At 61.4% G+C, this 57,671-nt stretch carries 35 protein-coding genes and 2 rRNA genes (1 of these 37 running past the window's edge); 29 read left to right on the forward strand and 8 right to left on the reverse strand.

Annotated elements, in window-relative coordinates; translation table 11 throughout:
• The 3 genes from rrf (TU75_RS24665) to TU75_RS24675 form a co-directional block, all read left to right on the forward strand.
• Positions 1-96: ribosomal RNA gene (gene rrf, locus TU75_RS24665) — 5S ribosomal RNA — on the forward strand; the annotation flags it as partial.
• Between the two features lie 109 nt (positions 97-205).
• Positions 206-321 (forward strand): 5S ribosomal RNA (gene rrf / locus TU75_RS24670).
• A 291-nt stretch (positions 322-612) separates the two neighbouring features.
• Positions 613-2,493: a methyl-accepting chemotaxis protein gene (locus TU75_RS24675; RefSeq protein WP_003231043.1), complete on the forward strand. Its 1,881-nt coding sequence runs from the start codon at positions 613-615 to the stop codon at positions 2,491-2,493.
• A gap of 43 nt (positions 2,494-2,536) precedes the next feature.
• Here the strand turns inward: TU75_RS24675 and TU75_RS24680 are convergent, their stop codons facing one another.
• The 5 genes from TU75_RS24680 to TU75_RS24700 form a co-directional block, all read right to left on the reverse strand.
• The gene (locus TU75_RS24680; protein WP_060550430.1) at positions 2,537-2,995 is read right to left on the reverse strand and encodes an SRPBCC family protein; all 459 of its coding nucleotides are present in this window, start codon (positions 2,993-2,995) and stop codon (positions 2,537-2,539) included.
• 20 nt (positions 2,996-3,015) lie between these two features.
• Positions 3,016-6,387, reverse strand: coding sequence for an amino acid adenylation domain-containing protein (locus TU75_RS24685; protein WP_060550431.1), 3,372 nt, complete (start codon positions 6,385-6,387; stop codon positions 3,016-3,018).
• Positions 6,384-7,331, reverse strand: a complete 948-nt coding sequence (locus tag TU75_RS24690; protein WP_015373432.1) for a diiron oxygenase — start codon at positions 7,329-7,331, stop codon at positions 6,384-6,386. The genes TU75_RS24685 and TU75_RS24690 overlap by 4 nt, the downstream gene beginning before the upstream one ends.
• Positions 7,328-8,086, reverse strand: coding sequence for a DUF3050 domain-containing protein (locus tag TU75_RS24695; protein ID WP_082630563.1), 759 nt, complete (start codon positions 8,084-8,086; stop codon positions 7,328-7,330). The genes TU75_RS24690 and TU75_RS24695 overlap by 4 nt, the downstream gene beginning before the upstream one ends.
• Positions 8,087-8,432: 346 nt before the next feature.
• Positions 8,433-9,131, reverse strand: coding sequence for a GntR family transcriptional regulator (locus TU75_RS24700; RefSeq protein ID WP_003231031.1), 699 nt, complete (start codon positions 9,129-9,131; stop codon positions 8,433-8,435).
• 314 nt (positions 9,132-9,445) lie between these two features.
• Here TU75_RS24700 and TU75_RS24705 point away from each other — a divergent pair, with 314 nt between their 5' ends.
• From TU75_RS24705 to TU75_RS24735, 7 genes are all read left to right on the forward strand, one after another.
• The gene (locus TU75_RS24705; protein WP_060550433.1) at positions 9,446-10,339 is read left to right on the forward strand and encodes a TauD/TfdA dioxygenase family protein; all 894 of its coding nucleotides are present in this window, start codon (positions 9,446-9,448) and stop codon (positions 10,337-10,339) included.
• 22 nt (positions 10,340-10,361) lie between these two features.
• Positions 10,362-11,213 (forward strand): ABC transporter ATP-binding protein, encoded by an 852-nt coding sequence (locus TU75_RS24710; RefSeq protein WP_003231027.1) that lies wholly within the window; start codon positions 10,362-10,364, stop codon positions 11,211-11,213.
• A gap of 11 nt (positions 11,214-11,224) precedes the next feature.
• Positions 11,225-12,073, forward strand: coding sequence for an ABC transporter permease (locus TU75_RS24715; protein ID WP_003231025.1), 849 nt, complete (start codon positions 11,225-11,227; stop codon positions 12,071-12,073).
• Positions 12,074-12,133: 60 nt separating this feature from the next.
• Positions 12,134-13,054 carry a LysR family transcriptional regulator gene (locus TU75_RS24720; protein ID WP_060550434.1) on the forward strand — a complete coding sequence of 307 codons (921 nt, stop codon included), beginning with the start codon at positions 12,134-12,136 and terminating at the stop codon, positions 13,052-13,054.
• A 112-nt stretch (positions 13,055-13,166) separates the two neighbouring features.
• On the forward strand, positions 13,167-14,702 hold the full coding sequence (locus TU75_RS24725) for an MFS transporter (protein ID WP_060550435.1): 1,536 nt from the start codon (positions 13,167-13,169) through the stop codon (positions 14,700-14,702).
• A gap of 15 nt (positions 14,703-14,717) precedes the next feature.
• Positions 14,718-15,776: an HlyD family secretion protein gene (locus TU75_RS24730; protein ID WP_060550436.1), complete on the forward strand. Its 1,059-nt coding sequence runs from the start codon at positions 14,718-14,720 to the stop codon at positions 15,774-15,776.
• Complete coding sequence (locus TU75_RS24735; RefSeq protein WP_060550437.1) at positions 15,773-17,218, forward strand: efflux transporter outer membrane subunit; 1,446 nt, start codon at positions 15,773-15,775, stop codon at positions 17,216-17,218. Before TU75_RS24730 ends, TU75_RS24735 begins: the two co-directional genes overlap by 4 nt.
• Before the next feature lie 289 nt (positions 17,219-17,507).
• Here the strand turns inward: TU75_RS24735 and TU75_RS24740 are convergent, their stop codons facing one another.
• A complete protein-coding gene (locus TU75_RS24740) occupies positions 17,508-18,206 on the reverse strand; it encodes a DUF3142 domain-containing protein (protein ID WP_060550438.1) in 699 nt (232 codons plus the stop codon).
• Positions 18,203-20,368 carry a PA5441 family protein gene (locus TU75_RS24745; protein WP_060550439.1) on the reverse strand — a complete coding sequence of 722 codons (2,166 nt, stop codon included), beginning with the start codon at positions 20,366-20,368 and terminating at the stop codon, positions 18,203-18,205. The genes TU75_RS24740 and TU75_RS24745 overlap by 4 nt, the downstream gene beginning before the upstream one ends.
• A gap of 180 nt (positions 20,369-20,548) precedes the next feature.
• Between TU75_RS24745 and TU75_RS24750 the strand changes: the two genes are divergently transcribed.
• From TU75_RS24750 to TU75_RS27155, 17 genes are all read left to right on the forward strand, one after another.
• Positions 20,549-22,132, forward strand: a complete 1,584-nt coding sequence (locus TU75_RS24750; RefSeq protein WP_060550452.1) for a glycosyltransferase family 39 protein — start codon at positions 20,549-20,551, stop codon at positions 22,130-22,132.
• A 173-nt stretch (positions 22,133-22,305) separates the two neighbouring features.
• Positions 22,306-22,725, forward strand: a complete 420-nt coding sequence (locus TU75_RS24755) for a MarR family winged helix-turn-helix transcriptional regulator (RefSeq protein WP_015373440.1) — start codon at positions 22,306-22,308, stop codon at positions 22,723-22,725.
• A complete protein-coding gene (locus TU75_RS24760; protein WP_060550440.1) occupies positions 22,722-24,800 on the forward strand; it encodes an FUSC family protein in 2,079 nt (692 codons plus the stop codon). The genes TU75_RS24755 and TU75_RS24760 overlap by 4 nt, the downstream gene beginning before the upstream one ends.
• Positions 24,797-25,006, forward strand: coding sequence for a DUF1656 domain-containing protein (locus tag TU75_RS24765; RefSeq protein WP_003231009.1), 210 nt, complete (start codon positions 24,797-24,799; stop codon positions 25,004-25,006). The genes TU75_RS24760 and TU75_RS24765 overlap by 4 nt, the downstream gene beginning before the upstream one ends.
• Complete coding sequence (locus tag TU75_RS24770; RefSeq protein WP_003231007.1) at positions 25,003-25,893, forward strand: efflux RND transporter periplasmic adaptor subunit; 891 nt, start codon at positions 25,003-25,005, stop codon at positions 25,891-25,893. Before TU75_RS24765 ends, TU75_RS24770 begins: the two co-directional genes overlap by 4 nt.
• Positions 25,890-27,335: an efflux transporter outer membrane subunit gene (locus TU75_RS24775; protein WP_060550441.1), complete on the forward strand. Its 1,446-nt coding sequence runs from the start codon at positions 25,890-25,892 to the stop codon at positions 27,333-27,335. The genes TU75_RS24770 and TU75_RS24775 overlap by 4 nt, the downstream gene beginning before the upstream one ends.
• A gap of 241 nt (positions 27,336-27,576) precedes the next feature.
• Positions 27,577-29,073, forward strand: a complete 1,497-nt coding sequence (locus tag TU75_RS24780) for a YdgA family protein (protein ID WP_060550442.1) — start codon at positions 27,577-27,579, stop codon at positions 29,071-29,073.
• Between the two features lie 599 nt (positions 29,074-29,672).
• Positions 29,673-32,153: a poly-beta-1,6 N-acetyl-D-glucosamine export porin PgaA gene (gene pgaA / locus TU75_RS24785; protein WP_003231003.1), complete on the forward strand. Its 2,481-nt coding sequence runs from the start codon at positions 29,673-29,675 to the stop codon at positions 32,151-32,153.
• A 12-nt stretch (positions 32,154-32,165) separates the two neighbouring features.
• Positions 32,166-34,163 (forward strand): poly-beta-1,6-N-acetyl-D-glucosamine N-deacetylase PgaB, encoded by a 1,998-nt coding sequence (pgaB, locus tag TU75_RS24790; protein WP_060550443.1) that lies wholly within the window; start codon positions 32,166-32,168, stop codon positions 34,161-34,163.
• Positions 34,164-34,165: 2 nt separating this feature from the next.
• Complete coding sequence (gene pgaC, locus TU75_RS24795; RefSeq protein ID WP_003230998.1) at positions 34,166-35,506, forward strand: poly-beta-1,6-N-acetyl-D-glucosamine synthase; 1,341 nt, start codon at positions 34,166-34,168, stop codon at positions 35,504-35,506.
• 1 nt (position 35,507) lies between these two features.
• The gene (gene pgaD / locus TU75_RS24800) at positions 35,508-35,984 is read left to right on the forward strand and encodes a poly-beta-1,6-N-acetyl-D-glucosamine biosynthesis protein PgaD (RefSeq protein WP_060550444.1); all 477 of its coding nucleotides are present in this window, start codon (positions 35,508-35,510) and stop codon (positions 35,982-35,984) included.
• Between the two features lie 597 nt (positions 35,985-36,581).
• On the forward strand, positions 36,582-38,300 hold the full coding sequence (locus TU75_RS24805) for a ShlB/FhaC/HecB family hemolysin secretion/activation protein (RefSeq protein WP_041931552.1): 1,719 nt from the start codon (positions 36,582-36,584) through the stop codon (positions 38,298-38,300).
• A 32-nt stretch (positions 38,301-38,332) separates the two neighbouring features.
• A complete protein-coding gene (locus tag TU75_RS24810) occupies positions 38,333-49,393 on the forward strand; it encodes a hemagglutinin repeat-containing protein (protein ID WP_060550445.1) in 11,061 nt (3,686 codons plus the stop codon).
• Between the two features lie 16 nt (positions 49,394-49,409).
• Complete coding sequence (locus TU75_RS24815; RefSeq protein WP_060550446.1) at positions 49,410-49,895, forward strand: hypothetical protein; 486 nt, start codon at positions 49,410-49,412, stop codon at positions 49,893-49,895.
• 451 nt (positions 49,896-50,346) lie between these two features.
• Positions 50,347-50,556, forward strand: coding sequence for a hypothetical protein (locus TU75_RS24820; protein WP_197676831.1), 210 nt, complete (start codon positions 50,347-50,349; stop codon positions 50,554-50,556).
• Between the two features lie 24 nt (positions 50,557-50,580).
• Positions 50,581-50,940: a GIY-YIG nuclease family protein gene (locus TU75_RS27530; protein ID WP_141719179.1), complete on the forward strand. Its 360-nt coding sequence runs from the start codon at positions 50,581-50,583 to the stop codon at positions 50,938-50,940.
• 2 nt (positions 50,941-50,942) lie between these two features.
• Positions 50,943-51,392 carry a hypothetical protein gene (locus tag TU75_RS27155; RefSeq protein ID WP_082630567.1) on the forward strand — a complete coding sequence of 150 codons (450 nt, stop codon included), beginning with the start codon at positions 50,943-50,945 and terminating at the stop codon, positions 51,390-51,392.
• Between the two features lie 155 nt (positions 51,393-51,547).
• Here TU75_RS27155 and TU75_RS24825 read toward each other — a convergent pair whose 3' ends face one another.
• Entirely contained in the window at positions 51,548-51,805 is a 258-nt protein-coding gene (locus tag TU75_RS24825) for a hypothetical protein (RefSeq protein WP_048352710.1), read from the reverse strand.
• Between the two features lie 1,183 nt (positions 51,806-52,988).
• On the opposite strand from TU75_RS24825, the gene TU75_RS24840 reads away from it, so the two are divergent.
• Positions 52,989-53,588 (forward strand): hypothetical protein, encoded by a 600-nt coding sequence (locus tag TU75_RS24840; RefSeq protein ID WP_060550450.1) that lies wholly within the window; start codon positions 52,989-52,991, stop codon positions 53,586-53,588.
• 588 nt (positions 53,589-54,176) lie between these two features.
• On the forward strand, positions 54,177-57,671 hold part of the coding region annotated (locus tag TU75_RS24845; RefSeq protein ID WP_060550451.1) for a two-partner secretion domain-containing protein (this coding region is incomplete at its 3' end). Its footprint extends 1,473 nt past the window's final position; 3,495 of 4,968 annotated nt are visible.

Here is a 57,671-nt window from a genome sequence, read left to right on the forward strand (position 1 = left end):
GGAACCACCTGATCCCATCCCGAACTCAGCAGTGAAACGATGCATCGCCGATGGTAGTGTGGGGTTTCCCCATGTGAGAGTAGGTCATCGTCAAGATTAAATTCCGAAACCCCATCTGCGAAAGCAGATGGGGTTTTGTTTTTGTAGAAGTCCATGAATTTTCACCGGCGTGTTGGTTTGTACAACGCTCTGGTACACAGAATTTCTTGACGACCATAGAGCATTGGAACCACCTGATCCCATCCCGAACTCAGCAGTGAAACGATGCATCGCCGATGGTAGTGTGGGGTTTCCCCATGTGAGAGTAGGTCATCGTCAAGATTGAATTCCAGAACCCCTGTCTGCTAGCGCAGACAGGGGTTTTGTCGTTTAAAGACCTGGATCAGGACTTTGGCTCACCCATATCACTTGAGCATGACAGTACTTATACGATAACCATTGGTCGGCTGTCGTGTAGGAAATGAGAATACATCTCAAGCTTTCCCCAGTCCCTGCCGAAAGCCTGACGAGCCACGCGTGCCCCGAGATAGAGCGGCCGAAGAGCATGCCTATAGCGCTACATGGAACGTTCCACGCGGCACGCTCACCCCTTTGGCAAAAGAAGTCTAAAAAATGAATCTCAAGTTCAGTCATAAAATCCTGCTGGCCGCGTCAGGTGTTGTTGTTCTGGCCTTCGCGTTATTCACGCTTTACAACGACTACCTACAGCGCAGTACCATCAAACAAAATCTGGAGTCGTCCATCCAGCAGTCTGGTGAACTCACCGCCAGCAGTGTGCAGAACTGGCTCAGCGGCCGCGTACTAGTCCTCGAGAACCTGGCGCAAAACATCGCACACCAAGGCGCAACTGCCGACCTTCCTGGTTTGGTTGATCAGCCTGCACTCACCTCAAATTTTCAATTCACCTACGTAGGCCAAACCAACGGCGTGTTCACGCAGCGGCCTGACGCCAAGATGCCAGATGGCTACGACCCGCGTCAGCGTCCTTGGTACAAACAAGCTGTAACCGTCGATAAGCCCATGCTCACACCGCCCTATATGGCCGCGGTGGGTGGGCAGATCGTCACCATCGCCATGCCGGTCAAGAAGAATGGTGAGCTCTTGGGCGTTGTCGGTGGAGATCTGAGCCTGCAGACCCTGGTGAAGATCATCAATGCCGTGGACTTCGGTGGCATTGGTCATGCGTTCCTGGTCAGCGCCGACGGCCAAGTCATCGTCAGCCCGGACGAGGACCAGGTGATGAAGAACCTCAAGGATATCTACCCAGGCACCAGCCTGCGCATCGACAAGGTCAACCAGGACGTCGTCCTCAACGGTCAGGACCGCATCCTGTCGTTCACGCCTATCAGCGGCTTGCCAGGCGCGGATTGGTATATCGGTCTGTCGATCGACAAAGAAAAGGCTTACGCACCCCTGGGCAGATTCCGCACTTCAGCTCTGATTGCCATGGTGATCGCTGTGGTAGCGATTGCCGTGCTCCTGAGCCTGCTTATTCAAGTGCTACTGCGGCCCCTGACCACCATGGGCGCGGCAATGAAGGACATCGCCCAGGGTGAAGGTGACCTCACTCGCCGCTTGAATGTGACCAGCAAAGACGAGTTTGGCGAGGTGGGCAGTGCCTTCAACCAGTTCGTTGAGCGAATCCACGCCTCCATTTCCGAGGTGTCCTCGGCGACGCGTCAGGTACACGACCTGTCCCAACGCGTGATGGCCTCGTCCAACGCCTCCATCATCGGATCCGACGAGCAGAGCGCCCGCACCAACAGCGTAGCCGCCGCGATCAACGAGCTGGGCGCCGCCACGCAGGAAATCGCGCGTAACGCCGCAGACGCCTCGCAGCATGCCAGCGGTGCCAGCGAGCAAGCGGATGGCGGACGCAAAGTGGTTGAGCAAACCATCCTGGCAATGTCGCAGTTGTCGCAAAAAATCAGCCTGTCCTGCACTCAGATCGAAACGCTGAATGCCAGCACCGACAACATCGGCCACATTCTCGATGTGATCAAAGGTATCTCCCAGCAAACCAACCTGCTCGCGCTCAATGCGGCGATCGAAGCGGCGCGGGCCGGCGAGGCAGGTCGCGGCTTTGCCGTAGTCGCTGATGAGGTGCGCAACCTCGCTCACCGCACTCAGGAGTCGGCTGAAGAGATCCATAAAATGATCACCTCGCTGCAAGTGGGCTCGCGTGAAGCGGTAACCACCATGAACGCCAGCCAGGCTTCCAGCGAAGAGAGCGTCGAAGTGGCCAACCAGGCCGGCGAGCGGCTGGTCAGCGTGACGCAGCGAATTGTCGAGATCGACGGCATGAACCAATCAGTGGCCGCCGCCACCGAGGAGCAGACCGCCGTGGTAGAAAGCCTCAACGTTGATATCAACCAGATCAACCTGCTGAACCAGCAGGGCGTGGTCAACCTCAATGAAACATTGCGGGACTGCGATGCGCTCTCCCAGCAGGCCAGCCGATTGAAGCAGTTGGTTGACAGCTTCAAGCTCTGACTTTCGAGTGCAAAGCAGGAGCGAGTGCGCTCGCTCCTGCTGTTCAGCCGACTATCCGGCGCACATTCTCCAGCGCACTGTCGGCAAACGCTTGTGCAAACGCATCAAATTGCGCCTGGGTGGCTTCAACCGGTTCACCGATGATCGTCCAGGTTGCTCTGGAGCGACCGTCGTCCAGCGCCTCGACGCTCATCGCCGCCCACAGGCGCGCTATACCCATGGTGTTGTAGATCGTAGTCCAGGTCATGTGCATGGCGGCTTCATCCCGGCTGTTGAGTTGTTCAACCACGCAGTGACCGTCGTGAAAAAATTTGGTGCGCAAGGCACCGATGCCCGAGCCGGTCATTTCTATATGTGACAGGGCCGGAATAAAAGTATCAAAACCTGCAAAGTGACCGACCAAGGCCCACAGGCGAGCCGCTTCGCACTCGACGATAACGCAGGCCTGTACCGGTGCCGCACACGGATTTCGGATTAACGTATCCGGTTGTAGTGGTTTCATGAAAAGGTCCTTAAAGCAGTTCACAGAAAGCCGACAGCCTTGAGGTAGTCGCAGCCCTGGCGAAGCAGCGCCGAAGTCTTTTCGGGGTAGTGCGCGCCCATCTTTTCCACACCATGACGTGCGTTGTCATGACGGATCATTGAGGTGTCGCCGATGTCTTCGCCCGGCCCATCCAGATAAAACCCCAGCACCCCGAACAACGCGTTGTCCCGATCAACTGTTCGCAACGCCTGTTGCCAGTGCGCAACACTGACACGGTCGAAGGTATGCCCTGCCTGGCAGAACGCATCAAGGTAGTTGTCCCAACTCAGCGGCTGTGGGTTGTGCAAGTTGAAGACGTTGCGCTCGCTGTCGAACTGGCCGCAGTGAAAAGCGAGAAAACGCGCAAAAAAGTCCACCGGCATCAGGTCGAAGTTCACCTCCAGTCGAGGCACCAGACCCAGTTGCAGCGAGCCCTTGAGCATCAGCATCAGGCGATTTTTCCGGGGTTGGCAAACACCGTTGCGGCTGTTGAAACCGATGTTGCCCGGACGCAATATGTTGACCCACGCGCCTTGCGCCACCGCACGCCCCAATAGCCGCTCAGCCACCCACTTGGAGAGGTTGTAGCCATTCTTGACGTAGATCGGCAGTGTCGCCGCCGCCGGTGACTCCAGAACGTGGCCGCCCGTATCGATGCTGCTGCAGGCCGACAGCGTTGAGATGAAGTTCATGACTTTCTTGCAGTGAGTCTCGCACAGGCGCAAACATTCCCGAACGGGGTGGACGTTGTCCGGTGCCAACAACGCATAGTCCATCACGTGGTTGACCTGTGCCGCGTTGTGCACCAGCACGCCAAACTCCCTTGCGAGCGCGTCATACACGTCGCAGGCCAGACCCAGGCGTGGCTGGCTGACATTGGCGGCGTACACCCGCACCCTGCTCATGTCCAGATGCTCCAGGCGATACTCCTTCAATGCCTGGTTCAATCTCGTTGCGGCCGGTTGGCCCGGCAACTCACGCACCAGGCATGCGATCTCTGTTGCGCCCCCTGCCAGCAATGCTTCGACGACATGTATGCCAATAAAACTGTTGGCGCCCGTCACAATCACTTTGCGCCGATCGCCAGCCCGTGTCCCGGGCAGCACCGCCAGCACCTGTTCAGTTTGCGCATCGCGCACAGCCTGGCTGGATGCGGCATCGGGCAGCGCACTGTTCTCCATCAGCAAGGCGAGGGTGTTGATCGTCGGCCTTTCGAAGAAGCGATTGAGCGGCACACTGCGGCCGAATTGTTCACGAATTCTCAGCAACAGAGTCGACAGCAAAATGGAGTGGCCACCGAGGGTGAAGAAGCTGTCATCCAGCCCCAGATCATCCACAGGCACCCGCAGCAATTCACCCCATAGCCGCGCCAGTTGCCGTTGAAGTGGCGTATGCGCAGTGCGGCCATCGCCAGCCAATGAGGTTTGAACCGGCAACGCCAGCAAGGCCTGACGGTCGATCTTTCCGCTGCCGGAGCAGGGCAGGGCAGGCAGTTCGGCCCACACCTGGGGTTGCAGATAATCAGGCAACCACTGCCGCGCGTGTTGCTTGAGGTCGACCAGCGTAGCGTTGCCCTCCGGATGAGCGACTACCCCACGAATCCTGCCGTCGCGCTCGATCACCACCGCAACCTGACGAAACAGCTGACTGTCGCGCAGGCATTGCTCGATCTCCTGCGGCTCGACCCGCACCCCACGGATCTTTACCCGATCATCACGGCGTCCGCCGAGTTGTATGCCGTCGTCCGTCCATTTCGCGAGGTCACCACTGCGGTACGCCCTGACAACCTGAGCGTCCGGCAGTGTCAGCTCGACAAAGGGACTGTCGAGTACTGGCGTGGCGCTCAAGTACCCCAGGCTCACCCCGGGTCCGACGATATACAACTCGCCCATGACCTGCTCATCCACGGGCTTCATGTCCTCATCGAGAATCAGCACCTGACTATTGGCGATCGGACGCCCAACATTCGTATTGCTATCTGTGCGCTGCAGCACGCGATGCGTCACCAGTACCGTGGCTTCGGTGGGGCCGTAGAGGTTGTGCAGGTGGTACTGCCCGGCCAGGCGTTCGATGACATGAGGTTCGCATGCTTCGCCACCCGTCAGCAGGTGGGTCAGGCCCAGCGGCTCATCCAGCGGCAGGATACCGAGCAGCGCCGGTGGCAGGAATGCGTGGGTGATGTGCTGCTGGCGAATCAATTCCACCAGTTGCTGTGGGTCACGCCGCTGCGCCTCGCCGGGAATGATCAACTGCGCGCCGGCCATCAGACTCGGGAAAATATCCATTAGCGATGCATCAAAGTGCAACGCGGCAAACTGCAGCACACGGCTCTGTTCACTCAACCCCATGCAACCACAGAACCAGGCGGTGAAGTGCGCCAGGTTGTCCTGGCTGAGCCGCACGCCTTTTGGTCGGCCACTGGTGCCGGACGTGAAGAGCATGATGCACGGAGCGCTTGGGTCTGGCCGAGGGGCCGGCAGCGGTGGCGCAGCATCTTGCAGGTCGCAACCACGCACATCCAGCGCCGTGAAGTATTCACGCAGCGGGTGGTGGCCCTCATCGAGCAACACACGGGCGCCTGCGCTTTCCAGCATGGCCTGCTGGCGCCGGAGAGGATGCTCCGCAGCCACTGGCAGGTACACCGCGCCGCAGCCAAGAATCGCAAGGATGCTCGCGTACAGTGCAACTGACTTTTCCAGACAGACCCCGACGATCGCTGACCCTTCAACACCCTCCAGCAGTACTGCCAGTCTTTGCTGGATCGCCCAGGCCTGCGTCTGCAGTTGCCGGTAAGTAACGACCTCGCCCGCTATATACAGCGCGGGGCGCTCGGCGAAGGTAATGAGGCTGGCCTGCAGTCGCTCGATCATCGGCACTTGCGCCGCCCGCAGTAGCGCCGGGTCTGCCGTGCGATTGAACCGATGCAGGTAGGCCAGTGCATCCAGACTCTGCAAGTCCTGGTCAGGCCAGTCGTTGGCAACGGCTGGCGAAACACACAGCTGCGGATCGCGTGCAAGGCGACTCACCTGCAGCGCCACCCACTCCACCAGCGCGCGTGTCGCTCGGCGACACAATTGATGGCCATTCCCGCTGGGCTCTTCGGCCACGTCCAGCACGCTCACCAGGCAATGGTCATGGTTGTAGCTGCGCAACTGCACTACAGGTAATCCAGACTCGGTCGGTGAGCCAATGCCCAGTCGCAGGCTCAGGCGCGGCGTTCCCGCCAATCGCATCGGCAACGGCTGGCCGCCGTCGTCGATCACCAGATCAACGCCCTCGTCTGCGCTGCGATGACCATAGTCTTCCAGCTCTGCCCGCACAGCATTCAGCGCCTTGCTGGCGCCGACCCATCCCACTGTCAGGCACCTCATGCCGCTCTCCCGGCCGGCGACAGATAGTCATCCACGGCCGCTGCCACGCTGGGCGTCTGGAGCAGACCGCTGTGCTGCAAAAACGTCATGATGTTGCCAACCAAGGGGTGCTGGCGGGTGATGGGAAACGCCAGTGCCTCCACCTCGTCTTTCAAGGCCTCACGGATGCGCGCGCTGACACCCAGATGTTCGATCAACTGCAGGTCGAAGGTTTTTTGCAGATCGTTGGTCAAGTAATGCATTAGAAACGTCGGCAGCACATGAGCGATGCTGTCGCGATCAGCCGGGCTGGCCGCCTGCCAATACAGATGCACCAGATTTGTCCAGAAACGGGCATGGCGGCCTTCGTCGAACAGGTGATCGGCCATCATGCCGCGGATGGACGACTTGACACTTTCGTCCCTGGAAAAAGCCGCCACCTCATGGGTCACGGTGTTTTCGGCAATCGCCACACCAATCAACTCCACGGCATCGCGCAGATGAGCAGGCGCCTGTGCCTGCGCTGCCGGCAGCGCGCGGCTGAGTTCGATCTGCCTGGGCAGTTCGAGGGGCTGGATGCCGGTCATGCTCAGGGTCTGATGCAGGAAATCCAATGCCACCAGTGCGTGGTAATCCTCGTCCACCACGACGGACATTGCGTCGTAGCGACAGGCCAGGGGGAAGGGTGGCGTGAAGCGATCCTTGGCAATGCTGCGGGCGGTCCTGTCGACAATTTCAGTCTCGAAAATCACTACATCATTGATGTATTTGTAAAAGCTTTGTACCAGCACAAAGTCTCGCCATTGCGCGCAGTGTTCGACGAACGTCGCACTCAATACCAGCGGCTGGCGGCACAGCGGGAAGATCAATTTGTCATCGTTTTCCAGCAGACGGCGCGGGCGCGTGCGCACGGTTGCGCGGTGCTCCCAATCGTCAGCGAAGGCGCAGTGATCGGTGATACTCATGGATGCGCCTCCTGCAGCGAGGTTCGAAGGTCGTCCCAGAAATGGATCCGTTGCTCAATCGCGCTCAAGGCGAACGCTTCAGCCTGTTGCCGGCGATGCACGTCCCCACTGATCAGGCGCTCAAGCATCGCCTGCGCGCCGGGTTCATGGTCCTCGGCGTCCAATTGAATGTGACGATTGAGATAATGGCGCAGCATCGGCGCCTGGCTGATCAAGGCCGCGCTGCCTTGCAACAGGCGTGCAAACATGGCCGGTATCACGCTCTCACGGCCGTGCAGGAAGGCTGCCGCAACGCAGTGGGTAGGTGCGTCGAGCACGGTGTGCAGCGTGCTGCCGACAAACCGCGCCATGCCGGGCAAAATCTCTAAAGATTGCAACGCAACGTGAGCGTCTACCCCCTGGCGTTGAAGCGTGATGAAACGATCGATGGCGACAGTGCTGGCACCTGTTTCAAGCATGCCCTCACGGTACAACTCGAAATGGCTGCAATAGCCTGCGCCAGGATGTTCATCCGACTCCTCACCCAGCACGATCTCATTGATCAGCCGAGCGGCCTGAGGGTCGGTGGGAGGGAGCCAGGGCAACTGCGTGCCAGCCAGGTCCCGTTGCAGGCGTTTGGTGAGGCTCATGAAGTCCCATACAGCAAATACATGGCTCTGCATAAAAAGTTGTAACTTTCTGAGTGAAGTTATTTCATTAAATAAAGGATGACTGCATAGCTGCAGTTTTTTCTGCTCAATTAAAGTTCGATACATGGTTGATGCCTATAAATTTGTTGCGACTGCGCTGAACGCAGAACGGCTTTATTGGTTTTGAACTAGACAGTCAGGATTTTTACCGGGCCGAGCGCGTAGCGGCGCATTTTCGAAGGCATGGACTTGCGCGGCCGGTTTAAGTGTCTGGTTTAGTGGCGCAGGATAATAAGCGGATTAAACGTTTGGATGAGCTTGCAAATCATATTAAAAGTTTTTCGAGAAAATACGTGTTGTGAGGGAGTTATTTACTTAAGTGTGGGAAGTTTCTTTAACCTGCGCAGGCTCAAGCAAGTTGTGTCGGCAGGGCCTGCCCTTGATGGCAAGGGCGCCCCGAACGGCATGAGCTTTACTTAGCGGCTGTTTCAAGGCCATTGAGATAGGCGGATATAACTTCCATCCCTCGCGTCAGGTGATTGCGCAGGGTGAGGATGCTCTCATCGGTCTTCTTCTGCGCCACCAGGCTCAGCAGTTCGCGGTGGTCTTCCTGAGACGTCTCACCCAGCCCCATCGCCTCCAGATTGAAGCGCAGGAAGCGTTCTTCTTCATTCAGGCCATGTTCGACCAGCTTGAGCAGCCGCTGATTGGGCGCCTTGCCATACAGCGCCATGTGGAACAGACGGTTCAGGCGTCCGATCTCGGTATAGTCTTTTTCCCGTTCCAGGGCGTTGATCAATGTCTCGGCCTCGGCAATGTCGGCCTCGGTGAGCAACGGAATCGACAGGCGCAGGGCTTCTGACTCCAGCAGGATGCGCAAGGCGTAGGTTTCAGCCGAGTTGTCTTCGATCAAGGGCGCCACCACAGCGCCTTTATGCGTCACCACGTGCAGCAATGACTGCGCCTCCAGCTGGCGCAAGGCTTCACGCACCGGCATACGGCTGACGCCGAACAGGCTGGCCAGTTCCTGCTGGCGCATAGCGGTGCCGCACGGTAAACGGCCATCGAGAATCGCGTTGCGCAAGGTTTCTTCAATTACGGAACGAGCAAGATGAGCGGGAATGGGTCCACTGACCTTAATGCTGTTCAACAGGTTCGGTTTCTGCGTCACGGCTACGCTCTCCTCCCTTTTTAAAATGAGTATGGCTAATTGGATCCAAAGCACACTAGAGACCGCCCCAAAACTTGTCAAACGAGCAAGGTTTTCGGCTTGTAATGGCTTAAACAAGGGGTTCTTGGCCCCCACGCCCAGGTTTGCGACGTCTTACATGACTTCGTCAAATTAATGATTTGCCGCTTTTGCGCAGCTTACCCGCCCCAGCCTGTTCATCGACACATTAGCGTCTATAGATATTCACTAATGGTATTTAAAATAGCGTTCTTATGTCTATAAAGTTGCTCTCCTGTCCGACCGGGAGTCAGTTCATGTCCGCCACCTCTACTGTGCCAACAGCGACCCTCACCCCTCAAGCGTTCGAGATTCGTCCACTGTCCGGCAGCGTCGGTGCCGAGGTCATTGGTCTGGACCTTTCTCACCCGGTCAGCGACGAGGATTTCGCGCGCATTCACCGCGCGCATCTGGACCATCACGTCGTGGTATTTCGCGACCAGCGCATTACGCCCGCTCAACAGATCGCCTTCAGCCGCCGTTTCGGTGTATTGCAAATTCACGTACTCAAACAGTTCCTGCTGGCCAATCACCCGGAAATCCTGATCGTTTCCAACATCATGGAAAACGGCCAATCCATCGGCTTGGGCGATGCCGGTAAATTCTGGCATTCGGACCTCTCCTACAAGGAACTGCCGAGCCTGGGTTCGATGCTGCACGCCCAGGAGCTGCCTTCCGAAGGCGGCGACACCCTGTTTGCCGACATGCACAAAGCCTGGGACCTGTTGCCCGAGCACCTGCGCAACGCCGTGCAAGGCCGCAGCGCCGCGCATTCCTACACGGCGCGCTACAGCGAAACCAAATTCGAAGGTAACTGGCGCCCGACGCTCACCCCGGAGCAGTTGGCCCAGGTGGCGGAAGTGGTGCACCCCATCGTGCGCACCCACCCGGAAAACGGCCGCAAGGCGCTGTTCGTCAGTGAGGGGTTCACCACCCGCATCGTCGGCCTGCCCGAAGACGAAAGCCGCGACCTGCTGGCCCAGCTCTATGCCCACAGCGTGCTGCCGGAAAACATCTACCGCCATCGATGGCAACCCCACGACATGGTGTTCTGGGACAACCGCTCGCTGATCCACCTGGCCGCCGGTTGCCCGAGCCACCTGCGGCGCAAATTGTTCCGCACCACCATCCAGGGCGATGCGCCTTTCTGAACCTTATTGCACGAGAGTTGAAATGAACGCGCCTTTGCCAGGCCACGCGGCCAGCAACCTGAGCACCGCCCAACCGCTGTTGGCGGTGGACAACGTCAGCCTCGAATACCGCACCCCGGAGCGGGTGGTGCGCGCCACGCACCAGGTCAGTTTCGAGATCGACCCGGCCGATCGCTACGTGTTGCTCGGCCCCTCGGGCTGCGGCAAATCCACGCTGCTCAAGTCCATCGCCGGTTTTATCAAACCCAGTGAAGGCGAGATTCGCTTGCTGGGGCACAAAGTCGAGCAACCGGGTCCGGATCGCATCGTGGTGTTCCAGGAATTCGACCAACTGCCGCCCTGGAAAACCGTCAAACAGAACGTGATGTTCCCGTTGCTGGCGTCCAGGACCCTCAAGCGCCGTGAGGCCGAAGAACGCGCGCTGCACTACCTCGACAAAGTCGGCCTCAGTGCCTTCGCCGATGCCTACCCGCACACCTTGTCCGGCGGCATGAAAGCCCGCGTGGCCATCGCCCGTGCCCTGGCCATGCAGCCGAAAATCCTGCTGATGGACGAACCCTTCGCCGCCCTCGACGCCCTTACCCGACGCAAGATGCAGGAAGAACTGCTGCTGCTCTGGGAAGAGGTGCGCTTCACCCTGCTGTTCGTCACCCACTCCATCGAAGAAGCGCTGGTGGTCGGCAACCGCATCCTCCTGCTGTCGCCCCACCCGGGGCGCGTGCGCGCGGAAATCCACAGCCATCAATACGACCTGCACAGCCTCGGCGGTGTGGACTTTCAGGCCTCGGCGCGGCGCATTCATCGTCTGCTGTTCGATGAAGCGCCCGAGGCCGAACGCGAGTTGGGTTTCGCCGATATTCGCATCGCTTACTAGAGGGTTGCCCCATGCGCCAGGAATACGAAATAACCCTCGAACCGCTGCTCAGTGTGCCGGTGGAACGCGCATTGCCGCTGCGCCAGCGCCTGTGGCAACAAGGTTGGCTGCGCAAGGGCTTGATCCTGATCGTGCTCGCGATCATTTGGGAGTCTGTGGCGCGCTATCAGAACAACGACCTGCTGCTGCCGAGCTTCTTGCAGACCTTCCAAGCGTTGTACGACGGTCTGCTCAGCGGTGAACTGCTCAGCAAGGTCAGCATTTCCCTGGCGGTGCTGATCAAGGGCTACCTGATCGGCATCGTGCTGGCCTTGGCCCTGACCACGCTTGCCGTCTCGACGCAACTGGGCCGCGACTTGTTGAGCACGCTGACCTCGATGTTCAACCCGCTGCCGGCGATTGCCCTGCTGCCGCTGGCGCTGTTGTGGTTCGGCCTGGGCCAGAACAGCCTGATCTTCGTGTTGGTGCATTCGGTGCTGTGGGCGCTGGCGCTCAATACCTATTCGGGGTTTCTCGGCGTGTCCGACACCCTGCGCATGGCCGGTCGCAACTACGGCCTCAAGGGCATGCGCTTCGTGCTGTTCATTCTGATCCCGGCCGCGCTGCCATCGATCCTGGCCGGCCTCAAAATCGGCTGGGCCTTTGCCTGGCGCACCTTGATCGCCGCCGAGCTGGTGTTTGGCGCCACCAGCGGCAAGGGCGGGCTGGGCTGGTACATCTTCCAGAACCGCAACGAGCTGTACACCGACAAGGTATTCGCCGGCCTGGCCGTGGTGATTCTGATCGGCCTGCTGGTGGAAAACCTGGTGTTCGACACGTTCGAGCGGCTCACCGTGAAACGCTGGGGCATGCAGCGATAGGCCGGCCATCCCTGTTAGGATTGCGGTCCATTCACCCTTTCAAGACCGCGAGTGCCTGGCATGCAATTACCGGACATGAACCTGCTGGTCGCCCTCGACACACTGCTCGATGAAGGCAGCGTGGTCGGCGCCGCACGGCGGATGAACCTCAGCCCGGCGGCCATGAGCCGCACCCTCACACGTATCCGCGAGGCGGTGGGCGACCCGATCCTGGTGCGCGCCGGACGCGGCCTGGTGCCCACGCCCAAGGCGCTGCAACTGCAAGGCCAGGTGCGCAACGTGGTGGAACAGGCCGCGCTGTTGTTTCGCTCGGCCGACCAGGTGGATTTGAGCACCTTACGGCGTCGCTTCAGCGTGCGAGCCAACGACTTCTTCATCGGCGTGTATGGCGGTCGTCTGTTCGACACCATGGAGCGCATGGCGCCACTGTGCGAGCTGTACTTCGTGCCCGAAGGCGACACCGACGACGAGGCTCTGCGCGAAGGGCGCCTGGACCTGCGGGTGAGCAACACGCTGCCCGTCACCCCTGAAGTGAAGGTGCAGAACCTCTTTTCCACCACCTTCGTCGGGCTGGCGCGAGAAGGCCACCCCTTGTTCGACGGGGACATCACCGCCGCACGGTTTGCCGGTTATTCCCATATCAGCATCTCGCGCCGGGGCATCGCGCGCGGGCCGATCGACACCGCCTTGAACGCACAAGGCCTGGAGCGTCGGGTGGCGATGATTGCCCCCGGGTTTCACGGCGCGATGTTCATGCTGCCCGACTCCGACCTGCTGCTGCCGGTGCCCAAGGAAGCGCTCCTGAGCGTCAAGCGGCTGAACCTGCCGCTGCGTGCTTTTGCCTTGCCAATCTCGCTGCCGACTTTGGTGCTGACCCAATCCTGGCACCCGCGTTTCGACAAGGACCCGGCGCATAAATGGCTGCGCGAAACCTTTCGCGAAAGCTGCCAGGCCACCTGGCTCGAAGCCCAGCCCACCTGACCCTCCCACATGGATTGCGTTGTACGCAGTTATACCCTGCCAATAAGTAACTTTTTGTCATGTGTACACCCCCCTAAACTGCTCGGGTGCTTAACAACCCGAGTTACCGTACATGACTTCCCTCGCTGCCCCCGCCCTGCAGGCCGCAGCCAAACCTGTCGCGCTTGACCCGCCGGTGTTCGGCCCGCGCATCATCATCGGCCTGGTCGGTGTGTTACTGGCGGTGCTGGTGTCCGGCCTCAACGACATGGTCACCAAGATCGCCCTCGCCGACATCCGTGGCGCGCTGTTCATCGGCTATGACGAAGGCACCTGGCTGGTCGCGGCCTACACCGCTACCTCCGTGGCGGCCATGGCCTTTGCGCCCTGGTGCGCGGTGACCTTCTCCCTGCGTCGCTTCACCCTGTGCGCCATCGGCCTGTTCACTCTGCTCGGTATCCTCTGCCCGTTCGCGCCGAACTACGAAAGCCTGTTGCTGCTGCGCACCGTGCAAGGCCTGGCCGGCGGCGCATTGCCGCCGATGCTGATGTCGGTGGCGCTGCGCTTTCTGCCGGCCAACATCAAGCTGTATGGCCTGGCCGGCTACGCACTCACCGCCACCTTCGGCCCGAGCCTGGGCACGCCGCTGGCGGCGCTGTGGACCGAGTACGTGGGCTGGCAGTGGGCGTTCTGGCAGATTGTCGCGCCCTGCCTGCTGGCGATGGCGGCGGTGGCCTACGGGTTGCCGCAGGACCCGCTGCGCCTGGAGCGCTTCAGGCAGTTCAACTGGCGTGGCCTGCTGCTGGGCTTTCCGGCGCTCTGCATGCTGGTGATCGGCCTGCTGCAAGGCAACCGCCTGGACTGGTTCGAGTCCGGCCTGATCACCTTTTTGCTCGGCGGCGGCACCCTGTTGCTGGTGCTGTTCCTGCTCAATGAGTGGTCGCAGCCGCTGCCGTTTTTCAATGTGCAGATGCTCGGCCTGCGCAACCTGGCGTTTGCCCTGATCGTGCTGGCTGGGGTGCTGATGGTGCTCACCTCGGTGATCATCATCCCGTCGAGTTTCCTTGCTCAGGTGCAGGGCTACAGGCCGCTGCAGACCGCGCCGGTGATGTTGCTGATGGCCTTGCCGCAATTGATCGCGCTGCCGCTGGTGGCGGCGCTGTGCAACCTGCGTCGGGTCGATTGCCGCTGGGTGCTGGGCGTGGGTTTGAGCCTGCTGGTGCTCAGTTGTCTGGGCAGTTCGCACCTGACCTCGGCGTGGATTCGCGACGACTTCTATGGCTGGTACCTGCTGCAAATCATCGGGCAACCCATGGCGGTTCTGCCGCTGCTGATGCTCTCCACCGGCAGCATCCAGCCTGTTGAGGGGCCGTTCGCCTCGGCCTGGTTCAACACCGTCAAGGGCCTGTCTGCGGTGGTTGCCGCCGCAGTGCTCGAAACCCTGACCACCCGGCGCGAACACTTCCACTCCACCACCCTGGTGGACCGCCTGGGCAACTCGCCCCTGGCCGACGGCGATGCGCCGGGCCTGGCTCAGCGCCTGCACGAGCAGGCCACGGTGCTCACCTCTTCGGATCTGTATGTCTTCATGGCCGGTGTCGCGGTGGCGTTGATCCTGCTGATTTTCTGGATGCCCACGCGGATTTATCCGCCTCGCGCACCGACGTAGCCTCAAGGACTCCCCATGAAACGCAAAGACAAAATTGCCGTCTCCGTTATCGCTGTATTCGCCGTAGGCGTGCTGGTGTATCTGGTCACGCCGGGCCTGCTGGGCAGCCGGCGCCAGTCCACCAACGATGCCTTCGTCGCCGCCGACTTCACCCTGATCGCCCCGCGTGTGGCCGGCTTTATCAAAGAGGTGCTGGTGCAAGACAACCAGCAGGTCAAGGCAGGCCAACTGCTGGCGCTGATCGATGACCGCGATTTTCGCGCCGCCGCCCAGGCCGCCGATGCCGATGCGTTGGTCGCCCAAGCCCAGCTCGAAAACGCCGGCGCCACCCTGGAGCGCCAAGGCTCGGTGATCGCCCAGGCCCAGGCCACCGTGGCGGCAGACCGCGCCGAAGTGGCGTTCGCCGAGCACGAACTGAACCGCTACAACCATCTCGCCGGCGTGGGCGCGGGCACCGTGCAGAACGCCCAGCAAGCCAAAACCCGCATCGACCAGGCCACCGCGCGCCTGGCCAAATCCACGGCGGTGCTGGCGGCCGAACGCAAGCAGGTCGAGATTCTCAGCGCCCAGCGCGATGCAGCCGAAGGAGGGCTCAAGCGCGCCCAGGCGGCATTGGAAATGGCCAGCTATCAGTTGTCCTACACGCGCATCGTCGCGCCGGTGGACGGCATGGTCGGCGAGCGCGCGGTGCGGGTCGGCTCCTATGTCACGCCGGGCAGCAAGTTGCTCGCCGTGGTGCCGCTGAGCGAGGCCTATGTGGTGGCCAATTTCCAGGAAACCCAGCTGTCGCACATGCACGCCGGCCAACCCGTGCAGGTGCGGGTCGACAGCCTCGACGGTGAGGTGCTCAACGGTCATCTGGAAAGCCTGGCGCCGGCTACCGGTGTGACGTTCGCCTCGATCAAACCGGACAACGCGACCGGCAACTTCACCAAAGTGGTGCAGCGCATCCCGGTGAAGATCATCCTCGAACCCGACCAGCCCCTCACCGAGCGTCTGCGGGTGGGCATGTCGGTGGAGGCCAGCGTCGACACCCAGCCGGTCGCGCAACCGCGTGAGGTGGCCCAGCAATGACACGTCTTGCCTGGCTCGCCTTGAGCGTCATCAGCCTGAGCGCCTGCACCGTCGGCCCGGATTTTCACACGCCCCAGGGGCCGCATGTCGAGCGTTGGCGCGAACCCCAGGGCCGTCAGGCGGACAGCCGCGCGGTAGCCGATCCGCTGCAGGAACGCTGGTGGGACGTGTTCGGTGATGCGCAACTGTCAGCCCTCACACGTCGCGCCCTCACCGATAACCTCGATCTGAAACTGGCCGGCAGCCGTCTGCAGCAAAGCCGCGCCGTGCGCCAGGTGACCACCGCCGGACGTTACCCCAACCTCGCGGCAAGCGGTGGCTACCAGCGCAAACGCAACAGTGGCGAAGGCCTGAACGACCCCTCCGGAGAAAACGGCCGCTCGGCGTTCAACCAATGGGACACGGGCTTCTCGGCCGCCTGGGAGCTGGACTTCTGGGGCCGCGTCAAGCGTGAAACCGAAGCCGCCGACGCCACCTTGCAAGTCGCCGAAGACGACCGCCGCGCCGTGCTGCTCTCGGTGCTGGCCGAGACCGCCCAGGACTACATCCAACTGCGCGGCGTGCAGAACACCCGCGCCGTCACCGAGCAGAACCTCGACGTCGCCCGGCACAGCCTGAAGCTCTCGCAACTGCGACTGGCCGACGGCGTCGCCACCGATCTGGACGTGGCCGAAGCCGCCGCCCAGGTCGCCACCATCGAAGCGCGCCTGCCGGAGCTGCAACAACGTCAGGACCAGTTGATCAACGCCCTCAGCCTGCTGATGGGCGAGCCGCCGCAAGCGTTGCACGCGCAACTGTCCCAAGACGCCGCCGTACCGCAAACCCCGCGTCAGGTCGCCATTGGCCTGCCGTCGCAGTTGGCCGAGCGCCGCCCGGATATCCGCCAGGCCGAGGCGCGCCTGCACGCCGCCACCGCCAACATCGGCGTAGCCAGGGGCGATTTTTACCCGCGCATCACCCTGTCCGGCAGCCTCGGCACCCAGGCCCTGCAACTGGCGGATTTCGGCACCTGGGGCTCGCGCGCGTTTGCCTTCGGCCCGCAGTTCAGCCTGCCGCTATTCAATGGCGGCCGCTTGCAGGGCATGTTGATGCTGCGCGAAGCCCAGCAGCAGGAAGCGGCGCTGGCCTATCAGCACACCGTGCTGCGCGCCTGGCACGAGATCGACGACCAATTGACCCGCTACAACGCCAGCCAGTTGCGCCGCGACAGCCTCGCCGAAGCCGTGCGCCAGAACCGGATCGCCCTGACCACCGCGCAGCACCAATACGTCGAAGGCGTGGCGGATTTCGTCAACGTCCTCACCGTGCAGAGCGCGTTGCTGGCGACTCAGGAGCAATGGGTGCAAAGCTCCACCGACGTGTCGCTGGCCATGGTCGGTTTGTACAAGGCCCTGGGCGGTGGGTGGGAGTCGGTGTACCCGGTGCAAACGGCCGGGCGCTAAGCCTTGGCACGCCCTGTGACTATTGCGGTGAGCAGGCGTTTTTGTGGTGACCAGACTTAGTGTGGTGACCAGGCTTGTTGTGGCGAGCGGGCTTGCCCCGCGTTGGGGTGCGAAGCGCCCCCAATCCAGCAAAACGCGGTGTACCTGATACGGCTCAGCGCCTGGGTTTGGGGCTGCTGCGCAGCCCAACGCAGGACAAGCCTGCTCGCCACAGGGAATCTGCGCGTAACTGAACGGCATTGGGGCTTGCCACAGGAATGGGGTTGCCTGAAATAGCCCATTCGCAGCGCTAAGGATTGCGCAAAAACACCACATACCCGCCGAACCACTTGCTCTCGCACAAATACGCCGGTGCCTGCCACTCGCCGCCCTGAATCAAGCCCACCTTGAACGGCACGCCCATCCGGCTCACCCTCGGCAAATACGCCGCGTAATCCGGGATGCTGTGCCGCCCCTGGTACGTCTGCACCACCACCTCATCCACCACGCCCTTAAGCTGAGCGATGGCGGTCGGGTCGGCGTTGCTGCCCCAGTCCAGCAGGCCGGTGATGCTCAGGCGCAGGTCGGCAGGCAGGCGTTGGCGCAGGTCGCGCAGAAAGTCTGCGTATTCGTGCAGGTATTGGGTGCGCGCATCGAAGTCGATCTGGATGCCTATCACCGGATTGCCCGCGTCACGCCAGCGTTGCACCTGGCCGAGCAGTTGCGTGTAGACGCGCTCCGGCCAGTGCAGGGTGTGGGCGCGGTAGACGATCCAGATCTCGCCCTGGGTGATACGCGGCACGCTCATGCCCTGCGCGATCAAACGTACGGTGGGCGTGCGGCGGGTGGAGTTGATCTGACCCTGAAGGATGTACAGCGTCTTCGCCTGCTTGAGCACCGGCTGCGGGGTGACGCCACTCCACAGCCAGAAAGCGTCATAGTCGCCGGCATCGACAGCGCCGAAGGCCGGGCTTGCCAGCAACAGCAGGCCCAGCCAGAGGTGTTTCACCAGTAGTACTGCAAGGCGTTGCCCCACTGGGTGTCGCTAAAGCCAGTCTTGAGCTGGCGGAACCAGGCCTTGCGCACGGCCGGCGCGACGTCTTCGCCGCCGCAACTGTTATAGCCGGCGGGCGCGTAGCAGTTGATGGCGCGAAACAGCGCATAGGCCTTGTCGGTTTTCGGCGCCTTGGGGTTGGCGATCACCTGTTTGTAGCCATCCAGGCGCGAGAAGGTTTCACCGGGGAAGTCCGACGCGCTGCTGCCCAGGCTGCCGGCGGCGCGGGCTTGTTCCAAGGGCATGCCGTCCAGGCTGTTGCGCAGGATGAATTCACCGAAGCAATTGAGCGCCTGCGGGTTTTTTGCGTCGCTCTGCAAAATCGCGGCGGTTTGCGCGATGCTCGGGCAGGTGTAGCCGGATTCGGCCTTGTCGCCATTCCACTGGAACAGCTTCAAGGTTTGCCCGCCGCCGTAGGTGTAGCCCAGGCTGGTGCCGAGTTTGTCTTCAGGCGGCGTGGCCGGCAGTTGCTTGAGGTCGTCGGCGAAGGTGGCGAACTGGCTGCGCAGCAAGTCCTTGTAGAGCAGCACGAACTGCGCCGTGTGGCGCTCCACCGGATCGCGGGCATTGGCGATCTGCTGGCGCAGCAGGTCGGGACCGGCAACGGTGCGCAGCAGCAGGTAGCGCACGTTGTTGGCGTCGATCGGCGAATCGGCCGCGAACACCTTGGCCAACTCGACGCTGCGTTCGTAGTTCATCGCCAGGGCCAGCTCCAACTGGTCGCGTTGCAGGGGCTGTTTGGCCAGCGGCAGCAGTTGCAGCCAAAGGGCTTGGGCCGCTTTCCAGTCCTGCCTGGCTTCCAGGGCCAGGCCGCGCAAGGTCTGCTGGCTGAAAGCGAAGTAATCCAGGTTCGACGGCATGTCCTGTGGCAGCAGCTTCAGGGCGGCTTCGGGCTGATGCTCCACGTACAGCGCAAACGCCGCTTGCAGGTAAGCGTACAGCGCCGGTTCGCCGGCAAACGTGGCCTTCTGTTTGTCGAGGTCGGCGCGGGTCAGTTTGGGCGGCGTTTCGGCGCGTATCAGCATCAGGTCGTTGACCGCCTGCAGCATCGGGTTCTTCAGGCTGCCAGTGCTGTCCATCAACAGCTTGAGGTCGGCCTCTTGCACCAGGTCATCAAGTGACACATTGCGCTGCTCAGCGGTGGCTTCGGTCATTTGCCAGGCGAAGTCCTCCGCGAGCTTGCCGTCGTCATTGGCCAGCCAGTGCACACGCCGTAACAGGCCTCGGGCGGAGGTCGCGTACTGGCCCTGTGGATAAGTGCTCAGGTAGCCGCGCAAACCCTTTTCGGCGTTGTCCAGCGCAGACTTATCCACATGCTCACGCTGCGGCATGCCGTATTCGTCGAAGGCTTCGGCCTGAGCCTGGTTCAACGCCGTGCGCGCGGTCATGTACAGCGCGGTTTCCTGCAGCCATGGCAGGGTTGAGCCGCTGGCAGCGGCAAAACCGCGTTCGGCTTCACTGAAGCGCCCGCTGTAGAAGTCGGCGGCGGCTTGCAGGTAGGTGCGCAACAGGCGGCCGTTCGAGGACTCGATTTCGCCGGTGACCACCGCGCCATCCCAACTGCAGGCCGTGAGTAATTGCAGGCGCGCCCTGGCCAGCAGCACGCGTTCGGTATCCGGCATATCGGCCTTGATTACCTGGCTGACAAACGCCGTGGCGCTGTCATCGTCGTTGCTACGGCAGCGGCTGCCTTCACCGCTCAAAAACGCTTCGCCGGCGGTTTTGTAGTCCTCGCGCTGGATGCCCAGGGTTTTGAGCAGCGTGTCCAGTTCGGCGGTGCGGGAGTCGTCGGGCTTGTCGTCCGGTTCGTCGTTGCTGGCAGGCGCAGGGCTGAGGCGATACACCGCAAACGGTACCTGGCCGAATCCCTCGGACAGGTCGGTTTCGTCCAGGGCATTGGGGGCCAGCGGTGCCACCTTTTTATCGGACAGCAGCAGGCGCAGGTTCACCCGGCTGTCGTTGCCGGGGCTCAGAAAGGGCAGGTTGTTGCACGGGTCCAGGCTGTCACGCGACACCCGCCAGTCCGGGTAGCACGAGTCGTCCGAGCTGGCCGCAGCCTGCTGGGAAATACCGGCGAGCAGTGCCAGTGCCAGGGGTGACAGAAAACCGATGCGCATGGAGTGTCCTTGAGCCTGAGTCCTTGGAGGAGGGCAATCATAGCGTGATCCGACCAGCGCTTCGGTGAAGTCCTGCGCAATTGGCCGATTTGTCCGATTGCACAAGCGAATCAGGGGCATTTGTCCTAAAGTGGCGTGGGTTTGCGTGTCGGCAATCAGAGCAGTGGCAGGGGAATCAAGGTGCGTCGGTCTGTGGTAGAGCAAAACGAAAAAATCACGGCATTGCCCGCGCTCAACCGACTTGGCTGGGAGCGGGCCGGCTGGGTCAGCCAACTCTGGTGGGTACCGATCCTGGCGCTGGCAATGGCCCTGCGGTTCTACAACCTGACGACGTCGGCCATCTGGGGCGATGAAGGCTCAAGCCTCCTGCTCAGTGAATATGCCGTGGACGATCTGTGGTTCCACGCGGCCCACGACGTGCATCCGCCGCTCTACTTCTTTTTGCTGCGCGGCTGGATTGAACTGTTCGGCGACAGCATCGGGTCGATCAGGGCCATGAGTGCCATTCCTGGCGTGATCGTCGTGGGTCTGGGCACCTGGCTTGCGCGGCAGCTGTCCACACGGCGCGCGGCGCTACTGGCCGGTGTCCTGCTGGCGCTGCTGCCGACGGCGGTGCGATACAGCCAGGAAGTGCGCATGTATTCGCTGCTGGGCGTATGGCTGCTGGGCGCAACGCTGGCGCTGGTGTATTGGGTGCGCCAACCCGAACGCACACGCTATCTGGTGGCCTATGGGGTGCTGATGGCCGCAGGTTTCTACACTCATTACTTCACCGCACTGTGCGTGCTGGTGCATTGGGCGTACCTGGGCGTGCTGGGCACCTGCGGTCAGCGTCTGATCACGCGCCGGGCATGGTGGGCGACCAACATCGCAATTGTGCTGGTGTACCTGCCCTGGTTGCCAGGCCTGCTGGATCTGGTACAGCACGTCGACCAGCTCAAGGTCGGCGGCGACATCGGCTGGGAAGATCCGGTCAATGCGCTGTCCGTGCCATCGATGATCTGGCAGTTCATGTTGCAGGATGAAGGCCTGGATCTGTGGCGACCGCTGTTCTGGGGGTTTGCGCTGCTATTGATCGCGCTGGTTGGCGTCAGCGTCTGGCGTGATCGCGAACCTTATCGACCAGCCATCCTGCTGGCGCTGTTTTTCCTGCTGCCGCTTTTGCTGGTCTACGCCGTGTCGTTTATCTCGCCGGTGTTCATTGAACGCTACCTCACGGTGTATGCCCTGGGCTTGCCGATCCTGCTGGCGTTGCTCATCGACCGTGGGTCATGGTGGGGCGCGGCGTTGTTCGTGTTGGTGGTGGGGGTGGAGCTGGTTGGGCTGAAGAACAACTTCACGGTGGACGAGCAGGACCAATTCAACGTGCCGGTGGAGTTCGTCAACCGCAACTACCAGGAAGATGATCGCATCGTGCTCAGCGACATGATGTGGTACCTCAGCTACGTCTATTACGACCAGACCGACGCCCAACTGCAGCTCTACACCCCGCCCAAACCCGACGGCACCCCAACGCGACCGAATGCCTACGGCTTCGGCACGCTGGTGGATCAAGACGGCGGGCGCATCTACCTCGACCACCTCTCGTCACTGCCTGCCGGCACCCGACGCGTATGGCTGATCAGCAGCAACGAAACGCCGGACGAATTTGCGCCACTGCCCCCGGGCTGGCACGAACTCAGTCGCCAGGACGGCGGTGGCGCCAGGGCACGCTTGTTTGTGTTGTGCACTGTGCCGTCGATGTTGCCCGAGGGCTGTCCCTAGACTGGGCTTGGGCTTCGACGCGACAGCCCGGCGCCAAGACTGATCCAAATGCCACCACCCATCCGCCAAATTGTTTCAAAACTTGACGCTCAAGCCTGCTTCCACCATATTGATAGTTAGCAAACTAACTGTATGCGAACGATCCCGTGTCCCAATCCCTCGAACAACTCCAGATGAACCTTAGCAGCAGCATGGTGGTGGGCGCCCGCAACTGGCGCAAAATCTGCCAGGCCACGCTGGTGAGCTATGGCATCTCCGAAGCCTGCGCCGTGCCGCTGTTGATGATCGGCCGTCTGGGCGACGGTGTGCATCAGGTCAAGGTGGCCCAGGCCTCCGGCATCGAAAGCCCGTCACTGGTGCGTCTGCTCGACCAGCTGTGCAGCGGCGGCTATGTGTGCCGTACCGAAGACGCCCACGACCGCCGCGCCAAGGCCCTGAGCCTCACCGAGCGCGGCCGTGAGCTGGTGCAGGCGGTGGAAGCGCAACTGGTGCGCCTGCGCCGCGAAGTGCTGGCCGACATTCCCCACAGCGACCTCGAAGTCGCGTTGCGTGTGCTGCGTGCCTTCGAGGCCGCGGGGGCGGTGGCGTCTTGAACGGATTCTTGACCGGCATGCCGCCGGCCCGCGACTGGTTTTACGGCGTGCGCACCTTCGCGGCGTCGATGATCGCGCTGTACATCGCCATGCTCATGCAAATGCCGCGTCCGTATTGGGCGATGGCCACCGTGTACATCGTCTCCAGCCCATTCGTAGGCCCTACCAGCTCCAAGGCGCTGTACCGCGCCATCGGCACCCTGATGGGCGCGGCGGCGGCGGTATTGTTCGTGCCGATGTTCGTGCAGTCGCCCTACATCCTGGTGGTGGTGATTGCGCTGTGGACCGGCACCTTGCTGTTCCTCTCCATGCACCTGCGCACCGCCAACAACTATGCCCTGATGCTCGCCGGCTACACCCTGCCGCTGATCGCGCTGCCCGTGGTGGATAACCCCCTGGCGGTGTGGGACGTGGCCGAAGCGCGTACCGAAGAAATCTTCCTCGGCATCGTCGTGGCCGCCGTGGTCGGCGCGATGTTCTGGCCGCGTCGACTGATGCCGGTGTTCGACGGTTCGGTGGCCAAGTGGTTTGCCGATGCGCAGGTCTACAGCCAGCGCTTTCTCACGCGCAACGTCGATACCGAGGAAGTCAGCAACCTGCGCGGCGGCATGGTCGCCACGTTCAACACCCTTGAATTGATGATCGGCCAATTGCCCCACGAAGGCGCGCGGCCGCAGACGGTGCGCAACACCAAGGAACTGCGCGGGCGCATGATTCACCTGTTGCCGGTGATCGACGCCCTGGACGACGCGGTGTACGCCCTCGAACACCGCGCCCCCGAGTTTCTTGAACGCTTCACACCGTTGCTGCACGCCGCCAACACCTGGCTTGATAGCACAACCGACACCGCGCCCCTTGAACGCTGGCGTCAGCTGCGCGACCAGATCGACGCCGCCCAACCCCAGGGCGACGCACTCAACGACCGCCACACGCTGCTGTTCTCCAACGCGCTCTACCGCCTGGCCGAGTGGGTCGACCTGTGGCAGGACTGCCGCAGCTTGCAGGCCGCCATCCAGTGCGAAAGCCAGGACAGCTGGCGCGCCGTCTACCGTCATTGGCGCCTGGGCCGACTCACGCCGTTCCTCGACCGTGGCCTGATGTTCTACTCGGCGTTTTCCACCGTCAGCGCGATCATCGTCGCCTCGGTGCTGTGGATCCTGCTGGGCTGGACCGACGGCGGCAGCGCGGTGATTCTGGCCGCCGTCGCGTGCAGCTTCTTCGCCACGATGGACGACCCGGCGCCGCAGATTTACCGGTTCTTTTTCTGGACCGCCCTGTCGGTGCTGTTCGCCAGCCTGTACCTGTTTCTGGTGCTGCCCAACCTGCACGATTTCCCGATGCTGGTACTGGCCTTCGCCGTGCCGTTCATCTGCATCGGCACCCTCACGGTCCAGCCGCGTTTCTACCTGGGCATGCTGCTGACGCTGGTCAACACCTCGTCATTCATCAGCATCCAGGGCGCCTACGATGCGGATTTTCTCAATTTCGCCAACGTCAACCTGGCTGGGCCCGTGGGCCTGCTGTTCGCCTTTGTATGGACGCTGATCGCGCGGCCCTTCGGCGCGGAACTGGCGGCCAAGCGCCTCACCCGTTTTAGTTGGCGCGACATCGTGAGTCTCACCGAACCCGCCACCCTGGCCGAGCACCGGCACATGGCCGCGCAAATGCTCGACCGCCTGATGCAGCACCTGCCGCGCCTGGCCCTCACCGGGCAGGACACCGGCATCGCCCTGCGCGACCTGCGCGTGGCACTCAACCTGCTCGACCTGCTGGCCTACTCGCCGCGCATCCTCGGCGTGCCCCGGGTGCTGCTCAATCAGGTGGTGGAAGGTGTGGGCGGCTACTTCAAGGCCTGCCTCAAGGCGGGTGAACGCTTGCCCGCGCCCAGCGGTCTGCTGATGACACTCGACCGCACCCGTCGCGCCCTCAATGGCCAGGGCTTGCAGGACGCCGACGACACCCGCCTGCACCTGCTGCACGCCCTGGCCGGCCTGCGCCTGGCGCTGCTGCCGGGGGTTGAATTCATTGGTGGCACGGAGCTTGAAGCGCCGCTGCCGGATGGAGCGCCTTTATGATCGGTGATCTGGATATCAGCGGGGTGTTTCTGCCCACGTTGCTGGTGCTGATGGGCATTACGTACCTGTTGTTTCTGGTGGTGCACGGGCTGTTGACGCGCATGCACTTCTATCGCCTGGTCTGGCACCGGGCATTGTTCAATGTGGGGCTCTACGCGCTGATGCTGGGCGCGGTGGACTCACTCAGTCGATACCTGATGACATGAAAAAACCTTTTTTGACCATCGGCCGTGTAACCCTGACGCTTCTGGTGGTGACCTTCGCCGTCGTCGTCGTGTGGCGCATGGTGATGTACTACATGTTTGCCCCCTGGACCCGCGACGGGCACATCCGCGCCGACATCGTGCAGATTGCGCCGGACGTGTCCGGGCTGATCCAGCAGGTGGATGTGCGCGACAACCAACTGGTCACCAAGGGCCAGGTGCTGTTCGCCGTCGACCAGGACCGCTTCAAGCTCGCCCTGCGCCAGGCCCGCGCCGCCGTGGCCGATCGCCAGGAAACCCTGGCCCAGGCCCAGCGCGAGTACAAGCGTAACCGTGGCCTCGGCAATCTGGTGCCCAGCGAACAACTGGAAGAAAGCCAGTCCCGCGTGGCCCGCGCCCAGTCGGCCCTGGCCGAAGCGCAAGTGACGGTGGACGCGGCTCAGTTGAACCTCGACCGTTCGGTGATCCGCAGCCCGGTGGACGGCTACGTCAACGACCGTGCGCCGCGCAGCCAGGAATTCGTCACCGCCGGGCGCCCGGTGCTGTCGGTGGTCGACAGCAATTCCTTCCACATCGACGGTTATTTCGAAGAGACCAAGCTCGACGGCATCCACGTCGGCATGGCCGTGGACATCCGTGTGATCGGCGACAACGCGCGCTTGCGCGGTCATGTGCAGAGCATCGTCGCCGGCATCGAGGACCGCGACCGCAGCAGCGGCTCCAACCTGCTGCCCAACGTCAACCCGGCGTTCAGTTGGGTGCGCCTGGCCCAGCGGATTCCGGTGCGTATCGCCTTCGACGACGTGCCGGCCGACTTTCGCATGATCGCCGGGCGCACGGCCACGGTGTCGATCATCGGCGACCCGGTTAAAGACGGAGAGCAACCATGAAGCGGCTTCTGGCGACTTCCGCATTGGGGTTGCTGCTGTCGGCCTGCCAAGTGGTGGGCCCGGATTACTCGCTGCCGGACACCGCAGCCGTCAACCGCAAAGACCTGCAAGGGCCGATGGCGGGCGAGGGCGACAACGTGGTGTCGGCACCGGTGCCGGCTGACTGGTGGAAGCTGTACAAGGACCCGCGACTGGATGAGCTGGTGCGCCAGGCCATGGCCTCCAACACCGACCTGCGCGTGGCCGCCGCCAACCTGCAGCGCGCGCGTTACCAGAGCCAACAGGCCGAGTCCGCCGGCGGCTGGAGTGCCGGCGCCAAGGCCGAAGCCCAGCGCCTGCAGGAATCCGGCGAGGCGTTCTTGCTGGCCGACAAAGTGCCGGTGGACAACATCGGCAGCGTGGGCATTAGCACCTCGTACCAGTTCGACCTGTTCGGCACCTTGCAACGAGGCATCGAAAGCGCTCAGGCCAATGCCGACGCAGCCCAGGCGGCGGCCGATATCGCCCGCATCACCTTGGTGGCCGATGTAGTGCGTTCGTACACGCGGGTGTGCGCGGCCAACGAAGAACTGGCAATCGCCCACGAGTCCCTTGACCTGCAAGGCCAGAGCACCCGGCTGACCCAGCGCCTGCGCGACGCCGGGCGCGGTGATGAAACCCAGGTGACCCGCTCGCAGACCCAATACAAATCCTTGCGCGCCGACATGCCGCGCTATGAAGCCGCGCGTCAGGCCGGCTTGTTTCGCCTGTCGATGCTGCTGGCCAAGCCGCTGGACCAATTGCCGGCCGGCACCGCGCATTGCGCCGAGCTGCCGCACATCGCCCAACTGCTGCCAGTGGGCGACGGCGCCGCCTTGCTCAAACGCCGCCCTGACGTACGCCAGGCCGAACGCCAACTGGCCGCCGCCACCGCGCGCATCGGCGTGGCCACCGGCGCGCTCTACCCGGACATCGCCATTGGCGCCTCTGTCGGCACGGTGGGCCTGCTCGACGACCTCGGCACGCCGGCGACCAACCGCTGGGGCTTTGGCCCGATGATCAGTTGGACCGTCCCCACCAACGGCGCGCGCGCGCGCATCCACGAAGCCGAGGCCGCCACCCAGGGTGCCCTGGCTCATTTCGACGGGGTGGTGCTCAACGCCATCCGCGAAACCCAGACCGGCCTTGCGCAATACACGGCCATGTTGCAGCGCCGCGATGCGCTGGCCGAAGCCGGCGAGTCCGCCAGGGAAGCGGCGGGGCAGACCCATCGCTTCTTCCAGGCCGGTCGCGCATCGTTTCTGGCCGACTTGCAGGCCACGCGCACCTACACCGATGTGCGCGCGCAACTGGCGGCTGCCAACACCCAGGTTGCCATGAGCCAGATTGACCTGTTCCTGGCGCTGGGTGGCGGCTGGGAAAGCGCACGAACCCAAGGCACGCAGGCCCCGGCAAAGCCTTGAAACACCTTGAGTGACACGGGCTGGCGTATACCTGGACCGCACGTTTGCAGCGTCTCCATCACTCATCGGATGAGATTGATGGGGCGCACCCGTGAACTCCCGCTGACCGAGCCCCTCTGAAAGGCTGGGCCGTTCGCGGCCGCCAGTGCTAATCTTCCCCCGTTTTCGGCGGGCTTGAGCCAACCCCTACAGGGTTCAAGGAAGACAGCCCACTTCTCACAGGATTTGATCAGGTCACTTCATGAATAAGCCAGCAGTCGTTCTTTTGGGTTTTGTGGTCGCCGTTGGCGTCGTCAGTGCAGGCGGCGCCTGGTACACCGGTAAACAACTGGAGCCGGTGCTGCAAACCGCGATCCAGAACGCCAACAAGGAACTGCAGACCTCCATGGCCGGCGTCGATGGCAAGGTCTCCCTGGAGCTGGTCTCCCTGGATCGCGGCGTGTTCAGCAGCACTGCCCACTACCGTCTCAAGGCGCAGGGCGCAGTCTTCGGCGAAGACAATCCCAACCCCGAGTTGCTGTTCGTCGACCATATCGAACACGGCCCGCTGCCGTTCTCGCGTCTGGTCACGCTCAAATGGCTGCCGGTCATGGCCACCAGTCACTTCGAGCTGGAAAAGAACCCCACCAGCGAAAAATGGTTCGCCGCCGCCAAAGACGTGTCACCGCTCAAAGGCGTGACCAATATCGGCTACACCCGTTCGGTCAACGGCAATGTCGAACTGCTGCCCCTGGAGTTCAAGGACGACAAGTCCTCGGCGAGCTTCTCCGGCCTCAACCTCAACTTCGACAGCACCGCCGAAGGCAAGAAGGTCAAGCTCGACGGCTACATGAACAGCCTCAAGGTGGCGGCGGTGGGTGCCGACGGCACGCCGTTCGCAGCCGACCTGGCTGGCCTTACTGTGGCCAGCAACCTGGAGAAGTCCACCTTCGACTTCTACACCGGGCAGAACACCGTGGAGCTGACCGACGCCAAGTTCACCTTCGGCCCGCAGCAAAGCGTGCTGACCCTCAAGGGCTTCGAGCAGAAAGATTCCAGCAACACCAAGGACAACAACCTGGCCGGCCGCGTCGACTACAAGATCGACGAGATCGGTTACCAGGGCAAACCCGTGGGTTCGGCCGCCATGGCCGTGAGCATGAAGAACGTCGACGTCCCGTCGATGGTGGTGCTGACCAAGCTTTATCAGGAAAAAATGCAACCGGTGCAAGCCGCCGCCGCTGCGGGCGAACCGGTGCCGGAACTGCAACTGACTGAAGCCGAACAGGCCCTTGCCGACGCCAACGTCAACCAGTTGTTGGCCGCCAAGCCGCAAGTGGCGGTCGAGAACCTGTCGCTGAAAACCACCCATGGCGAAAGCAAGTTCAACCTTGTACTGGACCTGGCCAAGCCCGCCAGCATGGAACTGCCGCCGGTTGAGCTGGGCAAGCAGATGGTGTCGCTGCTGGACGCCAACCTCACCCTGTCCAAGCCAATGATCGCCGACGTCGCCGCTCTGCAGGCACAGCTCGGCGGCGTGACCGATCCTAAAGCCATCGAGCAGCAAGGGCAGGCGGCGTCGCAGATGATCAGCAGCATGGCGGTCGGCACCCAACTGGCCACGGTGGTCGGGACTGACGTGGTGTCCAAGCTGCATTACGCCAACAACGAAGTGACCTTCAACGGCCAGAAGATGACCGTCGAGCAATTCCTCGGCTTCGTAATGGGCAAAGTCGGCGCCGTCAGCGGCGCTCAGTAAGGGTCAACGCAGCCAACATGTGGGAGGGGGGGCAAGCCCCCTCTTAAAAGTCTTGGCTGCGCGTGAGCCGTTTCAGGCAACCACACTCCTGTGGCTAGGCGGCTTATTGTGGCGAGCGGGCTTGCCCTAAAGCCGACCGGAATGGGGAATGTGAACGCGATCAAATGTGGGAGCGGGCTTGCCCGCGAAGGCGTCGGCCCTGCAAACATTGAGGTCGACTGACCCACCGCTTCCGCGGGCAAGTCGCAGCGCCGCTTCCACAGGGGATTTACGCTTAACTGTGGCGAGCAGGCTTGTCCTGCGTTGGGCTGCGTAGCAGCCCCAAAACCAGGCGCTGTGTAGCGTCACGTACACCGCGTTTTCCTTGATTGGGGGCGCTTCGCACCCCAACGCGGGGCAAGCCTGCTTGCTACAGAGGCTCCAGTTTGCTGCCCGACGGAGCCCAATTCTGAACAATTGTTCCGATTTGGCCTTCGCCCCGCTTTCCTGAGCGATAGTCCGCCCAGGAAAGCTAGGCCGCGTCAGTGGACGCCGCACCCTGAAGCGCTTCGCTCAGGACACCTATCGTTACGCTTTCCGTGTGTAAGGAAGCTCACGATATGTTGCGAAACCTACCACTCAGTGCCTCAGGCCGGTTGCGTCTGCTGATCGGGGTCGCCTTGTGCAGCCAATTACTGATGCCCGCCTTCGCCTCGGCCGACCCGGCCTACGACGCCCTGATCATCCAGGCGCGCAACGGCAACTTCACCCCTGCACTGACCCAACTTCGCCAGTTGTCCGCCGAACGCCAGACGCCCGGTCAGGTCAGCGATCACCTGATCATCGCCGGCTGGGCCGGCCAGGATGGCGAAGTGCTCAAGGTGTACGAAGCCCAGGGCAAACATCGCAACCTCAGCACCCAGGCACTTGCCACGGTGGCGCGCACCTACCGCAACCAGAAGCAATGGGCTCCGGCCGAGGCGGTGTATCGCCAGGCGTTGCTGCGCGAGCCGAACAACATCGACCTGCAACTGGGCCTGGCCCTCACTCAGGCCGACGGCGGCCAAGCCACCCAAGCCGTGCAAAGCACCCGTGCGCTGGTGGCGGCCAAGCCCGAAGACCCGAACCGGCGCATGGCCCTGGGCTACGCGCTGGCCCGCGCAGGCTTTAACTACGACGCCCTGTTCGAATTCGACCAGGCTTTCACCCGCGCCGGCGACAAGCCTGAAGTCGCCCGCGAATACCTCATCGCCCTGCAACAGGCGCGCTTGCCAGAGGCCGCGTTGCGCCTGTCGGCCCAGCGTCCTGGTTTGGTGGACGCGATCACCCAGCGCCGCCTCGAAGGCGACCTCGCCGCCGAGCGCGTGCGGCTGGCCGAGTACGCCACGCGCTCCGAGAAAGAGCGCTACGTGGTGGCCGACCGCGCGCTGCAGGACTACGACCGACTGATCACCCGCTGGACCCCGGACGCCAGCGCCCACGATGACGTGGTGCGCTGGCGCATCGACCGCCTGGGTGCGCTCAAGGCTCGTGCGCGCACCGCCGACGTGGTGCGCGAGTACGAAACCCTCACCGCTCAAGGCGTGCAACTGCCCACCTACGCCTTGCGCTGGGTGGCCGGTGCCTACCTCGAGCAGCGCCAGCCGGAGCGCGCCCAGACGCTGTATCGCCAGGTATTGACCGCGCCGGATGCCGACGCCAGTTACCGCGTCGATGACAGCACCGCGCTGTTCTATGCCCTGCTGGAAAGCGACCAGGTGCAGCAGGCGCGTGACGTCGCCGCGCAATTGGCCAACGAACAGAAACCACGGGTCGAACTCAAGGGCCTGCCCATCGGCAATCCCAACGACAACTGGATGGACGCGCAGCAACTCTCCGCCCAGGCCGGCACGTACGGCGGCGACCTGCCGGGCAGCGAAAGCGGCCTGGACGCCCTGGTGGCCAAGGCCCCCGGCAATGTCGGCCTGCGCCTGGCCCAGGCCGACATGTACCGCGCCCGTGATTTGCCTCGGCGCGCCGAAAACGTGCTCAAGGAAACCGAAGCGCAGGCCCCGCGCGACATCGGCCTGGAAGTGTCCCAGGCCTATACCGCGATGGACCTGCAGGAGTGGCGCCAACTCGACGTGCTCACCGACGACGTACTCGCGCGTAACCCGGACAACCGTCAAGTGCAGCGCCTCAGCCGCCTGCGTGACGTGCACAACATGGCCGAGCTGCGCGTGGAAGCCTACACCGGCAAAAGCTTCGGCGGTGGCCCCAATGAAGACGCCGGTGCCGCCACCGGCAGCCGCGACTGGGGCATCGAAAGCGTGATCTACACGCCACCCATCGACGAAGACTGGCGCCTGTTCGCCGGTGCCGGTTATGCCACCGCAGACTTCACCGAAGGCACCGGTCAGCACCGCTGGCAGCGCGTGGGCGTGGAGCGGCGCACCCGCGACATGACCCTTGAAGCCGAGGTGTCCAACCATTCCTATGGCGACGGCGCCAAGCAAGGCGCCGCCGTGTCGATTGCGCGCGACATCAATGACAACTGGCAATACGGCGGCAGCCTCGGCTACCTGCTCAGCACCACGCCGTTGCGTGCGCTCAATGACGGGATCACGGCCAATGGCGGCAGCGGTTTTATCCGCTGGCGCGCCAATGAAAGCCGCGAGTGGAAACTGACCCTCAGCCCCTCCCATTTCAGCGATGGCAACGACCGTTTCGAAGCCTTGCTCAGTGGTCGCCAGGGCCTCTACAGCGCGCCGCATGTGCAAGTCGACCTGGGCCTGGAAGTCGCCACCAGCCGCAACAGCAAACAGGACGCGGTGTACTTCAACCCCAAATCCGACCTCACGGTGTTGCCCGTGCTCAACATCAACCATGTGCTCTACCGCCGCTACGAGACGCAGTGGAGCCAGCAGTTCCAGATCGGCGCGGGCACCTACAGCCAGCGCGATTACTCCACTGGCGGGGTGGGGCTAGTCGGCTACGGCCAACGCTTTCGCTGGAACGACGTGCTGGACGTCGGCGCCAACCTGAGCCTGATCAGCCGCCCCTACGACGGTGATCGCGAACGCGATCTGCGCCTGCTCGTCGACCTTACCTACCGTTTCTAAAAGAGCCCGACCATGACCGTCCTCAGCCGTTGCTTGTTGGTCCTGGGTGTATTGCTGGCCAGTGCCTGCGCCCAGCAACCCGCGCCATTCACTCCACCCGCCGAGCGGCCGACACCGGCCAACGAAGCGCCGTGGCCGAAAAACCATTTCCTGGGCATTGCCTACCACGACATCAATGACCGCGACCCCGACCAGGCCGTGGTCGGCGTGCGCACCGAGCGCCTGATCGAGCAACTGGCCTGGCTGCGCGAGAACGGTTACCAGGCGGTCAGCGTCGACCAGATCCTGGCCGCGCGCCGTGGCGGGCCGGCGTTGCCGCCCAAAGCCATCATGCTCAGCTTCGACGACGGTTACGCCAGCTTCTACACCCGCGTGATGCCGATTCTGCGCGCCTATCACTGGCCGGCCCTGCTGGCGCCGGTGGGCTACTGGATCGATACGCCGCTCGACAAGCCGGTGGACTTTGCCGGCGCGCCACGGCCGCGCGGCGAATTCCTCACCTGGCAGCAAATCCGCGAAGTGTCGCAATCGGGCCTGGTGGAAATCGCCGCGCACACCGATAACAACCACAAAGGCATTCTGGCCAACCCCCAGGGCAACCTGGAACCGGCGGCGACGTCCATGCGCTACGACCCGGCGACCGGCCGCTACGAAACCGATGCCCAGTTTCAGGCGCGGATGCGCGCTGACGTCGCGGCCATCAGCCAGAAGATCCGCAGCGTGACCGGCAAGGCGCCACGGGTGTGGGTATGGCCCTACGGCGCGGCCAAGGGCACGTCCCTGGCGGTGGTCGGCGAGCAGGGCTATCAGATGGCGCTGACCCTGGAAGACGGCCTCGACAGCCTGGGCAACCTGATGGACAGCCCGCGCTTTCTGGTGGCCTCCGACCCGGACGGCGAGCACTTCGCCAACAGCATCGTCGCTGTGCAGGCCAAGGCGCCGATGCGCGTGCTGCATGTGGACCTGGACAACGTCTACGACCCGGACCCGGCCCAGCAGGCACGCAACCTCGATCAGTTGGTGCAGCGCGTGGTGGACATGGGCGCAGGCACCGTGTTCCTGCAAGCCTTCGCCGACCCCAAGGGCGACGGCCTGGTGCACTCGCTGTACTTCCCCAACCGTCACCTGCCGGTGCGCGCCGACCTGTTCAACCGTGTCGCCTGGCAACTGCGCACCCGCGCCCATGCCGCCGTGTATGCCTGGATGCCGGTGCTGAGCTTTGCCCTCGACCCCAAGCTGCCGCGTGTCACGCGGTGGGATCCACACACCGGCCAGGTGGCTGCGGACGCCGATCAATACAAACGCCTGTCGCCGTTCGACCCGCAGGTGCGCAGGCTCATCGGTGAAATCTACGAGGACCTGGCGCGCAACAGTGCCATCGACGGCGTGCTCTACCACGACGACGCGGTGCTGACGGATTTCGAAGACGCCAGCCCCGCCGCGCTCAAGGCGTACGCCGCCAACGGCTTGCCCGGCAACATCGCCGCCTTGCGTGCCGACCCGGCCGTGATGCAGCGCTGGACCCGCTTCAAGAGCCGCTACCTGATCGACTTCACCCATGAGCTCACCGCCAGGGTGCGCGCCATCGGCGGCCCGCAGGTGCAGACCGCGCGCAATATCTTCGCCGAGCCGATGCTCAACCCCGACAGCGAAGCGTGGTTCGCGCAGAACCTCGACGATTTCCTCCAGGCTTACGACTGGACTGCGCCCATGGCCATGCCGTTGATGGAAGGCCAGACGCTCAAGCAATCCAATGCCTGGCTGGAAAAGCTGGTGGCCACGGTCAAGGCGCGCCCGGGTGCGCTTGAGCGCACCGTGTTCGAGTTGCAGGCCAAAGACTGGCGCACCCAGGCCGCGCCGGATATCGACGGTGTGCAAATGGCGCAATGGATGGGCGTGCTCAAGCGCCAGGGCGTCACCAGCTTCGGCTACTACCCGGATAACTTTCTGGAAAATTCCCCGGACCTGAAGACGGTACGTCCGGCCCTTTCCAATCAATGGAACCCTTGACCATGTTCGACAGAATCCTGGCTTTATTCGTGTTGGCGCTGGTGCTGGGCGTGCCCCTGGGCCTGATCTTCCTGGTCACCGGGCAGTTCCTGATGGACTTCGTGTTCTTCTACCCGCTGTTCATGTCGGCGCTGTGGATCGCCGGCGGCCTGTACTTCTGGTTGCACTGGGAACGCCACTGGCCGTGGGAAGAAGACACCCCCGCGCCGACCCTGGCCGGTAACCCGCTGATCTCGATCATCATCCCTTGCTACAACGAGGGCGATAACGTCGGCGAGACCATCCATGCCGCGCTGGACCAGCTGTACCCCAACGTCGAAGTCATCGCGGTCAATGACGGCTCCAAGGACAACACCGCCGCCCTGCTCGACGCGCTGGCCCTGCAACACCCGCGATTGCGCGTGTTGCACCTGGCGCAGAACCAGGGCAAGGCCGTGGCCCTGCGCATGGGCGCCGTGGCTGCGCGCAGCGAATACCTGGTGTGCATTGACGGCGACGCACTGCTCGACAGAAACGCGGCGGCCTACCTGGTCGCACCGATGCTCGACAACCCGCGCCTGGGCGCCGTCACCGGCAACCCACGCATCCGCACCCGCTCGACCCTGATCGGTCGTGTGCAGGTGGGTGAGTTCTCGTCGATCATCGGCTTGATCAAGCGCACCCAGCGGGTGTTCGGGCGCATCTTCACGGTGTCCGGTGTGGTGGTGGCGTTTCGCAAGAAAGCGCTGGACCGCATCGACTACTGGAGCACCGACATGATCACCGAGGACATCGACGTCAGTTGGAAGCTGCAACTCGATCACTGGGCGATCTTCTACGAGCCGCGCGCGCTGTGCTGGATCCTGATGCCCGAAACCGTCGGCGGCCTGTGGAAGCAGCGCCTGCGCTGGGCCCAGGGCGGCGCCGAAGTGCTGTTCAAGAACATTCGTGGCATCTGGCAATGGCGCCATCGCTACCTGTGGCCGCTGCTGTTCGAATACTGCCTGTCCACCGGTTGGGCCTTCACCTTCATGCTCTCGGTGATTTTCTGGGGCGTGGGCAAATTCATCCCACTGCCCCAGGCCATTGCGGTCGACTCCCTGATGCCGCCGGCGTTTACCGGGCTGGTGCTGGCGATGGTGTGCCTGATGCAGTTCGCCGTGAGCATCCTGATCGACCGGCGCTACGAAAAGGACCTGTGGAAAACCCTGTTCTGGACCGTGTGGTACCCGATGGTGTTCTGGCTGGTCAGCCTGTTTACCACGCTGGTCAGCTTCCCCAAGGTGCTGTTCAACCAGCACCAGAAACGCGCGCGCTGGGTGAGCCCGGACCGTGGCATCAAACCAATCGAAAAGGAGGCGTGACATGAAACTTGTCAGAACTCGCCAACATGCCGTGATGTGGCTCATCGATGTGGCGCTGACCCTGCTCGCCTGGGGCGGCCTGGTCTGGCTGCTGGCGCGCGGCATCGGCGCCATGCTGGAAACCCATGGCGGGCCGCGAATCGAAGCGCCGATCTTCGCGGCGCTCAACACCCTGCAGATCTACCTGTGGATCGCCGTGTTCAACGCGTTGATCCTCGTCAGCTGGGCGCGTTACCAGCAACGCAAGGGCCGCAAGTTCGCCCAACGCCGCGCCCAGGCTAATGCGCTGAGCGACCAGCACCTGAGTGCAAGCTTCAATCTGGCCCAGGGCGACCTCGAGCAACTGCGCAGGCCGGGCGTGCTGGTGATTCACAACGACGAAGAGGGCGGCGTGGGCGAAGTGAAATCCCACGTCTCCCGTGACGTGGAACGCGCGCCGCTGACGCTGGTGGCGGGGCAGGAAAAATTCCGAACGTAGACGGCGCCCAGATCCAAATTTGGGAGGGGCTTGCTCCCACAGCCATAGCCGTGCGGGCTATTGTGGCAAGCCCTAATGCCGTTCAGTTAAGCGCAGATTCCCTGTGGCGAGCAGGCTTGTCCTGCGTTGGGCTGCGCAGCAGCCCCAAAACCAGGCGCTGAGCCTTATCAGTTACAGCGCGTTTTGCTGGATTGGGGGCGCTTTGCACCCCAACGCGGGGCAAGCCCGCTCGCCACAAAAAGCCCTCCCACAGTAATCTGCACAGCTGAATTACCTCTGCAATTGCCATTTATGCGATCCAATTCACACTCCCCTCGCGAACTTATCGGCATCCTCCGGTACTAAGCCCTAGCTCGGAAATTTCCTAATGGCTATTTAGTGGCAGTCATTGGTTATCAGCCGATTCATAATCAAAAGCGTATCCGTCTGTCGGAATAATCGTTTCAGTCACGGCACGATTACGCTTTTTATTGTTTTTTATTTTTATTTATCAAGAGGTTGCAACTCTGCCGGTGCCGCGTGCCGTCAAATCCCATTCATTGGATTGACACCGCTTCGATGGTAGCTTGCCGACCCTTGATTTTCGACGGATCGAACATGTCCCTATCGCTACGGATTCGGTTGTTGCTGTGCACCCTCCTGCTCACTTGTGTGAGCCAGAACAGCGCGTTCGCCGCCCCCACGCCAGGGGATCAGGACCTGATCCGCGACCGGCAGAACCGCCTGCTCGAAGAACAGCAGCGGCGCCTGCAGGAACTCAAGGACCTGCCCGGTAAAGAAGCCAAGCCTGATACCCCGGCCGCGCCGGCCGACAGCCGTTGCTTCCAGATTTCGGACATCGAACTCAAAGGCGCCGACAGCCTGCCCGCCGGCGACCGCGCCATGCTGCTCAAGCCCTACCTGGGCCAATGCCTGGGCGTGTCGCAGCTTAATGAACTGCTCAAGGTCATCACCGACTACTACATCGCCAAAGGCCGCGTCACAAGCCGCGCCTACCTGCCGCAACAGGACCTCTCCAGCGGCCACCTGCAGGTGCTGGTGGTCGAAGGCAAACTCGAAGCGCTCAAAAGTGCCGAAGGCAGCACGGTGACCGACCGCGAACTGGCCATGGCCTTTCCCGGCAAACTCGGCGAGCCGCTGAACCTGCGCGAAGTCGAGCAACTGGTGGACCAGCTCAACCGCCTGCCGTCCAAACAAGCGCAAATGGAACTGACCCCCGGCCAGCAGATCGGCGGCAGCGACGTGGTGGTCAAGAACACCCCGCAAAAGCCCTGGCGCGCCAGCCTGTCGCGTAACAACGACGGCCAGAAGAGCACCGGCGAGCAGCAATGGGGCGCAGGCCTGGAGTGGGACAGCCCGCTGGGCCTGGCCGATCAGTTGATTCTGCGCGGCGGCCACGACGCGGTCAGCGACCACCAGAAAACCTCGAAGAATACCATGCTCTACTACAACGTTCCGTGGGGCTGGTGGAACTTCAGCTACACCTACAGCGAGAGCGACTACCGCACCTTCGGCGTGACCAACAACTTCAAGTTTAAGCAGGACGGCGACAACCAGAACCACCAACTGCGCGCCGAACGAGTGATCCACCGCGATGACGTGAGCAAGACCTCGGTCAACGTCGGCCTGGCGCACCTGCGCACCAACAACTACATCCTCGACGTGCGCACCGCGCCCAGCAGCAACCGCCTCAGCGAACTGCAACTGGGCATCAACCACGGCCGGCGCATTGGCACCGCGTTCGTCAACCTGGACCTGGGCATGCAAAACGGCATCGGCCTGTTCGACGCCCAGTCCCAGGACGAACGCGACCCGCTTGGCCGGCGCCAGCCCAATTCGCGCTACCGCAAATACACCGCCACCGTCAGCTACCTGCAACCGTTCAGCCTGTGGGGCGAGTCGTTCAGCTTCAGCAGCCTGGCCACCGGCCAACGCAGCGAAGACATCCTGTTCTCGCCGCAACGCATGAGCCTCGGCGGCTCGGCCTCGGTGCGCGGCTTCAAGGACCAACTGCTGACCGGCGACAGCGGCGGTTACTGGCGCAACGAAGTGCGCTGGGCGCGCCCCGTGACCCTCGACTGGATGCGCCCGGCTTTTGCCGAATACGGCGCCAGCGTCGGCTACGACCAGGGCGTGATCACCAACGACCGCTACAACGGCGACGTCCACGGCCGGGTGTCCAGCAACTCCCTGGAGCTGTTCGCCCGTGGCAAAAACGTCAGCACCAGCGTGACCTTTGCCCACTCGCTGGAAAGGCCTGGCGTAGTCACCGAGCGCGAAGCGCCGATCTACTTCCGCCTGGATTTCTTCCTGTAATTCAACGTTGCGCCGCAGCGAGAAACTGAAAAATGGACGTTCGCCAATTTGCGTTCTTGGCCCGCCAACCTTCTGCCGCGCTGAAGCCGCGAAACGCGTTCTTCGGTTTGCCCAAGCGCGGGTTGGCGCTGATCCTCGCCAACGCGCTGTTCTGGCAGCCGCTGCTGGCCCAGGCCGAGGGCATTGTGGTCAGTGCGCCGGGCACTACCGTGGGCGCGGCGGGCAATGGCGTGCCGGTGGTGAACATCGCCACGCCGAACGGCGCGGGCCTGTCCCATAACCAGTTCAACGACTATAACGTCGGCCCTAACGGAGTGATCCTCAACAACGCCAACGGCGCGCTGCAAAACACCCAACTGGGCGGGATCATCGTCGGCAACCCCAACCTCAAGGGCGGCGCGGCCAGCGTCATCCTCAACGAAGTCAATGGCGGCAGCGCCAGTCAGTTGCGCGGCTATACCGAAGTGGCGGGGCAGTCGGCCAAAGTTATCGTCGCCAACCCCTACGGGATTACCTGCGCCGGTTGCGGCTTCATCAACACCCCCAACGTCACCCTGACCACCGGCAAGCCCGTCATCGACCCGACCGGTCAGCTGAAAAGCTACCAGGTCGATGGCGGCGCCGTGACTATTGACGGCGAAGGCTTGAACGCCAGCAACATCGACCGCTTCGACATCATCACCCGCTCGGCCAAAATCAACGCACAAATCAACGCCCGCCAACTCAACGTGATCACCGGCCGTAACGACGTCGATGCACAAAGCCTGAACACCACGACCCGCGCCGACGATGGCAGCGCCAAACCCGAGCTGGCGATCGACTCGTCGGCCCTGGGCGGCATGTATGCCGGCGCGATCAAACTGGTAGGCACCGAAGCCGGTGTAGGCGTGAAGCTAGACGGCACCCTGGCCGCCAGCGGTGGCGATATCCAGCTCGATGCCAATGGGCGCTTGAGCCTGGCGCAGACCGCCGCCAGCGGCGCAATCAATGTCAAAGCCGCCAGCCTCGACGCCCAGGGACCGATGTATGCCGGTACCGCGCTGGAAGTGCAAACCCAGGGCGATCTCAACAGTCGCAAAAGCGTGGCCGCACGCGACCGCATTGCCCTCTCAAGCGGCGGGACGCTGGCCAACGCAGACATCATCGAAGCCGGCGTCAACGCCGATAACACCCGCAACACCGGCGGTGACGTCAGCCTGCGCGGCCAGACCATCAACAACAATGGCGCCAGCGTGATCGGCAGCCGCAGCTTGAGCGTCGATACCCAAGCCTTGAACAACCAGGGCGGCACCCTCAGCGCCCGGCAAAGCACCCGCGTCACGGCGGCTGCCCTCGATAACCGCAACAACGGACGAATCCTCGGCAACACCGCACTGGCGATCAGCGCTGACGCGCTGCAGAACGGCCAGGGCGGATTGATCGCCAGTAACGGGCTACTGACTGCCACCGTGGGCACTGTGCAAAATACCGGCGGCGAAATCTCCAGCCTGAACACTGCGACCCTGACGGTGACCACCCTGAACAACGTCGCAGGCCTGGTCAGCAGCGAAGGGCTGCTCACGGTGACCACGGGCACCCTGGTCAATCGTGGTGGTGCGCTCTCCAGCGCCGGCCCGCTGAGCATCGTCGCCCGTGACGCGGTGGACAACCAGGGCGGGCGCCTGGTCACGGATGGCGCCCTGACCTTGACCAGCGCACGCGTCGACAACAGCCAACAAGGCACCCTCAGCGCACGTGATGCGCTGCGCATCGACACTCGCGACCTGAACAACCAGCAAGGCGGCCAGGTGACCAGCGTGAGCGGCCTGACCCTTGAACTCAATCGCGGCCAATTCAACAACCAGGGCGGGCTGATCAACGGTCCGTTGTTGATGCTCAACAACCTCAAGGACGTCAATAACCAGGGCGGCGAGATTTCCAGCAGCCAGGCGTTCACCCTCACGGCCGACAACCTCGACAACAGCGGCGGTAAGGTGCTCGGTAACACCACCCTGGCCCTGCGCATCGGCCAGGCCCTGACCAACGTCAAGGGCATGATTGCCGCCGCTGCGGTGGACGTAACTGCCGCCAGCCTGGATAACAGCGGAGGCACCCTTACCAGCCGTGGCGACACCCTGCTCAACGTGAGCGGCCCATTGACCAACCAGGCCCAGGGCCTGATCAACGCGGCCAACCTTCTGCGCATCAATACCGCGAGCCTGGATAACCAGGGCGGCTCATTGCTGGGCAGCGCGATTGCCGTGGACTTCGGCAGTGCCACCGGCGACCTGAACAACAGAGGTGGCCTGATCACCACCGCCGGCAACCTGAGCATCAATCACCTGCGCGACTTGAATAACCAGGGCGGCGAACTCTCCAGCGCGCAGACCCTGACCCTCAGTGGTCGCACGCTCGACAACAGCGCGGGCAAGCTGATCAGCAATAACCTGCTGGTGCTCAACGCCGACGCACTGATCAACCAGAACGGGCTGATGTCCGGCTGGCAAGGCCTGAGCGCTACTGCCGCAAGCCTGGACAACCGCAACGGCGGCACCCTGTCGAGCCGCTACGGCGACCTCAATGCCACGCTCACCGGCCGCCTGCTCAACAGCGGCGCGGGTGCGCTGGTTAGCCAGAAAGCACTGACGGTCAGCGCCGCCGAGCTGGATAACAGCGACAAAGGCGTGCTTTCCAGCGCCGTCGAACAGACCCTCAACGTCTCCGGGCTGCTGAACAACGCCAACGGTGGTGCCATCGACAGTGACACGGCCTTGAACCTGACCGCGCAGAACCTGGACAACACTGCCGGCACCATCAGCGGCGGCGCTGCCACTCGCCTGGACCTGCTGGCGACCCTGACCAACACCAACGGCAAGTTGGCCAGCGCTGGCCCGCTGCTGATCAGCCGTGCCGCGCAGATCGACAACCAGGGCGGGCAGCTCGCCAGCCAAGGCCTGTTGACGCTGCTGACCGGCGGCCTGGATAACCGCAATCGCGGCACGCTGGCGGCCAACCAGCGCATGAGCATCACCGCCAGCGGCCTGGTACAGAACGGCAACGACGGCTTGATCTACAGCCAGAACGCTGACCTTACGCTCAGCGCCAACCGTCTCGACAACGCCAGAGGCTCGGTGCAAAGCCAGGGCGCGCTGACCCTCGATGTGGTCGATGCGGTCGACAACCAGAGCGGCAAACTGATCGCCCAGGCCGGCAACCTCACTGCCGGCGCGGCCAGCCTCGACAACCGGGGCGGCACCCTTGCCAGCCTCCAGGCCTTGCTGCAGACCCGAGTGGTGGGTGTGCTGCGCAACGGCTATGACCTCACCAACAATCGTCAGGGCGGCGTGATGCAGGGCCAGATTCTGGACCTGCAGGCCGGTGGCGTAGACAACTACGGCGGACGCATTTCCGCCCAGGCCGGCGACGGCCTGGTGACCACCGGCAACTTCGACAACCGCAACGGCGGGCTCTATGCCAAAGGCCTGATGCGCGTGGTCGGCCATGATTTCGATAACAGCGGCGACAACGATGGCCAGATTGCCGCCCGCCAGATCGACCTTGACCTCAGCGGCGCGTTGAATAACCGCCTGGGCATCATCGAAAGCGAATCCACCCTCAAGGTCGGCGCCGCCAGCCTGGACAACCAGACCGGTCGCCTGCGCGCACTGGGCAACAGCGGTACCACTGAGTTCGCCATTGGCGGGCTGTTCGACAACCGCAACGGCGTGCTGGAAACGGCTAACACCAACCTGACCCTAAACGCCGACCGCCTGCAGAACCTCGGCGGCAATGTGCTGCATGTGGGCACTGGCACCTTCGGCATCGCGCCGCGCAATCTCAACGATGTGGGCGGCAGCCTGGTCACCCGTGGCGACCTGACCATCGTCCAGGACACCTGGATCAACAGCAGCGTCATCCAGGCCGGGCAACTGACGGTCAACGTCAACACGCTCGACCAGACAACAACCGGCCAATTGCTCGGCGCCCGGCGGTTTATCGGCAGCGGCGGCGACTGGTCCACCCACGGCCTGATCGCCAGTGACGGCGACCTCGACCTTACGTTAAGCGGCGCGTTGAACAGCAGCGGGCGCATCAGCAGCCTGGGCAAATTGAACCTCACTGCCGCCCAGGCCAACTTGAGCGACACCGCCAGCATCGCCGGCGGCGGCGTGACCCGCGCAACGTTCAGCGGCACCCTGAACAACCACGGTCGCCTGACCTCGGCCACTGATCTGCTGGTCAACGCGGGCGCGCTCAACAACTACGCCACTCTCGGCAGTGGGCAAGCGCTCACGGTCACCACCGGCGCGTTGCTCAACGACCACGGCCTGATCTTCAGCGGTGACGACATGAGCCTGCGCGTGGCGTCGTTGAACAACAGCTACGGTGACCTCTACAGCATGGGCAACCTGAGCGTCGATCGCGACGGCAAGGGCGGGTTGGCCGACAGCATTATCAACAGATCGTCGAGCATGCAAAGTGATGGTGACCTGACCCTCACCGCTGCCACAATCAAGAATGAACGTGCGGTACTGACCGTCAACAATGCGGGTGTATATACCGCCTCTGCCACTGAAGGTAGATGCATCGAGTCCGTCAACGCCGGTGACTGCAAAGCAGGCGGCACCCCGCGCAACTACGTGTGGGAGTTGGTGACCCGCGACAAACTGGAAGTGACCGCCGCCAGTGCCGGTTCGAGTATCACCGCCGGCGGTAACATGACCCTTGCGGGCGGCGACCTGCTCAACAGCAGCAGCTCGATCGCGGCCGGCGGTAACTTCACCGCGCGCCTGAACAACCTGGTCAACACCGGCATCGAAACCGGCGAGACCGAGACCTATCGTCTTTTCACGTCAGAGCGCACCAAGCACGCGGGACGCTGGTTCGATGCCGCCGCCGCACTCACCAACAAATACTGGTACAAAAGCGCCGGTTACAACCCCAATGACCTCGGCGGCCTTGAGGCCACCGTGGCCAACTTTGTCGGCATGATGGAGAGCGAGCGCACCCAGTTCGGCAAAGTCACCAAAATCGCCAGCGATGATCAGCGTTACGCCGCCGTGATTCAGGCTGGCGGCGCGGTGGACGTCAAGGCGCAAGCCGGTATCGACAACAGCGTGGTGCGCCTGGGCTACACCTACATCGGGGCGGGAGCAAAAACCACCACCGACGCGACCGGCGCCAGTGGTGCCGACGGTTACTCGACCCGCGTCACCCTCAACGCGCAATTGCCCCCGGACCTGGCTCAGCAGCAGATCAACCCGCTGAGCTTGCCCGGTTTCACCTTGCCCAGCGGCCAGGGCGGCCTGTTCCGCCTCAGCGGCCAAAGCGCCAGCGCACCGGCCAGTACCGGCCCGCAAGGCTGGACCTTGGGCGGCGGCAGCGTAGACCGAGCCCCGGTTTCCGGGCCAGTGGTAGCCGGCACCGGCACCTCGGCCGACGGTGTAACCATCAATCGCGTGCAAGGCCTGCCCGACAGCCAGTTCGTCTCCAACCCACAGAAATACCTGATCGAAACCAACCCGCAACTGACCAATCTCGGCCAGTTCCTCAGTTCCGATTACATGCTGTCCAAACTCGGCTACGACCCCGACCAGGCACAAAAACGTCTGGGTGACGGACTCTATGAACAGCGCCTGATCCAGCAAGCGGTCATTGCCCGCACCGGCCAGCGCTTCATCGACGGCCAAACCAGTGACACGGCGATGTTCAAGTACCTGATGGACAACGCCATCGGCAGCCGTCAGGCGCTCAATTTGTCGGTAGGTGTAAGCCTCACCGCCGAACAAGTCGCGGCCCTGACCCATGACATTGTGTGGATGGAAAACGCCACCGTCGCCGGCCAGCAAGTGCTGGTGCCGGTGCTCTACCTGGCCCAGGCCAACAACCGCCTGGCGCCCAATGGCGCGTTGATCACCGGCAGCGACCTGAGCTTGGTGAGCGGCACAGACCTCACCAACGTCGGCACCCTGCGCGCCACCCAAAACCTGGCCGCCAGCGCCGGGCGCAACATGGTCAACAGTGGCCTCATTGCAGCGGGCAACCGTCTCGACCTGCTGGCCGGCAACAGTCTCACCAACCGTGCCGGCGGCATCATCAGCGGGCGCGACGTCAGCGCCGCTGCGGTAAATGGCGATGTACTCAACGAACGCACGGTCACCAGCCACCAGAGCAGCAGCGGCTACCGCACCGAACGCACCGACTTCGTCGACAACGCCGCGCGCATCGAAGCCGCCAACAGCCTGACCCTGCAAGCCGGTCGCGACGTCAACAGCACCGGCGGAGTGCTCAAGAGCGGTACCGACACCCGCATCCAGGCGGGGCGCGACGTGAACCTGGTCACCGCCGAGCAACGTAACGCCAATAGCGTCAGCACCTACTCACGCAGCAGCAACGTGGCCCAGTACGGCACCGTGGTAGAAGCCGGGCGGGACTTCCAGATTGTGGCGGCACGGGACATCAGCGCCATCGGCAGCCAGTTGAATGCTACGCGTGATCTGGCGTTGGTGGCCAAGGGGAATGTGAACCTGGCTTCGGCGGCGAATGAACAGCATTCGGCGTTTAATTCCAAGAAGGTGACCAGTCAAGAGGATCATGTTCAGCAGGTGTCCAGCGTGCTCAAAGCGGGTGGTGACGCCACCCTGAGCGCTGGACAAAACCTGCAATTGGTGGCCAGCCAGGTGAACGCAGGCAATGAAGCCTATCTGGTCGCCGGCAAGGATCTCAGCCTGAAAGCCGCTGAAAACCAGGACTACAGCTTCTACAGCAAGACCAAGAAAACCTCCCAGGGCAAGAAATTCCGCCTGGATGAAACCGACGTCGTGAACAACGTCGGCAGCCTCGTCAGCGCCGGCAAAAACAGCACCGCCGTGGCCGGTGAAAACCTGCTGCTGGCCGGCAGCGCCGTCACCGCCGAAAAAGGCGCCACGCAACTGGTGGCCGGCCAGGATGTGAACATCCTCGCCGTCAGCAACGCCGACAGCGCCCGTCACGAACGCAAGGAAAGCAAAAGCAGCTGGGGCGGCCTGAAGTCGAGCAAGGTTCAGGACAAAGTCGACGAAAAACGCACCACCGCCCTGGGCAGCATGGTCTCCGGCGAAACTGTCACCGTCGCCGCCAAGCGCGACGCCACAGTCACCGGTTCCAACCTGGTCAGCACCGGCGACCTCGCCGTACAGGCCGGGCGCGACCTGACCATTGACGCGGCGCAAAACACCTTCGCCCGCACCGACATGCACAAGGAGAAGAATCGCGACCTCACCGGCGTGCTGACCGGCAACAAGCTCGGTCTGGACGACATGACCGGCAACCAGAAGCTGTACATCAACAGCTCGAAGCACAATGGCACGGCCAACGAAATGACCTTGACCGGCAGCACTATTGGCTCGAGTGCGGGCAATGTGTCGTTGACAGCGGGGCGTGAGTTGAAGGTGGTGGCCAGTGATCTGGTGAGCACCAAGAACATGGAGTTGAGTGGGGCTGATGTCACCGTTACTTCGGGGATGGAGACGGCCAGTCAGACCAGTAAGGACAGTTCCAAGAGCTTGGCGGTTGGGCGGGTGATCGCGGGCTCGGTGGTGGACACCGCCACCAGCATGCGCGATGCCGTCAAAGCGGCCCGTAGTGCTGATGACCCACGCCTCAAGGCAGTCAAAATCGCCCAGGCTGCCCTCGCCGCCTACAACCTGAACGGCCAGGCTTCGGACGCCAATGCGCAAAGCTCCGGTTTCAAAAATAAAATCGGCGGCACGCCCGGCAACGGTTCGCTGATCAAAATCGGCACCGAACTGGCCAATAACCGCAGCAAGAACAGCAGCGAATTCAACAGTGTCACCGCCAAGCAGAGCACGCTCAACGCAGGGCAAGACTTGTCGATCATTGCCACGGGCGCGGCGGTGGGTACTCAGGGTGATATCCAGATCACCGGCAGCAGCTTGAAAGCCGCCAACACCTTGTTGTTAGCCAAAAACGATGTGTTGATGCAAAGCGCACAAAACACCACCGACCGCAAAAACGAAGGGTCGAAAAATAAAACCGCCATCGGCGCCAGCTTCAATATCGGCGAGCAAAACGGCTTCACCCTCGACCTCGGAGCGCAGGGTGCCAAGAACAATGGCAACGGTAACTCCGTCACTCAGGTCAATAGCACCCTCGATACAGGCAGCCTGTTGTTACAAAGCGGTGGCGATACCGCCCTCAGAGGCGCCCAGGTTCGTGCGGATCGTATCAAGGCAGATATTGGCGGCAACCTCAATATCATCTCCCTCCAGGACGTCGAGTCGTCGCGCAGCAAACAGAGCAGCGCGGGCTTCGGCGCGAGTATTTGCATCCCGCCGTTCTGCTACGGTGCCACCGTCGCGGGCTCGGCGAACCTTGCCGCCGCGAATATGAACAGCGACTACAAGGGCGTGACCGATCAGAGCGGTTTGTATGCGGGTACAGGCGGCTACGACATCAATGTCGGCAGGACCACCACCCTGCAAGGTGCGGTGATTGCCAGTGAGGCGTCAGCTGATAAGAATCGCCTAAGCACTGACCGCCTGATTGTCAGCGATATCAAGAATGTCAGCGAAATCAAAAGCCAGTCTGCCGGTATTTCGGTGTCTTCCAGCAGTACCAGCGGTGCGTCTATGGGCGGCAGCATCCCGATAGCACTCAAAGAGAAAGACCATAGCTACACCCGTAGCGCGGTCAGCGAAGGCACGATTGTGGTTCGCAATGCCGAAGGCGCCAATGATGTGGTGGGGCTGAACCGCGACACGGCCAATGCCAATCAGAAGCTCGACCGGCCTGATGAAAAGGCCATGCAGGAACGTATCGACCTGATCCAAAGCTCGGCGCAGTTGGCCAGTGGGGTGATCAGTGCGGTGGGCAAGGCGAAGGCGGACGAAGCGAAAGCACTGGCCGATAAAGCCAAAACCCAGACCGAAACCGGTTCGCCGGATGCCGCTGGAACGGTGCTCGCAGCGAATGCCGCTTATACGGAAGCCCAGCGCTGGCAGGTCGGTGGCGACAAACGCTTAATGGCCGATATCGCGTCCGGACTAGTCGCCGCAGGGCTGGGTGGCGCGCCTGTAGGAGCGACGGTGGGTATTGTCGCTAACACGGCCTCCAGCGATATCTTCAACAAGATTGGCGATTATGCCCAGTCGCGTGCGACTGATCCGAAGTCGGATGCGGCCACTCGGGCGGCTTGGGCTGAAGGCGGTGCGGCACGTGTGATGTTGCACGCGTTGGCGGGGGCGGCTATTGGGTTGTCCAGTGGCAATGTGCAGAGCGGCGCGTTGGGCGCGGGAGCTTCTGCGGCCTTGATGCCTAGCATCGCGGATGCGCTGGGTAAAAATGGTATCAGGGGATCGGAGCAAGAGACGTTGGCTGCGTTGGTCGCCCTCGGTGTAGGCGCCTCTGTGGGCAGTAGCGGCACCACTGCGGGTGCGGTAGTTGCTGGGAGTACGGCGACAGCCGTCGAGCAATACAACCGTCAAGCGCACCCGACGGAAGCGCGCTTAATACAAAAAGAGGCCGATAAGTTAGCGGCGGAAGCGGGAATTTCCCCTGCTGAGGCAGAAAGGCGCATGGCCGCGGCGCTGGCGTCCTATACCGATAAAACGTGGAATGCTACGGTCGAAAAAGCGGGTGAGAGTCAGTTTGACCCCCTAACTCTCAAACACTTGGGTGAAGCGCTGGCGCCGTTGGGGGCTATTTATGAAAACAGCGCGCTCTATCCCGAAGGGACTTCCCGCGCTTATAACGGTGAAGAAACGCTCAGTTTGCTCAAAAACTATGGCGTCACTCATGGCGGAGATTTCAAAGACGGCTCCGTCAATCTGGGTTATTTGGACGATCCAAGTCTAGGGCTGGTGGACTTCTATAAAAACAATCTCGATTACCGAGGCAAAGTTCCTGGAGGAGATGAAGGGAAGGGGGCTGCTGTCGGGGTGGGCCTGAGTCTTCTGGGAACGCTCCAGAGTATGGGGTCTTTGTTCAAGATTGCGGTTGGCAGCAACTCGTTGGAAGAGGCCAACAAATTACTTGATCCTTTCATAGAGCCGTCTTCCGGTTTGGTGGACAACTGGATGACGAGCGATGCGCAGAGCTTAGTTTTTGGCCTGCAAAACAATACCTACGAGCAGTATTTGAAGAATGCCCAGCTTAGCGCAGACGTTGTGCAGATTGGCTTACCTGGCCTTGGACCGTTGGGGAGGGTTCGTCAGATAGGGAAAGGGGCAGAGACAGCCAAAGCTGCAGAAGCGGGCAAGCTTGCGTTTGCAGATGGCAAGCTTTTGGATGAACTTGCTGATGTACCCGTGACGGGTAAAGGCGCAATTTATGGGCCGGCATCGGCGGGTGATAAAGGTTTTATTGTTGTCTCAACACCAGCAGGCGAGGTGAAATTACCTGAGTGGTACCGCGTCGATGGAGCCGCAGGCGCTGATTTCGTCTCCTTTGATAATGCGCTGGCTGACGGTGCGAAGCGTATTATCAACACTCGCACGGGTAACTTTGAAGTCTTGGGCGCAGATGGTCTGGTGTACTTCAATGGTCCAAATGGACTAGTGCCAAAGGAGGGGGGTACTCTTGCGGTACTGGCTGAGGCTGAAAGGAGAATTGCTGGTGCAAAAGCGACTGTCTCTAAAAATCCCAATGTAACTAGTGCGCTGACTGACTCAGAGGCAGGCACGCTGGTTGAAAGGAATGTTTTGGAGACGAGTCCCAAAGTAATAAATCAAGCCGAACCAGAAGTTCTTGCAAAGGTTAATAACGGACGCAGCCCATATTCTGAGTTAAACGGTGCAATTGGGGAGGCTCGTGGCTGGAGTCAGGCTATTGAATCGGGGCAAACACCAATTTCCGGACCTGGGAAAGTGTCACTTCCAGGTGCAGATTACATTACGTATGATCCATCATCGCGATCTGTGATCGTCTGGGACGCCAAGTATCGTGCTCCTGGCGGAAGCTATCCGACTTCCTTGCCAGATTCAAAGTTACAGGCCTGGCAGTCAGAGATCATAAACTCCGTTAAAAATATGCCGGAGGGATCGGCCAAAGCAGCTGCAGAGAGTGCGCTTAAGGCTGGCAGGGTCGAAGGCCGAATATTCAAATGGCCACAATAGGCGTGAGGTATTTAAGATGAAAGAATGGTCATCGCTGTGCAAGTCAAAGGTTGGGGACGCCGTTGATGTACGGAAGCAATGCGTTATCGCTATGGACGACGGTGCATACAAAATTTCAGACGATCAGTATTTTTTAGCTGACGCTTTTTCTGATGAGGGAGAGGAAAAACTTCGTTTGCTATCCCTCTACTGGGCCTGCAGTGAGCCTGCATTTAGAAGAGCCTACTACAGGGATGTTGAAAATGATGACATGGCCGTATGCCGGCCGCCGCCTGAATTGCTTCCAGTTGGAGCGGAGGGGACCTATAGTCAGATAAAAAATGCTCTTAGCTCTCTTGGTTCTGACAAGTTTATGGAGTACGCCTCTTATCGTGTCATGTCTGATGGTGCATTTGTTCATAAGGGCTTAGAATGCTCATTGGCTGTTTATTATTTTCGCTTGCATGATATTGTTGATGATGAGCTGCCTTACGCGATACTGTGGAAGCTTTCTAGTGTGTGACTTAATGAGAAACAACGTCCTGTAGCTGGGTTGAAACGGGGCAAAAGCAACAGCTACTCCACGCACACCACTAGCTGGTCCTACTGAAAACTGGAAAACCTTTGTTAATGCTGAAAAACAGATTCAACTGGAAGCAGGTGCTGGGCAGCGTGTAGATCAAGTGATCAATGAAACTCTATCTGGTAAGAAAAATTTCACGAGCTCTATGACGCTCACAACCGATGAGGCTCTATCGGCAGGGCAAAAATATCTCGGTCCCGAGTACAGGGAAATCGGTAAGCCCGGCTCTGGTGTGTTTCACAGCGCTGATGGCACTAAGGAGTTCCGTATCGACTCAGGATCTATATCAGGAGCACACGCTCCGGGAGTTCCGCATGTACATTTCGGAGTTAAAGACCCTGTGACTGGAAAATATATTTCTAACAATCATGTTCCCTATGCGGACTAGGATATGGATATGTCTATCGTTCGGAAGGGTATTGTTGTCACTGGCGAATATTCTGGCTGGGAAATTTTTGTTGCGGACGACCGTGATGGCGACACTGGCGGGTATTATCTTTACTTGAAGAAAAGTGATGTTGAAGGGTTTGACTACTGGTTCGAGCATGAGGCAGGGCTTCAGGCTCAGCTAGTTGATTTTGAGGTGGAGTGGATAGTTTAGTAAGTTAATTAGCATGGCTTTTATTTGGCCGTCGGTGCAAAAGATGTGGTGCCTAATTCAGGTAAGACCGCTGTATATTCTTCGACGGCGGAAGCGGGTACTGTGCAATATGTTGGCATCACCGATAATATTGAAGCGAGGTCAGCGGCACACTTGTCCCAGAAAGGTATTGAGATTGATGCGATACCAGGTCTTCAAAATATATCTCGCAGTGATGCGAGGGCAGTTGAGCAAGTATTGATCGAATATAACGGCTTAGATAAAAATGGTGGCTCATTGATCAATAAGATCAACAGCATTTCTACGGCTAATCCGATTTATGCGCAGTCTCTCTCTAGAGGTACCGCTCTTTTGAAAGCAATTGGATATCCGGGGTTTAAATAGCTATGAAAGTTGGAGATGTATTTGCCATCGAAACTACGAATGGAAAAGCATATTTCCAGTTTGTGAAAAAAATCCCTCCTATGGGGTCATTAATTCGTGTTTTACCAGGTACGTATAAGACTGAACCGAATGTTAATGCCCTAGTGGAGGAAAAAACAAATTTCTGGATTTTTTTTCCTGTCTCGGCAGCTCTGAAACAAGGACTCATTCAAAAAGCTAAAAGCTGTAATGTTCCAGGGCATTCCAAGGAGACCCCAACCTTCCGCGCAGGAGTTGTGGACCCTTCAACAGGGCGTGTCGATACTTGGTGGTTTTGGAACGGCGATAAAGAATGGAAAGTTGGCGAAATTACAGAAGAACAGCGGAAGTTACCTATACGTGGATCATGGAATGACACTTTATTAGTGCAGAGAATTGAAGAGGGCTGGTTGCCGGAAAAAGATAGGCGCTAACTCTATTTTTAGGTGATCGTGGGCAGACAACGTTTTTGTTTTAGTTTCTGTGGGGCAAGTTTGGAACATTAAACTCTTTAAAAATTAGTTTTTTATTTTTATCTGCTTGACGTTTTTTAAGCAAGGCGGTCATAAAATAACCGCCCATTTTTTATTTATAATCTTTGTGAATTCAACTTCCGCCCAATCACATCCAGCAAATCACATCCATCTCTCAGCGGAATGGCCAGCAACAGTGCAAAGTCATGAAGCACAATCGCATCACTGCTGATCTCCTCCCGAAACGCAAGGTTCTCCAAAAACTGAGTCACCGCACGAATGCGGTACGCGGCGGCGTCATAGAGAACATCGAGGGGCGCTTGTGTGTCGATCAGCAGCGCGGGGATGGTTGAATCGTGGCCTGTCAGGGGCATGTATCTATTCATTTTTGGACTCTCTACTTAAGTGATGAATGCCATCACTCAAACGTCGCCAAACGAATGGGTGACAGCTGTACGCAGGTTGGCGATCTTATCCCAGGAGGTTACGGACCTACGGTCTATAGCGGTGCCGATCTTGCTTTTTCAGTGGGAGCCGGTTTTGTGAAGGTACCTTTGAAATTAGGTCTTGCAGACGGCTTGAATAGGTCAAAATCAATGTTCGGTTTAACGGTGCGAAAATTTGATAATAACCAGTTCTACTTCTTGACTGGGAAGCCTATTGAGGAGGCCTCTCGTGATAAGAATTAATCCTATTCGAATGTTCATTTTAGCGGTGGGCTTATTGGGCGTTGTTTATGGCATTAGTTTTTTTATAGCTGTTCTGGTTTCCGGTTTCATCGGCGTCCTGCTAAAAACAACCGATGATTGGGTTTATCTTTGGATCGGCGCGCCACTTTCAATTGTCTTGGCTGTTTACTGGACAGTCAGTCGATGGGCGTATGTAAAGGAGTTCGTAACGGGCCGCAGAGGTTGGTAGACGTTTTATGCTAGTTAGGATGACTCTAACATGCCATCAAGCAAGTGAAATCAGCCTTGTACACCTACAGGTATTTATTGGGAGCATTGCTGCTTATCGCCGCATTACTCAATTGTTTTTTTCGATTTTGGGGCGATGCAAGGCCATTTTTTAGCGCGCTGATGCTTCAGTTATGGTTTGGGCAAGCTGTATTTGCCTATCTGAGAGGTAGCTGGGCCTCTATTGGTCCAGGTGGCAAGACCTCTGTGCAGATGTTTGAGAAGGCGGACCAGCAGGTTATCGCTACCTCAAGGAAAACACTAAGTCTTATGCCTGGACGATGGAGACAGAAAGTGGCTTTTCCCGCGTGCTGACAGGAGGGGCATACGCGTACCTGGACGGTGGGGCGGGTAAACGCGACCGCTTGACCGGCTGTCCGTTGGACGACAGAGGCCGATACAAGGTAGCGGTCACGATCGAGGGCGTGTTGTACACCCCGCGCTTCATGTCATGCGGCAGTGCTGAGTGTATCGCGGTCGGCGCCAACCGACCCGGAGTGGCGAGCGGCGTTGGCCGGCTTCGCCCTGTTTTGATACGGGGTCGTTTTTTTTTTGAGTTTTTGATCCTTGCATGGCCCATGTATCTACACGGAAAACCCTTATGAGAAAAGTTGCCTTTATCCTCTCGGCCCTGATCCTCGCGAGCTGCCACTCCAATGTTCGCGACTCGTCGTCTAGCCTGCTCAAAGACGGCGTGCAGTTGCAGCAGAACAAGGTCGTGGCCGATGCCGAGCAAGCCAAGGTGATCATGCGGGCCACCGGTTTTACCTACCCTGTGCAGTTCTCGGTGCGCCGCGGAGGTGATTCCGATCAGCGGCCGGAGATCCTCGGCATGGTGGTAGATTCGGGCCGGGGCAAGGTGTTCGGCTGGATCGCCAAGATGAGTGAGGTTGCCAACAGCGCGGCGGTCAAGCGCTTCCCGCAGTTGGAAGTGTTGGCTGATCCGGGGCAGACAATCGAGGTATTGGGCGAGTCGCGGGTGTATGACTCGAACTACTACCGCTACGCCGAAAAAATTGTCTACGCCTGCGGCCCTATGAGCTCGGCGTTCAAGCCGCAGAAGCAGAAGGTCTACCTGGTGGAGTTTGTGATCGTCGGCGCGGGCTGTGAGCAGCATGTGTATGACATCACCGATCCCGCGCAGCGTATTCCCGTCCTCGCGCCTACAAGTATGGACCGCCAAAAAAGGGGACAGATTTGAATGGCACTTACTTAGCATTTACCGCCATCCATTTTGCTAACTCCCGCCCTGTCATTTATAAAGGCTGCACATCAGAGATGTATGGCATCTCTCCGATAAATCCCTCATTCCACTCCTCCAAAAGTTTCACGCCAACAAATAAAAGCACCCAATAAGGACATTCCGTGCTCCAAACCCTCTTCAAACCCCCGTACTTCTCACGGTAAAAAATATTATCTTCCAAAAATTTGAATGGAGTTCTTCCATGATTCGTGCATCTTTGGGAGATAAACAGAGTGGAGGGGTCAGACCACATTTTTGCGTTTTTTAGAGTCACTCGCCGGCTGCGTCGACGCTATTCAAGCCAACCCGCACATAAATTCCGATAAGTGGGATCCAATTCACACATCCCTGCGAACTTTTCCCCCTTTCCTTGTACTAACTTATTCGTCGATCTGATGGCTAAGTAGTGGCATTTTCGATATGGAAATAAGAGCTGACGTTCTATCTCCAGCCAGCCTGACGATCGCATGTCGACAGTAATGAGCGAGCCCCCAGCGCCGGTTACTGCCGCTTGTCCTTAATGCCCGCTGCAACGAGACTACGAAAATGGATGTTCGCCAATTTGCCTTCCTGGCCCGCCAACCTTCTGCTGCCCTGAAGCCGCGAAACGCGTTCTTCGGCCTGCCCAAGCGCGGGCTGGCACTGATCCTGGCCAACGCGCTGTTCTGGCAGCCGCTGCTGGCCCAGGCCGAAGGCATCGTGGTGAGCGCACCCGGCACCACCGTCGGCCAGGCGGGCAATGGCGTGCCCGTGGTGAACATCGCCACGCCCAATGGCGCGGGCTTGTCCCATAACCGCTACAGCGACTACAACGTCGGCCCCAACGGTGTGATCCTCAACAACGCCAATGGCGCGGTGACCAATACCCAATTGGGCGGCTTCATCGTCGGCAACCCGAACCTCAAGGGCGGCGCGGCGAGCGTCATCCTCAACGAAGTCAACGGCGGCAGCCCCAGCCAGTTGCGCGGTTACACCGAAGTGGCAGGGCAATCGGCCAAGGTTATCGTGGCCAACCCGTACGGCGTTACCTGCAGCGGCTGCGGCTTTATCAACACGCCCAACGTGACCCTCACCACCGGCAAGCCGGTGCTCGACGCAAACGGTCAACTGCAGCGCTACCAGGTCGACGGCGGCGCCGTGACCATCGACGGCCAAGGCCTGAACGCGAGCAATGTCGACCGTTTCGAGATCATCACCCGCACGGCAAAAATCAACGCGCAGATCAACGCGCGTGAACTGAACGTGATTGCCGGGCGCAACGACGTCGACGCCAAGACCCTGAACGCCACCCCGCGCGCCGACGACGGCAGCACCAAGCCCGAGCTGGCGATCGACTCGTCGGCCCTGGGCGGCATGTACGCCGGCGCAATCAAACTGGTGGGCACCGAAGCTGGCGTGGGCGTGAAGCTCGACGGCACCCTGGCCGCCAGCGGCGGCGACATTCAACTGGACGCCAACGGCCGACTGAGCATGGCCCAGGCGGCCGCCACCGGTAACGTCAAGGTCACCGCGCAGACGGTCGACCTCACCGACAAGGTCTACGCCACCGGCAGCGTGCAGGTGACCAGCGCCCAGGCCCTGGTCAACCGCAAGAGCATCGCCGCCGGCCAACGCATCGACCTTACGGCGGACAACCTCACCAACGCCGGTATCATCGAAGCCGGCGTCGCCCCCGACAACAGTCGCAACAGCAGCGGCGATCTGACGATCAACGCGCAGACCGTCAACACCAGCGGCAACCTCCTGGCCAGCCGTGCACTGGCGATCACCGCCGCGCAGGCGCTGACCAACCAGGGCGCGATCATCCAGGCCAAGACGGTTAACGTCAGCAGCGCCAACCTCAGCAACCAGGGCGCCACCGCGCGTCTGTTCGGCGAGCAGGCGTTGGTGGTCGACGCGCCGGCCATCGTCAACCTTGGCGGTTTGATCCGCTTTGGCGACGGCCAAGCCGCCACGCTCACCAGTGCAAGCCTGGACAACCGCCAGGGCCGCATCGAAATGTCCGGCGGCAGCCTGGCGCTCAACAGCACCGAGCTGAACAACAGCGGCGGGCAAATCGTTGCCAGCCAGGTGACGGTGAACGCAGGTAACCTGAACAACCAGAACGGCGTGTTGCTGGGCAACGCGCTTACGGTAAACGCCGGCAACATCGACAACAGCCTCAAGGGCCTGCTGCAAGCCGACAGCGGCGTACTTAACCTCAACGCCACCAACGCCTTCAACAATAGCCAGGGTTTTGCCCAGGCCGCTACCGACCTCAACCTCACGGCCGGCACGCTCAGCAGCAACGCCAATGGCGTGTTGAGCACCAACACCGGCACGCTCACCCTCGCCGTCGCGCAACAGCTCAACAACGCCCAAGGCCGCTTGCAGGCCGGGCAGGGCAACGTGCAACTGGGTGCCGCGAACCTGGACAACCAGAGCGGCGTGATCACCGGCAAGCAACTGCTGCTGAATGTGAGTGGCGGGCAGATCGACAACCGTGCCGGTCGCGTGCTGGGTGACCAACTCGACGTGCGCGCCTCGGGCCTCGACAACCGCGCGGCCGGCCTCCTTGCTGGTGGCGCCCAGGGCGTGAGCCTGCTGCTCAAGGGCCCCGGCCAGTTGCTCAACGCCCAGGGCCGCATCCAGAGTGAAGGCCTGCTGCAGCTGCAAGGCAAGCGTCTGGACAACAGCGCCGGCATCCTGCTCGGTAACAGCGTCGAGGTGACCTCTCAAACCTTCAACAACAGCAGCAAGGGCGCGCTGGTCAGCAATGGCGGCGATATCACCTTCAATGTCAGCGACCTGTTGACCAATGTCGACGGCGTCATCGATGCCGGCGAGCGCAGCGTGCTGGTCAAGCAACTCACCACCCTCAACAACAACGCCGGCACCCTGCGCGGCAAGCGCCTGGACATCGCCGCCCAACACCTGAACAACGACGCCGGGCAACTGCTGGCCGGCAACCAGGGCCTGAGCTACAACGGCCAGGACGTGAGCAACCGCAAAGGCCTGATCCTCAGCGGCGGCGCCCTGACGGAACTGAACACCGCAACCCTCGACAACCAGGGCGGCACGGTGCAAGGCGACACGCTCAACGTGACTGCCGCCAAGGTCGATAACAGCGGCGACGGCCTGATGGCGAGTCTGGTGGGCGACCTGCAACTGACGGTCCAGACGCTGGTCAACAGCGGCGGCAAGTTGTTCGGCAAAGAGAAGGTGACCGTCAGCGGCGCCACCCTCGACAACAGTGGCAACGGCCAGATCAGCGGCAACCGGATCGCCCTGACCTCACGCGACACCCTGACCAACCGTGGCGGCCTGATCGAAGCCAACCAGGGCCTGACCCTTGTCGGCGGCAACCTCGACAACAGCGCCGGCGGCCAATTGCGCGCGCTGGGCGGGGCGAGCAGCAGCCTCAACCTCAGCGGCGCGGTCAACAACCAGAACGGCGCCCTTGAATTCGGCAGCACCGCCTTCAGCCTCGACGCCGCCAGCCTGAACAACCAGTCCGGCCAGGTGCAGCATGCGGGCCTGGGCCTGTTCCACCTCAACACCGCCAGCCTCAGCGGCAGCTTGGGCCGCATCAACGGCATGGGCACCGCCGACTGGGCGTTCGGCAAGGTCGACGGCTTGGGCAGCGTGCAGCTCAACGAAGTGCTCACCTACAAAAGTGCCCAGGGCCTGGCCCTCAAGGCGGGCGACCGTCTGGCCAGCGGCAAGGGCCTGGTGCTTGACGTAGCCAGCCTGGACAACGGCGGCGAACTGCTCAGCGACGGTGACCTGAGCATCACCACCGGTGGCGACATCACCAACAGCGGCCGCGTCTCGGCCCTGCAAAACCTGACGGTGACGGCCAATAACCTCAGCCAGAGCGGCGGGCGTCTGGCGGCCGTCAATACGCGGCTCAACCTGAGCGGCACTCTGGACAACCTCGGCTTCCTCACCGCGCGCCAACAGCTGAATATCGCCGCTACACAGATCAACAACCGTGGCACCCTCGGTGCCCAGGGTGCGCTGAACCTCACTGCCGTCAACGGCATCACCAACGCTGCCGAT

The organism is Pseudomonas poae, assembly GCF_001439785.1.
Taxonomy (GTDB): Bacteria; Pseudomonadota; Gammaproteobacteria; order Pseudomonadales; family Pseudomonadaceae; genus Aquipseudomonas; species Aquipseudomonas poae.

Excerpts from the sequence above, each read along its gene's own strand:
- TU75_RS24745 (WP_060550439.1), bottom strand. The coding sequence starts at position 20,368 with ATGCGCATCGGTTTTCTGTCACCCCTGGCACTGGCACTGCTCGCCGGT.
- TU75_RS24820 (WP_197676831.1), top strand. The coding sequence starts at position 50,347 with ATGGATATGTCTATCGTTCGGAAGGGTATTGTTGTCACTGGCGAATAT.
- pgaA (WP_003231003.1), top strand. The coding sequence starts at position 29,673 with ATGTTGCGAAACCTACCACTCAGTGCCTCAGGCCGGTTGCGTCTGCTG.
- TU75_RS24770 (WP_003231007.1), top strand. The coding sequence starts at position 25,003 with ATGAAAAAACCTTTTTTGACCATCGGCCGTGTAACCCTGACGCTTCTG.
- TU75_RS24775 (WP_060550441.1), top strand. The coding sequence starts at position 25,890 with ATGAAGCGGCTTCTGGCGACTTCCGCATTGGGGTTGCTGCTGTCGGCC.
- pgaB (WP_060550443.1), top strand. The coding sequence starts at position 32,166 with ATGACCGTCCTCAGCCGTTGCTTGTTGGTCCTGGGTGTATTGCTGGCC.
- TU75_RS24715 (WP_003231025.1), top strand. The coding sequence starts at position 11,225 with ATGCGCCAGGAATACGAAATAACCCTCGAACCGCTGCTCAGTGTGCCG.
- TU75_RS27155 (WP_082630567.1), top strand. The coding sequence starts at position 50,943 with ATGAAAGTTGGAGATGTATTTGCCATCGAAACTACGAATGGAAAAGCA.
- TU75_RS24725 (WP_060550435.1), top strand. The coding sequence starts at position 13,167 with ATGACTTCCCTCGCTGCCCCCGCCCTGCAGGCCGCAGCCAAACCTGTC.
- TU75_RS24690 (WP_015373432.1), bottom strand. The coding sequence starts at position 7,331 with ATGAGTATCACCGATCACTGCGCCTTCGCTGACGATTGGGAGCACCGC.
- TU75_RS24710 (WP_003231027.1), top strand. The coding sequence starts at position 10,362 with ATGAACGCGCCTTTGCCAGGCCACGCGGCCAGCAACCTGAGCACCGCC.
- TU75_RS24810 (WP_060550445.1), top strand. The coding sequence starts at position 38,333 with ATGGACGTTCGCCAATTTGCGTTCTTGGCCCGCCAACCTTCTGCCGCG.
- TU75_RS24730 (WP_060550436.1), top strand. The coding sequence starts at position 14,718 with ATGAAACGCAAAGACAAAATTGCCGTCTCCGTTATCGCTGTATTCGCC.
- TU75_RS24720 (WP_060550434.1), top strand. The coding sequence starts at position 12,134 with ATGCAATTACCGGACATGAACCTGCTGGTCGCCCTCGACACACTGCTC.
- TU75_RS24735 (WP_060550437.1), top strand. The coding sequence starts at position 15,773 with ATGACACGTCTTGCCTGGCTCGCCTTGAGCGTCATCAGCCTGAGCGCC.
- TU75_RS24780 (WP_060550442.1), top strand. The coding sequence starts at position 27,577 with ATGAATAAGCCAGCAGTCGTTCTTTTGGGTTTTGTGGTCGCCGTTGGC.
- TU75_RS24825 (WP_048352710.1), bottom strand. The coding sequence starts at position 51,805 with ATGCCCCTGACAGGCCACGATTCAACCATCCCCGCGCTGCTGATCGAC.
- TU75_RS24675 (WP_003231043.1), top strand. The coding sequence starts at position 613 with ATGAATCTCAAGTTCAGTCATAAAATCCTGCTGGCCGCGTCAGGTGTT.
- TU75_RS24755 (WP_015373440.1), top strand. The coding sequence starts at position 22,306 with ATGAACCTTAGCAGCAGCATGGTGGTGGGCGCCCGCAACTGGCGCAAA.
- TU75_RS24705 (WP_060550433.1), top strand. The coding sequence starts at position 9,446 with ATGTCCGCCACCTCTACTGTGCCAACAGCGACCCTCACCCCTCAAGCG.
- TU75_RS24680 (WP_060550430.1), bottom strand. The coding sequence starts at position 2,995 with ATGAAACCACTACAACCGGATACGTTAATCCGAAATCCGTGTGCGGCA.
- TU75_RS24695 (WP_082630563.1), bottom strand. The coding sequence starts at position 8,086 with ATGTATCGAACTTTAATTGAGCAGAAAAAACTGCAGCTATGCAGTCAT.
- TU75_RS24840 (WP_060550450.1), top strand. The coding sequence starts at position 52,989 with ATGAGAAAAGTTGCCTTTATCCTCTCGGCCCTGATCCTCGCGAGCTGC.
- pgaC (WP_003230998.1), top strand. The coding sequence starts at position 34,166 with ATGTTCGACAGAATCCTGGCTTTATTCGTGTTGGCGCTGGTGCTGGGC.
- TU75_RS24685 (WP_060550431.1), bottom strand. The coding sequence starts at position 6,387 with ATGAGGTGCCTGACAGTGGGATGGGTCGGCGCCAGCAAGGCGCTGAAT.
- pgaD (WP_060550444.1), top strand. The coding sequence starts at position 35,508 with ATGAAACTTGTCAGAACTCGCCAACATGCCGTGATGTGGCTCATCGAT.
- TU75_RS24805 (WP_041931552.1), top strand. The coding sequence starts at position 36,582 with ATGTCCCTATCGCTACGGATTCGGTTGTTGCTGTGCACCCTCCTGCTC.
- TU75_RS24815 (WP_060550446.1), top strand. The coding sequence starts at position 49,410 with ATGAAAGAATGGTCATCGCTGTGCAAGTCAAAGGTTGGGGACGCCGTT.
- TU75_RS24765 (WP_003231009.1), top strand. The coding sequence starts at position 24,797 with ATGATCGGTGATCTGGATATCAGCGGGGTGTTTCTGCCCACGTTGCTG.